Here is a 44,080-nt window from a genome sequence, read left to right on the forward strand (position 1 = left end):
AGCACCTCGTCCACTATCTCTATATTTGTTGCAAATGCTATCGCTGAAAATACGAACAGCATATCATTCGAAGTTCTGAGCTGCTGGAATCGGAAATGGTTCTCCTCAACATATTCCCTGCTGAAGAGCTTATCCCAAGCCCATCCCACAAATACCTTGAATATATTGCCCGTGAAATTACGGAAATACATTGGTCTGTACGGTGGAAGCTCCTTCTCGTGAAGTGTCCATCTGACCTGAACAAATTCCTGAAGATCCTCTCTGTACTGATCTGATCTGAACACAACTACCTGAGCTCTGGTCTCGTGAGCCTTGCTCCATGCCTTTTCCAGCATGTCCGGCTCAAAGAAATCATCGGAATCCAGAAATGAAAGATACTCTCCGGTCGCGATCTCAAGACCTTTGTTTCTCGCTGCCCCGGCTCCGGCATTTGCCTGCTGTATAACCTTTACACGCTGATCCTTCGCCTCATATTCCTTCAATATCGCCAGAGAATCATCTGTGGAGCCATCATCCACGCAAATGATCTCTATATCCTTAAGTGTCTGACCCACTATGCTGTCCATGCACTGGCGCAGATAATCAGACACATTGTAAACAGGAAGAATAACTGATACCTTTGTACCCATAGCTTTACCTCTATTTGTTTCGACTAAATAAACTCTTGATCTTTCTAGGTATGAACATAATGACCGCACCGATCCTGAATGTAGGTGTCTTCTTCACTCTGTCCAGATCTGCACGGGTCTGATGAACCAGACCACGGAGTCTCTTGACTTCTCTCTCAAGCTTGCGCTCACGATCTGTACATGCGATCCTTGTATAATAGTAATCGTCAGGGGACTTGATGATAAACTGGATGTTCGCCCACTCAAGCTTTGTAAATATAGTCTGATCAATCTCCTGCATCTCCATTGCTCTCTTGAACTCGGAGCTGTATCTTCTTATATAATCCTTCTTGAATTCAGGTCCGATTCTCCTGATCGTCTCGTTGTAATTGTGGTATTTCTTGAGCCAGTATACGCCTCTGAAACGCTCCCAGATCTCGGGATCCTTTACAAGTATATCTCTGATGTGATCATACTCAACATTGACACAGTATACCTTCTCTCTGCTGTGAACAGATGAATTCGGGTTATCTCTGCGGTTCATATAATATGGCTTGTTCACTATCATAGCTCTCTTGGCATATATAAATGTCTGGAACCAGAAACCATTGTCCTGGAATGATGCTCCCGGAGTCTCGTTGTGTCTGATATGATACTCCTCTATGAAGCTTCTCTTGTAGATTCCACTCCATGTGTTCATAATGAAACGGATCGCACTTGGTGTCTCGCTTGGATTGAACACAACATTATAATCCTCTGCATTCGGTGACAAGTGGTTGTACACCAAAGTCATGTTGCCATTGTCATCGTTGCGCTTAAATCTATAGAAATCTGCCTTTACAAGGTCAAGGTCGTTCTCAACCGCCTTGTTGTACAGTTCCTCATACATATTAAGTGGCACAAAATCATCAGGCTCAACTATACCAATATACTCACCTGTAGCCTTATCAAGACCGATATTCATGCCTATTCCATAACCGCCATTTTCCTTGTCAACAATAATGATACGGTCGTCTTTCTCCGCATATCCCTTTAATATTTCAAGTGAACTATCTGTAGATCCGTCATTGATACATATGATCTCGATATCCTTCAATGTCTGATTTACAACACTATCCATACACTCCACCAGATACATCTCTACGTTATATGTTGGAATGATGATTGAAACCTTTGCCATCTTTCTTCTCCCATAAAATTTTATCACAATGTTAATATGTGCTATAATGCACAATTCATGGGCATTATAGCACATACTATATATATTATGCAATTTTTGATTTTATTTATTTATAAGCTATGCAAATAAGGCAAAATATGCAAGAACTATAACTCCGAGCACGATCCTGTACCAGCCAAATATCTTGAAGTCATGCTTCTTGATGTAGCTCATCAGGAACTTGATGACAACAATGGATACAAGGTATGCAACGACACAACCTATAATAAGTATAGCGAACTCAGCACTTGTAAATGACAGTCCGAATTTGATCATCTTCAGAGCACTGAGTCCGAACATAACCGGAACCGCAAGGAAGAATGTGAACTCCGCTGCTGCCACTCTTGATACACCGATGAGCAAAGCGCCTATGATGGTGGCACCTGAACGGGATGTACCCGGTATGATGGAGAGCACCTGAAACATACCTATAAGAAATGCTGTCTTGTATGTTATGTCGTTCAGCGTCTCAACCTTCGGTGTTCTGGTCTTGTTCCAGTTCTCAATCACAATAAATGCTATTCCATAGAAAATAAGGGCAATCGCTATGACAACCGCTGTGTGCAAATGCGCCTCTATGTAATTATCAAACAGTATCGTAACTATCGCTCCAGGTATACATGCAACAACTGTCTTGAACCACATACTCCAGGTATCTTTCTTCATGACAGGCTGTGTCTTATCTTTGAGCTGGAAAGGCCACATCTTATTCCAGAATATGGTCACGACAGCAAGTATCGCTCCAAGCTGTATCACCACGAAAAACATTTCCTTGAAATCAGTGCTCGCATTCAGTGAGATAAATTCATCCACAAGAAGCATATGTCCTGTGCTACTGATCGGGAGCCACTCTGTGACTCCCTCCACGATACCAAGGAATACTACCTTAAGTATCTCGATAAAACTTAATGCCATCTCTTCTCTCTCCTTTTAACTTCATTATGAATATTTTAAATTCACAGCGGATATCTGACTCCATCCGGCTGCGGTCTCTATGATAACATATTCTCACTCGTTGTACATCATTCTACAGAAAGCTTTAGAAAATGTTATGTATGAGTTTATCTTCTGTCTATAATTTGCATATATCCGGTATCTCAGCACCCCAGATGTCAACCAGCTTATCCACTGAAAACGCAGCATTTGCCGGGCTTGTGGACGGAAGTACAACAGGTTCTATGCCAAGTATCTTCTGCTGATATTTTGCATAATACTTTCCTGAGGTCTTGCCGTTGCATATCACTTTTGTGACCTTGGAAGCTTCCACTATCTTCGACAGATCCGTGGGCGTAACATTCTTTATACTGCTGTCGCTTGAACCTATGATGTCACAACTGTAGATCGCATCCCACAGGGCTATGTGGTGTGCATGCAGCATGGCTTTCTTCTCATCTATGGTCACCGGAAGTTTCTCGCCAAGCACTCTGCTGATGACCTTCCAGAATCTGTTCTGCGGATGTCCGTAGAAGAACATCTGCTCCCTGGACTTCACCGATGGCAGGCTTCCCAGTATGAGTATCCTTGATTTCTCGTCGTATAGTGGGGGAAATGGATGTACTATATGTTCATATCTGTCCTCTGTCAATCTTCTCACCTCTCAGATAATATTCAAATAACTTTTTCCATTTTTCTGGTACATTGTACGCCACCTGCCGGTTATTTTTCAATTAAATTCTTGCTTTTGCAGCTATGTTTTAAGTCATGTCCACATTATTTAATTTACTTCCAAATGATATTCATGTATATTAATTAAGTTAACGTAATTTACGGACTATGAGGGAGGTCCGCCAATGCGGTAACGAACACATTTGGGAGGAATTATACATGAAAAAGAGAGAATCTTTTAACAACAAATGGGGCTTCATCCTGGCCTGCATCGGCTCTGCCGTGGGCATGGGCAACATCTGGATGTTTCCTACAAGAGTCTCCATGTACGGAGGCGGATCCTATCTCATACCATATTTTATATTTGTGGTACTCATCGGATTCACCGGAGTTATCGGAGAGATGAGCTTCGGACGAGCTACAAGATCCGGTCCAATCGATGCATTTGGAATCACCATGGAGAAAAAGGGCAAGCGAAAGCTCGGTGAACTGCTGGGCGGCATACCTGTGCTCGGCGCACTGGCAATGGCCATCGGATACACGGTCGTCATGGGCTGGATACTGAAATACATGATCGGAGCTTTCACCGGAAGCACACTGTCACCGGAGGATATAGACGGCTTTGCTTCAAGCTTCGGCGGAATGGCATCTTCATTTGGCAACAATGCATGGCAGATCATTGCACTTGCCATCGGAATCACCATCCTTATGTTCGGCGTGGGCAACGGTATTGAGAAGGCCAACAAGGTCCTGATGCCGGCGTTCTTCGTATTGTTCATCATCCTGGCCATATATGCGGCATGCCAGCCGGGAGCTATAGAGGGATACAAATACATCTTCCGCATAGAGCCAAAGGTACTTGCAGATCCAAAGACATGGATATTTGCGCTGGGACAGGCATTCTTCTCACTCTCAGTTGCGGGAAACGGAACTCTGATATACGGCTCATATCTGCCAGACGATGAGGATATACCGGGGGCTGCCGGACGTGTTGCACTTTTCGATACGATTGCTGCCATGCTTGCCGCACTGGTAATCATACCTGCCATGGCAACTGCCGGAGCACAGCTCAACCAGGGCGGCCCGGGATTGCTGTTCATCTATCTGCCATGCCTGTTCAAGTCCATGCCTGGCGGTTATATTGTTGCCATACTCTTCTTTGTGGCTGTGTTCATGGCGGGACTGTCATCACTAATCAATCTGTACGAAGCACCAATCGCAACGGTGCAGGAGAAGCTTGGAGTTGGCAGAAAACCTGCATGTGCCATCATCGGTGTCATAGCAGTTGTGGTATCCATCTGTATACAGGGTATCGTATCTGACTGGATGGATGTACTGTCCATCTACATCTGCCCACTTGGCGCAGGACTTGCCGGAATCATGTTCTTCTGGGTATGTGGCAAGAAATATGTTGAGACACAGGTCAACACCGGAAGGGAAAAGAAGTTCACAGAGAAGTTCGTGCCTATATGCAAATACATCTACTGTCCTGTATGTCTCCTTGTATTGATACTTGGTATCCTTCTCGGAGGCATCGGCTAGACAGACATTTCAATATAATTAATAAAAAGCAGTCTGACGGATCATCACCATGTATAACACTGGCGATGTCCGCAGACTGCTTTTTACTTACTGTATCATTATCTCTTTAATCGTGTATCTTATTGTGTTTAATGTCTGTATCCCGCAATTATATGTAATGCCTTATCCTCATCAAGTGGCTTTGCTATGTGCTCATTCATGCCCGCCGCCTTGCACTTCTTCACATCCTCTGCGAATACATTTGCAGTCATGGCAATGATCGGAATGGTTCCGGCATCCTCAAGGTCTGAGCTTCTTATCTGCCTGGTGGCCTCAAGGCCATCCATCTCCGGCATCATCACATCCATAAGTATCACATCGAAGCTTCCAGCCGGATGTGATCTGTATATCTCAACAGCCTCACGGCCATTTGCCGCAGTTGTGGCAACAGCACCAGCCGTCTCCACCATAAATGTTGCTATCTCCATGTTGAGCGAATTGTCCTCAACCAGCAGTATCTTCATTCCATCAAGTCTGACTGCCTCGTGATCCTCTGGCTTCTCTGGCTCAACGACATCTGTACAGATCTCAAATGGTATCTTCATGGTAAATGTAGAACCCACACCCGGCTTACTATCAACCTCTATGCTTCCACCCATGAGGTCGAGAAGCTCCTTGGTAATAGCCATGCCAAGACCTGTTCCCTGATACTTTGTTCCCGCATCAGTGTGCTCCCTTGAAAATGGCTCAAACAGGTGGCTGATGAACTCCTGGCTCATTCCAACTCCTGTGTCAGCTATCCTGAACACATAATTGGAATGCCTGCCGTCTACAGGTATCTCGTCCATCCACGCCTCTACCGTTCCGCCCGGCTTGTTGTACTTGATGGCATTTGTCAATATATTGAGAGAGATCCGCTGAAGATGAAGCGGACTGCCTATAACCATGTTGTGCTTTATATTGAAATGAGCACCCGTAAGCTTCACATCGTTCTCCTGTGCCATGACCAGGATCGGATCATATCCACTTCTCAAAACCTTTATTATGTCAAACGGTTCACTGGTGAGCTCCGTTCTTCCGCTCTCAAGTCTGCTCATATCAAGCACATCGTTGATGAGCAGTTCAAGCTGTTTTCCAGCATCATCTATCTTGGACAGCGCATCCATCACTCTGTCCCTGTCATCTATGCACTGTTCGGCAATTCGTGACATTCCAAGGATTCCGTTGATAGGTGTTCTTATGTCGTGTGACATGCGTGAAAGAAATTCCGTCTTCGCTGTATTTGCACGCTTGGCCTCTTCGTAAGCTTCGGCAAGCAGCTTCTGGGCACGGATCTCCTCCTTCTTCTCCTCGTCGATCTCCTGAACACCTATGAGTATACGGGTGAGTTCACTCTCCTCATCCGTCCTGACTGGAATCGCCGTTATACGGCACCAGCCATATAAAGTGTCCCGGAAATCCTTACTGACGCTCTTCTCCGTCCTGAGTTTCTCCGCCAGCCTGTCCAGATTGTAGAATCTGCGCATCTGCTCACGATCCTCTTCAACCACACAGTCATTTATCACATTTTCTATTGTCTTTCCTGCTTCGTAATCCGCATTCTGTGCCGGCTTTCTGAAGGTATCACCTTCCTTGATAACCCGCACCTTACCGGTCTGAAGATCGAATATACACACAATAAAATATATGCTGCTAACAGCCTTGATAACCGAATCCTGCTCCCGGAGTTTCTCCTTGTGAGCCTGTTCCGCATTGCGCACAGCGGTTATATCCTGATGGTAGCCTCTGACTTTTATGCCATCGGTAAAACTCCTGTCCCGAACACCGCCACATCTTATGTGCAACAGTCCTCTGGTTGGATGCATCCAGGTATATATAACCTCAGCCTTGCCGTCGCGTCTTATGGTCTCCATGTATTCAGCGGTGGCCTGCTGTGACTCCTCAGTAATGCCTGCTATCCACTTTACATATCTATCTTCAGGCGACAGATCATCAGTCGTTCCAAGAAGAGCGTTCATCTTCTTGTTCGCATACAGCATGGATCTGCCGTCGTTCATGAGCACCATGGTCCACATACCAATACCGGCCCCGGCCAGGGTCTCTTCTATCTCACTCTGTACCTTTTTCTCCTGTTCCTCAGCGCTCTGATTAGCTTCATTTTCCGTCATTATATCAATCCTTTTTCCATATACTTTTCTATAAATATTTGTACCATATAACGACAGATTTTACCAGTTAAGAAACTCAACTATTATAAAGATTATTCATCATCTTCATCCAATCCGAAGCCTTCCTCCAGAAATCGGTTCCACTCGGCATTGTTGCTCTCAAGCTGCTTCTTCTGCATGATACGGTTCCGGTCTGCGAGAATGGACAACATCTCATCCACAATCTCCTCAAGAGGCAGCTCCTGATAATGCGACAGATAGCCCATCATCCTGCCCGCCGTAAAATCCGTATTCAGATTCTTTGATATGAGATCACAGAACTCCTCGGGATATCCCCGGTCAAGCATCATCTCATAGAGCTCCATGCTCATCTCTGATCTTGGTTTCATTCAGATCTCCTTCCTATCACAAAGCTTGCCACCACTGTAAATATTGCACTGATTATCAGCTCAGTATAGTATCCCAGCCCTCTGCTGAGTATCATACCCGGCAGCAACAATTTGCTTCCAAATATCGGCAAAAACATCTCCATGAACAGCTTCTCACTGATTCCCATACCACCTGGAAGTGGAAGCATATCGACCGCAACAGCTATAGCTCCCTGCATCAGTATGATAAGTCCTGCAGATGCCCCCGCAAGTCCGAATGCCTTGTACACAAACCATGTCGCTGCAAATAGTGAGAATCTTTGCACAACTGTTATAATGAACACTACCACCAGCATCCCGAAATGTCCCATCATATAATCCGCAGTCTGGTTGTATTTCTCCATCGATGCTGCAAGCTTTTCCTCACGGGACTTCTTGTGTCTCAGGAATCTCATCTTCTCAAGAAGTCTGCTGCCCTTCACAACAAATGCCTTGGCAAGTGACGGATGGAATGCGAACAGCACCATACCTGCCACACACACCACGTTCAGCACAAGTCCCAGATAGAACACCCACTGCACATCATCTATATAAGTATGTATAAACTTCTGTCCAAATATAGCGATTCCAAGTCCCAGAAGCACCAGTACCAGCTTGTACGTGATCGTCACTATGAGCAGTACCTGTGTGGACACCGGGATCGGTATCTTCTTTTTCTTCATATAATATATCTGCGCCGGCTGTCCGCCTGATGCAGATGGTGTAATACAGCTAAAGAAGAATCCAACCGACGAGAACAGGAAACAGGTTCCCCTGCCTACCTTCACTCCAAGATTTCGCATCATATAATGAATGATAATTGATTCTCCCCATATAAATACCACAACACATACCACTCCCGGTATGAGCCACCAAGGATTCACCGTCTGAAGTATATCAGATATCTGTCCTATATCCTCGCCGTGAAACACTCCGTATATCGTTCCGGCAAATATGAGAACCAGGAACAATACGTTGAACACCATCTTTTTCTTATTTCCCATTTAGCTTACTATCCTTTTCATAACTGGGGCAATACCCCTTTAAATACAGCGTGAACGTCATGCACAATGCTAGTATATCATGGATCATTCAATTAAATGGCAAAAAAGGTTGGTTTTTACTTTAATTATTTGTAATGTGAGTTTTATGTGGCATACACATTCTATTTTTCACTGTTCAGGATCGGCAGATTCTGGTTCTCCTCCCAGAGAGTCGCAACCTCGGTTCCATCCTTGTGGCAATACACAATCTTATTTATAACTCTTGGCTCCTCATCGCCATAGTATATATCTGAACTGCCTGTATCCTTATGTTCTGTCTGAGGGACAGCCGCGCCCTCTCTATATCCTCCAAAGCTCTGATACGCCTCACTTGACATCCACGACCTTGCATTTCCAAATATATCAAGTGATGTCAGCCCCTGCTCCCCGAGATAGAATTTGAATACGCCGCTATCCATTTCATCTGAAGTACTTATATCTACTATCTGTCCCATTCCCTCAAGACCATTCTGGTGAAGGTACAACATTCCGTCTATCTCGACAACCTGGGCAGCCTGTTGTATCCCCTCCGATGTCATCTTTGGCCAAACCTCAGTCCACCTGCAGGTTATCGCCCAGTTGAGCACTATCCAGAGCAACACAAATATCAAGATAACCGCCAGCGCTCTTCCTCTTATCTTTTTATTTACAAATTTCTTAAATCCCTTTACACCTGAACTATCCTCCATCGGAAGCACAAGATGCGACTTCATGCGCTCAACCGTCATCAGACAATCAGGACAATGCTCTATATGCTCCTCAACCTTTGCCTTGCTCTCCTCGCTGCACACGCCATCCACGTAAAGTGGTATGAGATCTTTTATAATTTCACAATCTTTATTCACTATTATACCTCCTGTTTCTGTTACATTTTATCCATTATCATCATTCTGGCACGGTGATATGTCACTCTCGCCCAGCTCTCCGTCTTGCCAAATATATCAGCGATCTGCCCGAATCTCAGTTCACCAAATACCCTGAGCGTGAACACTTCTTTATATGGCTCCGGCAGATCATGCAGTATTCTGTGAATCTTTATAGCCTGCTCCTTATCAACCGTCTCTGATATGAGATCATACTCCGCATCCCCCATAAGTGCAGCCTGTGACTCTGACCGGTTATTTACCGCGTCACCATCCACCTGCTCCCGATTCTGTTTGCCCGCATATGTAAAGTATGTATTCTTTGCTATCTGACAGAGCCAGACCTTTATATCGCAGTCTCCTTTGAACCGATCCACAGCTTTTATCGCTTTAACAAATGTCTCCTGTGTTATGTCTTCGGCTATGTGGGGATTCTTAGACAGTGCCAGCACCAAACGATATACGTCTTTGTAGTACTTTTCGTATATTTCTTCTATTCCATTTTTTTCTTTTCCTGACGCCAAGTTTTTTACCTCCCTTCACATATAAGACCAGTATAATTGAAAAACGTTACAAAAGGAGCAGACGCATGTAAGGCGCTTCGCGCGGCGTCTGCGTACTTCACAAGGAATCCTCCCACTTACGTGGGTCCCTCCTTATGAAAATAAAATGCTGTGAATTTCGAAAATTCTTCACAGCATTTTTCATCGTTTATATTTTGTCAGATTTTCTTCTCTTTGACTAGAAGCTGTGGCCTCCACCGCCGCCGCCGATGCCTCCGAAGCCACCGCCGCCGATTCCACCATGGCCTCCGGATCCAGATCTTGTACTTCTCGTTTCAGTGAGCATATCATATTTCTGATTCATATTATATGAAACCTTTGTACCGATAAGCAGATTTTTTGAACCCATATCATGTACTTTTGATGTTTTCTTCAGCAGAAGATAATTAAGCAATATAGAGAATATTATTGCAAGAAGTATATTGCTGATATGCTTCATGGGACGGCTTATCTGCTCTCCTACCAGCAGCATATTTATCTGCTTGAATGCCTCATTTGCGCACTCAAAATATTTCTCTTCACTTGCATATTCATAGACATTGTCTGTTATCGTATACGCATTTGTCTTGGTGATGATCTTATACGGTTCGCCATAAGAATAGATGTATATCTGTCTATTATACAAATCAATGAGGAACATAACACCATCCAGGGTGCCCAATTCCCTTTTGTAGGATGACTCAGCATGGTACGCTGAAGAATGGAATGCAAATTCCGATATCTCGCATAATACATTACAATAACGGGCTGTCTCCTGCATAGTCTCCATCAGTTGTTCTTCCTGACTTTTAGTCAACACATCTGCATAGTCCTTGATTATCACTTTATGGTGGTAGCTATACGAATCATCCTGATCCTTCTCAGATGCGTGAACATGTACTGCACAATCAGCCCCCACAACCAGAAACGACAGCATGATCATCACAGTGATCATCACTCTGGCAATTACCGCTCTACGCACGATGATCACCTCCCTTGTACTCAAACTGCGGAAGTGGTCTTGTGGACATCCGGTTGTGGCTGATAACCAGGTCTATAAGCGTCAGAATGGTTGCAGCACACACCAGGAGCACGCATCCATAATAATACTTATCCATAACCGGTTTTATCAACACGACCGCTACAGACAGAATGGTGGCAAATGCAATAAATAATCCCATGGTGCCACTTTTTCTTTTTACTCTTCTCACGTTTGCTATGCCTTTTACTGCTCCATAAATGGCAACCAGACACGAGATGACCGCCACAACATAACTGGCCTTTCCCATAATATCCCAGTTAAAAAGTAAAGGATTTATTCCAAACTTCAGGCATAATAATAATATCATGCATGCTATCAGCTGTATGACTTCAAGAAAACAAGAAAACTTTATAAATGAAGTTATCTTATTTTTTAATTTTCTTTTTGTATTTTTTTGTGGCTTTTTTGTTTGTAGCTTTTTTATTTGTAGTTTTTTCTTCCTGCCTCCACTTTTCTTTACATTGAGTGTATGCCTTGCGAAGAATCCCACATCATTTTCATGTGTCTCTACATCCGCTATCTTCTCCATCTCATCGCAATATATCATGGTCACAAGCGCACCTATCGCAGATACAAATGCGAGCAGAACGCCAGGTCTCACCGTAAGAAATAAGTTCAGCAAAAAGTATAATGGAGCCACTCCTATCAGGCATCCCAGCAGAAACTTGCCGATATCAAGCGGTATATCCGCAGCCACTTTTCCTGTGCTGCCATTTACCGCTGCATATGCAATACGCTTACCGTTCTTGTATGACAAAAGCCACACAGGAAACAACCCGGTCTTTGCTCCAGTGATCTTTATATCCATCGTTTCTGACAATGGCTCCTCCGGTTCACCGATAGCATCGTATGTACATAGATGATGCTTTATCTTACTCATCATCACATCATACGCCATATCACCTGTCACCTGCGCTATCTTATCCCTGTACACACCATAATCCACATCCGGCAGATCCGCGTAGAACCCGCTCAGATATCCCATGGAAAATGGTTTCATATCCGCCGAGTCAAATGGTGCCACCTTACTGCTGAGATCATCCGGAAACAGCGATGATGCATCCATGGTTATATTCTCATAATGATTATCCGCAAAGCATCTTACATTATATGTATGACTGACTGTATCAACCCCTGAGCTATAGCTGTCCGTCGCCCTGACAGCTGTTTTACCTTTCTGGTCAACATCACACAGCCAATACGGCATGTAGATTCCACGGAACTCCTGCACATTTCGTCTGTGTTTCAGCCTGTTCGGAGCGTATATAGCCCTCTTCATGACTGTGACATATGATGCCTTGCACATGTCCTTCGTCACCGCAAACGGTATCACATAATCCGGTCTTCTCTCGCTTTTCAGCCGGCTGGAAAGCATAGTCGCTGCCCCGCAGTAACTGCAGAATCCCGTCGCTGATTCATCTGTACTGTATATCTCCCCACCACACTGCGGACAAATGAATACAGTAAGTTCCATAAGCTTGCGCTCCTCGCTGTCCTCATCCTTGTCGACACTCTCCGGCTCGTATTCATTTCCACATGCTTTGCAGTACATTTTCTTTCTTGCTATATCATATACCAGATTGCTGCCACATCCGGCACATTGTATCATATGTATTTCCCCCTGTAATATAAATTGTGAAAGATTATTGACGAAATAACCTAACTCATTATACTACCTCTTTTTATAAAGAACCAGTTCCGGATTTGTCCCTTCCGCCTCATATGTCGATATCAAAATAAAATCCATATCCGCCAGAACTCCAAAGTATCTGTCTCCGCCGAATTCGCATTCCAGCTGATTTCCCAGATACGTCTTCTCGTCATCAAGGAATTTGACATTCATGCCATTTGGCAGACGATACTCGAGATTCACATATTTGCCAACAAGCGCATTGAGTCTTTCAAGACGGGGCATTCCTTCTATATGAAGCGCATTGATCTCATCTATGAGCTTACCTTTAAATACCTCAAACTGGCCGCCATCACTTAGCTGCTCATAACGCTTCCAATAGTCAAGTTTCGGCAGCATCTCTTTCAAATATTCTCTCGCCTGCTCCTCAGTGAAATTCTCCCCCATCATATTCTTCACACATACATCGATCAGATCATCCATATTGCTATAGGTATAGGTGCCGTCGGCGTAACACCATTTGCAGTAGTCCTCGTTCAGCGCACCATCACTGTCCCGTCCCATAACGGCAGCGTCCTCGAGTGGCATTCCACAGCACTGACATATCAATTTCCTCGGTTCGCCAAGCAGAGTGTTTATCGATACATCAAACTCTTTTGAAAGCAGTTTCAACGTATCTGTATTCGGCACTGTATCGCCGTTTTCCCAACGTGACACCGCCTGCCTTGTGACCATGACCTTCTCTGCCAGGTCATCCTGGGATAATCCTCGTTTGGTTCGAAGTTCTAATATAACGTCCTTTGTCTCCATTGTACTCACCTCCGTTATGGATATCATAACAGATTGCGGGGATTGGGAAAAGCAACGGGGTGTTGCTCTGTTCCTATACCGACTGCGTAAACCGGCATTTCGGGAAGCCCGAGCAACCTATGAATTTGCCAAATTTCCCCGATCTTTCAACCAACTTTTTCCCGCATTCCGGGCATATCATAGACATCTTTGCAGGTGCAGCCTTAGCCTCTTCGGTCTTATCGCCAAGCAGCTCAGCAACCTCTTTATCTGTTAGTATCTCTGCTGTGCATTCTCTCGCAACCCTCACCGACCTGCAAGTCCATACCGACTTATCGCCTATCATGTAAAATCTGAATTTTGCCCTTGTCGCTGCAACATTGACGATATTATTGTTCACCCAATTGACGGCTCCCATAGATTTGCTGTCGCATCCGAGTAGGAATATAACCTCATCCGTTCCCTGACCCTGGAAAGTGTGCACTGTTCCAATGTTATTTGCATTAAGCCATTTTCTGACTCTTGGCTCTTTTCCATATAACTCCGATTTCTTTATCATCTCCAGCATTCCCTCTTTCACCGATGTAAATGGTGTGATGATAAACAGCCTCGGAATATCGATAGTATCCCGTTCAAATTTTCTCTCCAGTAGTTTCAGAACAAGCTCCCCCTGTGCCTTGACAAAATGATCCTTCTTGCCCGAATTCTCAGCACCGGCTACATCTATCCAACAGCTCTTGTCCAAAATAAATGTCTTTGCCCTATCAGCCTTAGGTGCTGCCGTCTGCTGCTTCATAGTTCCATCATATGAAAGCACATTTGAGATTGTGTACATCGGGTCAATGCAGCGCCTATGGACTACCAACGGGCAGCCTACCCACTCTTTCTCCTCATCTTTTCCAAGATAAGTTCCATACGGATTTATATAGTCAGCAAATGCCTGCACAGAGATTTTCTTATCCTTGTAACCTGCCAATATCTCTGCGGTAAGCAGCTGTTTTATCATGTCAGTCTCTGCGGTAACCACAGGCTCGATCTGCTTTGGATCTCCGACTATGATCGCCTTTCTACACCTAAACATCGCACCAACCGCCATCTGCGGCTGTGCCTGTCCCGCCTCATCGACGATAAGAGTTCCAAGCACTCCGCTTTTCTTCACATCGCCCAGGAAAGTCTGCGCAGAAGCAAATGTTGTGGATATCACAGGGGTCAGCAGGAAAATGCTCTGGAGCATATATGGCATGGCTTCTTCTCTGTCAGCAAGCTTCATCCTCTCACCACAGTCATCAAACACATTCCACGCAATCATCAGGTTGATGATATTATGCCGCATGCATTTTGAAGAAATGACAAATTCTTTGTGCAGCTTACATGCATACAGGAATAACTTTTCACGCTCTCTATTGTACTGGGCGGTAAACCATGGATTGGTTATCTGTGCTTTTGTTGACAGCCTGTCGTCCTCGGATACATAACGTTCCATAAATGCAGCGTCCACCGGGGTCATCTTCATCTGCCCATGCGAGTATTTTGAAATACACCGCTGGTATTCCTGAAGATTCTGCAGGCCTGATATCCTGTTGTTCAAAGAAGTTATCTCTCCATTAAGTTTTGATATTGTTGCTTTCTTCTCCTGAATGAATATATCTCTTGCGGATGTATCCTTACGCCTTGCGAACAATCCCTTCGGTCTGCTTTCCTCAAGCTCGATCAGCTCTTTTTGTTCAGCAAATAACTGACGCTCAAACATCTGCCGCTTTCTTTCCACATCACTTATTTCACATGACAAATCCTCTGGTGCATTTTCCTGCAACTCCACAGGAACCGAACTTGCCAGAGCACAGATCTGTTCCAACTCATTTCGCAGGCTTTCCACCAGTTTATATTGAGATAAAAACTTTTTTCTTACCTCCAGATATTTTGCCTTATGCTGCTCTCTGACACCATTCGATTTATAGTCCTCCACAAATGGCTTCAGGACCGAATTGCAATACTTACGGATATTTGCCTTTCTGCCAAACGGAGCGGATATAAGGCCCCAGCAGTCGGCTCCGCCTAAAAGTTTATCCGCATAACGCGTAAAATAAATATCCTTCTCTTCTCGGCTCTTTCCGTATCTGGTTATAGTCTCCACATCACCTGACTTGTTGATATCAAACAAATCATGAACCTCATCCAGACCGCAGCAGATCTCCTCTTCGTCATCCCCAGACGACTCCAAACTGTCAAGTATATCCCCCTCCTTCGGAAGGTCTATCGTGATATTTTCCACCGCCGCATTGTTACATGACGCGACCAGCATACTATAATTGTTGATCTCATCAACATTTATCGAATAATAATGAGGCGCATACTGGTAATAGGCATTCGCATTTGCCTCTAGCGGTCCATGCGAAAATGAATGCATTTCAAATAAAGAGTCTGGATCTTCTGCATTCTCAGCGAGGAGTCTGGCACGCTCAACAATATTGCTTGCCACGATCTCCTTGAGCAATGTAGTCTTTCCCGTTCCGGGAGGTCCGTTTACAGAAAAAACTGGAGCATCCCCGTCCTGTCTGATTGCAATATTGACTGCAACCTGCTGCATCAACGCCGGCATATATTTGGCCGGCCATTTACCCCTTGGCGAATTTGTAACGTTAAGAATTCTGTCAAAGAACAACTTCATCTCACTTTTTCCCGCATCCGGCGAGATGATCGTTCTCGGTAAATCGTCTGGGCCTTTCGACTTTTCGTGCCCTGCCAGAATGTACTCGATCACTTTCTTCTCATATTCATTCCCATCGCCAAAGTTCCCATTCTGAACCAGCTCTGACAACTGAATAATGTCATTCAAAAAGAAGCTTTTACCCTGATCCGCATAGTCAAATGCATCCTCGTCCGCATCTCTGGCCTGCTCGTCCACATACCTGTTGTACTCAGCAATTCCCATTGATTCCTGCGAATCCTCTGAGAATCTGTGTTTCACATACTCGTTAAAAATCTTTTCATATATGGTTGAAATGAACTCATCGACATTCTGATCCTGCAGTTCCTCATTGATCTCTCCAACAAGTTCTTCATACTCGCTAGTATCGAGAGAAAAGTCATGACTATTATGTGCTCTTGACTCATCCCACTTGGCAACTGCCCACAGTATCGATGACAGCTGGAAACTATTCTTAAGATACACGCCTTTCGTATCTGTCTTGAATGAGCACCATGCGATCGCGCTCTTTTGGGGATAAGCTATCTCAGGATTATCGGATTTATCCTCTATAAACTTCTCAAGATAATCAACTACTGTATTCCTCTCTACCTTCCCCAGACAAAAATGGATCTCATCACCAACCGAAGGAAACTTCGCATAGTCGTCCCTGTCTTTTTCCAAGATCATTTCCAGATCTATATCAGAAGCCGACAAAACTGGCAAATCAAAGAAGACCTCGATCTTCTCTGCCTTAACCTCTTTGCCATTCTTAATATTCTTAATTAGCTTTTTGTTCTCTGAACTTTCCTGTGGAATGTCGGTCTGACCTAGAAATTCTGTAATTTTCCAGTAGTTTAAGATTTCCAGGACTGCGTTCTTTCGTTTGTCTTCCATTCGGTGTGCTCCTTGTGGTGTAACTAGTGCAATGACTTTTTATAATTATTGTACAGATAAACAGAAGTATTTTCAATTTATTCATACTGAATTACGACAAAGTCCTGGATTGTCGCTTAGCTGGATTTTTTATAATATCTTTTATTTCTTTAATCTTCCCATGCTTTATCAATACATGTGCAACTATCCCCCAACAATCCATTTTTAATATTTCAACAATAATCTCTTTCGGATTCGGGACTCTAGCATTATCTGATGGCATTCTATTTATTATATTTTGAATGTCATCAATTTCTGGATATTCCATTCTCAATCGCATATTCAAATCCCATCCATTTTGAATATATTTCGGATCTAAACTTATACAATTAATTAGTTGATTTGTATACTGCAGATCGGCCCCTGCCTTTACATCATCTTTAGTTTCTTTCAAGTTAATAAGTTTTTGCGCCACATATAACATTTCTTCCTGAAAAAATATCAAATTACTCACCTCCAATTCTAATTATTTACGATAATCTAGTGCTTTGTAAATATCTTATATTGTCGAATGAAGGTAATCCTAAAAAATACATATAATCATGTCTCTACTATATAAATTTGTTGTATACCTTACTAAACACATTTATCAAAATAATGTTAATTATAACCTAGCACTATTTTTCAAGTTCCATTAATATATTATCTAATTTCTCCAACAAAAATTCTGCTGGATCATCTTGATTTTCTTTCATATTATTCATCTTTATTAGATCATCTGTAGTCAACAGCACAAGCAATTTTCCATTTTCTCTTAAACATCCTTTTGCTGCCCAAGTTGCATTTTCATCATAGCCATTTTGAGATATAATTATTCCCACTCTTCTTAACGCCTTAGCATATAAGTATTTTTCTGTAGTATATATCTCTTTTTGGGTAACTGGTTCACCATAATTTTTAAACTCAAAAATCACATATTTAGATTTAAAGTATTTTTCAATAATTGACCAAAAAGTCTTTTGGTTTCCATCTTTTATTCTGCACAAAAGGTCAAATCTATACAATTTTTTATTAGACTTTTCCTGTTCTTTCCATAAAGTTAAATCTTCTGAAAATATATTTTCCAATAGCTTACGACATATTACTTCATATTTTCTCGCCATAGAATTACCTTCTTGACATAATTTCATCTCTTTAATCAAAGATTTAGTATAGGAACTATGCTGCAAAGAATTAATTTCTATAAAGCCCTTCACCGGTGCTATATTATCTACGGAATAATTCAAACATGCAATCATCTCGTTCTTTAGCTCATCAAATTGCTGAACAGCAAACAACAAATTTGATATATCTATTACTATTAATTCTGGATGTTCATTATAGAATTTTTTTCTCTTTTCATCTGTAACATATTCGGCAACAACTAAAATTGGAATCATTTTATTATCTATCGCAATTTGTGAAATTCTATCAGCTACATGACCACTTACTGAAGCATATTTAACTTCTATACAATATTTATTGTCATCTTTCTCTGCAATAATATCAATCTCAACACCATTATTAAGCATCACATTTCGTTGAATACTGTATTCTGCTTTTTGAAATATTCGAGCTACACACTTTTCAAATAATACATAATTGTATAAATTCATCTAGTAATTCTCCTTTAAATCACATCACTATCAAAATATTATTTTGTGGAAATAAATTTGTTGCCTTATCACATCTTTTATGCATAGGTAAATCCCACCTACTGTTTTTCTATATCAATTTTTTTTCAAATATAATGGTCATTTCACCTATTAAGCAAACATATTTGATTCTACCGTCAATATCATTGCATCATACTTTCCCCTAATTATCTCTGTAAACCTAGCCAATCTTAATCATCATAAAAATCGTCCAACACATATGTTGTAACAGGCGTTATATATAATTCATACCGAATAATTAATTTGATCAGTTCATTACCATCAATTAGTGTAATCGGAGTACCCGCTCTGGCAGCCTCTCTAGCATTATTTGTAAAACGACTGTTTGTTATAAAAACTCCATAATCTGCCTGATACTTATTCATAGCACCCAGAAACTGATTTATATCCGGCTCACTAACTGGACTTGTATTAAATCTCTTGCACTGTATCACTACTCTTGTCGTTCTAAAATCGTCTTCATCTATATGATAGCCATATCCATCAATACCACCATCATTAGAAACCTGTACACCCTTATTTGTAAACTGCACTCCCATCCTCGTAAGTAAGGATCTTGATAGCTGTTCAAATTTTGCAGGCGACATATTTGCAATTGCGCTCTGTAATTTCACCCTAAAATCATCCAAAAACTCTTCTTTTTCAGATTCGTTCTCTTCATCTTCCACCATTGGCGTAGCTGTAACGTTTTTCTTATTCTTATTTTTTGCAGAATGCTCCTCCCAATACTTACGAGCCTTATCCCTAACCTCTGTTTTTACATCAAATTTAGACAAGTCTATACTTGAGCCTTCTGAGGTAAGTGTAATCTTGGGATTATACTTTTCATACGACAACACCCCTACATACCCGAGTTCTTTTATTGCGAAATTGAATTTGAAATCAAACTTTTTATATTGATTTCCAGTCTTGTTTGAAGTGTAGATCTTTTGTTCAAATTCAGCTATACGTTCATCCTTTTCACTAATTCTATCACGTATCTCTGATCGGTCTAACTGTCCACCAGCCTCCTGAAGCACCTCTATTATAGGCTTGATAAGCTGTGATATCTGCTCTTCAGAATTTAACGTATCAAAATACATAATTGGTTAATTCCTCTCTTTTTCCCAATAGTCGTTATTCTACTAGTCATCTAAGCACAAAAACCTAAAGAATACTATTATTTTACTGTATTCTCTAGGTTTTATATTTTACTCAAACTCTTCCCGGGTTTTTTATCGTCAACTCATAAATGCTGATATTTCCTGCATTTCAGGCATCTATATTTCGCTAAATATCGCTCATTTCGCATCGTTTTCAAAACTTTTAGTAGCAAATTAGTTGCAATTATTCCCTATTGTTTCTATGAAATCCATGGCAGATATAATCTACTTTTACTACTAAAAACGAATAATCAAATGTGGTTTGCGGGTGCTTAATCGTGCCTGCTGCCACACCCACTATGAAAGGAGCTTTTCCATGAGCAATCAACACAAACATCCAACTATAAGTTTTAGAATCAGCGAAGCTGAACGCAAGCAAACCGAAGCCCGCATCCTTGCCAGCGGCATGATGAAGAAAGATTATTTTGTCCGTTCCTGCATCTATAACCGCATCTGCGTTGTCGGCAAGAAAGAAACCATATATCCTCTTGTACAAACTATTAATGCACTATATCTGCAATTACTTGAATTGCAGAAAGCATTTACTGAATGCTGTGAACATCAAACTTTAAACAATCTTCCTACAAGCAATGAAATCAAGGAACTACAGACCTACTATAACAATATGCTTACAGCCATCATTGATCTGCTTGATGGTGCTAAGTATCTGTGGGAAGGAGAACACCATGAAACAAAATAACCTTTGTTACCTGTTTGGTATGTATGAACTTGATACAGATTCCGTTATTGTTAATGCCATCAATGATACATATACTGGCACATCTTTTACTATCAGTTGCAAAAAATGTAATTCAGCCGTCTTGCTCGATACCCCTGATGATATCGCATATCTATATCGGCTGGCACAGAAAAATCCTCTGATGTATGCTGAATTAGCTTGCAAACCTAATGGATTACAGGAATATGTGGATGCTATGAATGAATTTAATTAAGTCTGCAATAACATCACTATACCTTAAGCGGCTCTACGAGTTTTCTTTCAAGTTTTTCTCAGAAAAAATTGAAAGAAAACTCAAAACACTACTGTATCATTAATAAAATGCTTTTCTGTACTCATAAACTCGTAGATTTATACAAAAGCTTTATTGCCAATATGAATATACTTATAATCGTTATCATCCATATTTTCAATAGCATTTTTTATTTCCTCTGTATTCACAGTTATTCCTATAATTATTTGACACGTTCCTTGCAAAGAGACAATTTTTTCAAAAAAAGCTTTTGCATCATCTGCACCAATACTATGTTGAGTTGGTTCATCAAAAATTACTACTCCAGGATGATTTCCGTTATATTGTTTTGAGGTCTGTAACAAGGCTAATGTGTATGACCATATTGCACGAATATTATCACTCGCCGAAGAATCAAATTTCATATCAAATTTGTCAATTACAGGCATATAGTTATCCTTTGATATTTCTATCCCACCAATATTAGATGTACTAGTATATTTAAAGCTTCTTAAATTTGATATAAAATAATTCTTAAAACATTTCAATTTTTTCTCATCGTCTTCTGAAAATCCCAACTTAGGAAGTTCTGCTTTTTCCTTTAGTAGTTCTTTCCAATTTTCACTAAGTTCTATAAATTTCTTTACTATGTCATCAATTGCATTTTTGAATTCATTTAATTCTGATATATGATGTTCTATTGCCATTCTTTTGTATATAATCGTCTCTGATAAATCATCATCTATGGAGTATAAATCCCGTCGAATCGATTTTGCCAATCTATATAATGTTCCGATTTTCTCACGCACATCTTTTAAGGTTGTATCTAACTCTACGTTTCTGTTTCTATGATATTCTAAAGCAAATTCAAGCATTTCTTTTTGAGCATTCAAGTGCTTAATTGTCTGTTCAATCGTCATCATATTAGTTTGATGATGAATTGGCAAAAGAGAATCCTGTATCTTTTGATTACACGTTGGACAAATTCCCTCAAAAGACAGACATTGCAAATTACTGCCTAGGTCTTTCAATCTTTGTGCATCCTTATTATTAGTAATATCCTGTCTAATAATGTTAAGATTCTGATTTAGCTCAAAAATTTTTCTTTTTTCTACTCTAATATTTTCTTGTAATTCTAATTCTTTGTATTGATATTCTGACAAATCCGATTCAACTTCTTCTAATTCTTGCTGTAAATCATCATAATTATCAATAATTTTAGGTTTAATTGTTTTTAAAGAATCATGCTCTGCTTGTAACTCTTTAATCCATTCATCTATACTAATATGCTCCCCTACACTTCGTACAATATGTATATTACTAATAAATTCCTCCGATAATATTTCAGGGGACAAAGGAATATTTTTAACTACACACTGATTTCTGTTCTGCAAAGACATCATTTCACCATAAAGATTTTTCCATTGCTCTTTCTGATATCGTTCTTTGTTTATAAGTGCACTTCTTTTCCTCTCATTTTCAAATGTGCTTAATCCTAATACAAATTCGGTAACTCTTTTTTTAGCATCTTTTATTGATAAATAAGGCATTCCTGAATATATTCCAGACCAACCATTCTTTTGTTCAATAAACATTGAAGAAAACACCAACTGAAGATATAATTTTCTATCAACTCCATCAGTTGACGGAACAAGCGGTAATTCTATATTTAGAAATTTTTCTAAAAAATAATGAAATCCTTTTATATTATTTGCCGCATTGGGCATATGCACATAAAATTCATCTAAATTAGTGTCTGCATTAAATATATCTGCTAGTTTTGACATATATACCGTTACCAATTTGGCATCTCTTGTCTCACTTTTCGCTGAACGAAAAATAGTAACTTCTTCATATCCATTCGAAATTTCCAAATAGACACCTGATTCCAATACAGGCCACCTATTATCATCATCTTCAATTATAGTTTTATATGCCGATGTCAGTACTTTTTCGTTAACCCCTCCTATTATCTCCTCAAATCCAAGTGCATAATATATTGCTATAAGTACAGAACTTTTTCCTCTTGTATTATTATCACTTGCAATAAAATTCAAACCATCATTAAAAGTTTCGTCAAATAGATATTCTTTGTTGGCAGCCTGAATGCTAATTTTTAATCTGTTAATTTTCAGCATTTTGGTATCTCCACCTTTCTGAAAGTTCTTCAATTCGTTCCTCTGTTAAACCTAGAGATATCTCGCTTAATATCTCCTTTTCTGACCTAAATATTGTTTCATCATCAGAAATAGCTTTTGCTAATTTTTTCCCCTTTTCAGTAAGTTTATATGTTCCATTTCCTTGTTGAACCATCATTTCATCTGCAAGTGCAAATTCTAATGCTCGATTTAACGCCGGATCAAACCTTATTATAATATTATATTGTAAATGGGAATTCAAAAAGATCATTAACTTCTTTCTAAATCTATTATCTGATAAAGCTGATCCAATTATATGCATCTTAATTAATGAACACCCTCTACGTCCACAACAAGAATAAATCATTAAACAAATAATTGATATTTTATAGCTAATTCTATAATTATATGGAATTGCATCAGGTTTTGCATCAAATATAATACCTTTCTTTGCCAATTCTTGTGTCTTTTTCATTTTTTCACCTACTCTTAAATTGCATTGAACAATCTGCTAACCAACTACTTATCATATCATCCTTTAATTCAGCAACAGAACTTCTTGTGATATATGGCAGTTCTTTTTCTAATACTCTTTGAAAATCATCTAATATCTCAATAAATAATTTTTGATTTATCGAGCTGTCTGTATTAGTTTTAGTTTTAATTGATACTTGTCTTTTATATGAATCCTCTAAACTGATTATCTGTTCATATGTATCAACTTGTTCTGTTCTTAACTTTTCCATCAATTCGATTCCAATAACATATGATTCCATATACGTATTAACCATATCAATATAATCTTCGTCATCATCATTGATTCCATTCATAACTGCCTTGATTTTTCGTTTTACATTATTCACCTTTTCGTTATCACACTTTGACCAATCTACTTTTTTATTGCGCAAAACAGTAAAATCAAGCTTATACCCTAAATCATTTCTGATAATTCTAGATATTTCCAATTTAAAATCTTCCGCAGTTTTTATTGTAATAGTAAAGTCTTCCGCGATATATGAACATTGCTCTAGATTTTTTTCTCGATAAGCCATAACCTCTTTTCTCTTTTTTTCTGCATGTTCTAATATTCTTCTATCCTTATTCTGTGGAATAACAAAATGCCATTGATTTATATTGTTAATTCCCAATCCTTTCAATACTTTTTCATAATCTTTGCTGATAAATTTTGCGATATCTGTAGTCATTTTTTTCCGCATATGTTCATATAATTCATCATCAGTGTATTCCTTTTCTGGACAATAGCATTGATATACAATACCATTCTTTGTAAATCCTTCAATTCCACCATCACCTTTATATTGAGCAGGAATCTCTTGATATCCCATTTCTTGATATCTCATTCTATAACAAGAATTACATAATTCTTCCCACTTTTCACCTGATAAGTATTGTTTTATAAATTCAAGCATTGTATTCCTCCAACCATGCGATTGAAACAGCTTCTTCTTTTTTTTCTGTTAATGCACATTCATCTACTATGATAATAACACCTGTATGTATTACCTTAATTTTATATTTTCTAAACAACGGATAATTTTTTATTATTTCTACTTGCATATTATTCCAATATTTTAATTCATATATATTTGACATAATATCATCCTATTTTCACTCGATATCAAGCATGAATATCATTTGTATTATGCAGTTATAAATCATTTACTCATTATCTTCCACAATCCTTCTAAGTTCTTCAACTGATACCATATAACTTCTAAATCTATGTAACATCCTATGGCAATTTGAACATACACATATTAAATCTGTTGCAGGATTTACAACAACCTCTTCATTCAAATCGGAAAGCGGTTTAATATGATGTACTTCTATATACCCCTTACCTAATTTTCCATATTTCTTTTCGAAATCAAAACCACATATCATACACTTTGTTCCATGTATACGGATTGCTTCCTCTCGATTTTGAGCACTTCGTTCATACTTTGTTGTGTAGTAAGCAGTCTTCTTTCCCTCTGTGTGTGGCTGTAATTCCTCCTGTTTCGATTCTTCCGTCAAATTAATATCATACGCAGATATATTTCTCACTCTCTTAACAACTTCACAATTCCAATGATATCCTCGATAAAAATCATTTTCATATCCTTTTGGCACTGTTTCCAAAACTTTTTCAAGAGACTCTTTGTATAACCATTTAGTAAAATCACTTCCTGTGGGATCGACTTCCTTGATGAAATAATGATTTTCTTTTAGATTCCTTACATATTTTGTTTCGCTAATTCTTCCATCTAAACTTGTCTCAAATGCTTTCATTAAGGGTTCTGGTAAAGAACTAATATCCACATTTCTTAATAATAATCTCCCTTGTGGTGCCCATGCTCCAGATTTATCATTACTTTCCGTATAAACCCTTATATACTCTTCATCTTTTGCCAGAAATCCTAGTACTTCATAATACTCTCTCTCATCAGCAAATTTTAAAACATTACCCCAATCTAATTTCATAAACGTACCTATCCTCTGATTCCTAATTCTTTTGCAATTCTCTTTACCTGCAATATGAAACTATCTCTTTTTCGTTCGTCTGTCATTTCTTTTGTTGTAGTAACCGACCATCTATAAATCTGTTCTATACTGCCATATCCCCTTTTAAATAACCTAGCATATTTCACACAATTTTCTTTTGTAGGTGCGTCAGACAAAATAATTTTCAGTTCTTCATCTGTCCATTTACTACCTTTATTGGAAGTATCACGCTTTTCTTCATTATCCTTTTCATAATCCACTAATAAATTATGCACAAGTATCATTTTATCGTCATATGACATTCCATCCACAACATTATTCAATGTCTCAAACAATGTTTTCTTAAATTCTTTTCGTTTCATTTCGTATCCTCACTAATAATATTTTTCAATCTTATTTAGCAATCCGTCAAAATCCATCTCCTGCACTTCAAAGAATTCATCTGTTTCTAAGCCTGTATTCAATACATTTTGATACAGATAAAAATCGTATATTACAGGTTCATTCTTATGCCCAATTAAATTGTCTCTTATTGAACCAGTCTTTGCAATTAAACATAAATATTGGTATGCCCGATCAATATACTGAGTATTATTATTCGGATGCGCATAAGTAAAATGTTGCGTAGGAGTTAATGCAATCAGATTTTCTAAATAATCTGCAATCTGTGGATATTCATTGGCAGGAAAAATATGATGCATCTGAGTTGCCGGATCATCTATGTGTCGCTCATCATACACTTCCGTTTTACTATTACGATATACATCATTAAATCTACGAAGATTTCTCTTGGCTCTGTTTATACGATATGTGGTCATATAGTCTTCATCTGATTTTGGCAATGTAACTTCATAATCTACTCTAGTCATATCTTTAGGCTTCTCCGATAATATATCCCGCCAATTTCTCTGGTTATACATAATTTTATCTTGAGTAATAATATCTTTTGAAATATGACCTCTTTCAGTTCCACACTTTTTGTATTTACATGCTAAGGGATTTAACACTTTTGTAAAAATACGCCCACATTCCGTTGCACCATTAATAGGTGTATTTTGTATAGTAAACGATGTATATGAATCTTTTAATTCTTTAAAACTATTCTTATCTTGTAAACGAAAAAAATACTCAAACATTCTATAAATTCCACTATCTCTGAGCACTTTTTCAATATAAAGGCAAAGAAAATCATAGCAGTTTCGTTCTCTAAAGCTTATATATTCTAATAAGTCCTGATTGACTATAGAATAAACATACCCATGTCCACTTTTCTCTCCATGAATTATTCCAGCAGCATCTAATAATTTTATCGGCTGACCAAAATACTTATCATATTCATTGGATGCCTTTTCTGTTGGATTTGGCTTGCTAAATATCTGTTGTACATTATCTACTGTATAATCATTGTACCAAATATCATTTACAGTAAAGCTTTTTCTGTTTCTACCACTTGTATATTCAACAATACAGTCTGATACCAGACACACAACGTCCATTGTGCATTTTTGATCTATCCAACGACCATTATGTGTCTTTCTAATATCATAATCATGTTCATCTAAAAACTCTTGTATAGTTGCATTATCCATTACAGCACTCCTTTAGTACACCATAGAAAAAAACACTTGTCGCATCTACATTTAAAGAACGTGTCTGGTAATTTCTCGCTATTTGATAAAATTTTCTATATTCATCAGACGAAAAATATTCCATCTGTTTCTCTGTTAAATGAATATCCTCTTTTGGAATTAACACAGCTACAGAACCATTTACAACAACATTCTTTGTATTACGCATTACTCTTGGTTTATATGTCATATTGGGTGTTAAATATACATTTTGATTACCAACATACTTATAAGCACTCAAAGACTCCACTGTTTCCTTTTTAATATAAGAATCATATCCTGGTATATCAACTATTTCTTTTCCATCATCACTTATATTTCTTGACTTAATAACTCTTAGGCAATCAGCTTTTTTCTCCTGTGTTGTATTAGAATTTGTTATTTGACGATCTCTAAACACAGTAAACTTATCAAATTCAAGCCTTTGAGAGATATTATCAAAGAATTTATCTCTATAAATAATCCAATACGGATATTTCATATCTGTAATATATTTTTGTTTTTGTATTACAGACTGCTTCAATGTCAATGATTCTACTTTGGTTTCATTTGGTATTCCAACAGTATCAATAAACATACATATTGTCTCAACCAATACCCCTTTAAACCCATTTTCTCCGTAATCCTGAATACAATCTATCTTCTTATGTGAAAGAATTTCCCTTGTATCACTAAATTCTGGTGTGTTTAAAATCGCCTTTGGCATTATCATCGATACATAATCGGAAATAGCTAATGCTTTCTCTAAGAAAAACTCAAATGTATTGGTTGTATTCTTATTTATATTATTCTCCAAATACTTTTTTGCATCCTTTGCTTTCAGTTTTGAAAATGGTGGATTTCCTACAACCAAATCATATCTCTTCTTGAAATCGTACAATAATGTATCTGTGTTAATATAATTTATATTTACATTAGATGGCATCTTTTTCTTCTGCAACAATAACTGAAGAATCTGTAAATTCTTTTTATCAATATCAGCCACATCAATATTAACTCTTTTTACATTCTCATATTTTTTAAATAGAAATGGCAAAAAATTTCCCACTCCAACAGATGGTTCCAGTATGTTAATTTCCTCCTTTTCAAATTCAGGAAGTTGCTTATATATTTCATTCACTATGAACTTATTTGTGTAATATGCAGCATTGTTCTCCCTTTTAGAATTTGTCAATTCAGCTATTCTAGCCAAAGAGGCACTTCCTAAATTAAGCGGATTGTTTACAATAAAATCAATTAAATTATCAGGACTATCCAACTGGTAATCTTCAATTGTTTTGTTAATCATAGAGTTATCAAAATGCTCCTGCTCCATAAAACTTCTGATATTACATGCAATTTGGAAAAAGATTTCTGTAGGTACAGCCTCTCCTATGCTTTGTCTTATCTTTATCTCCTCTTTTTTTAAAAGAGTTCTTTTATTCTTTTCTGGTAAAGCATTCAATTCCTCTAAAGTCTTATCAATCCACTTAAATTCCGGTGGAATTGTCATAATTTTCATAAGTTCACGAATTGAAAATACTCTGTCTTCTTCTGGATGTACAGTATTTTGACTTGCCAATTGGTCATTTCTTGTATGAATACAAGGTGCAACCTTATCCCAATATTGACGAGTATATTTATCTCCATTTTTTTGTTTATTAGGTACTACTACCCCGTCAACAATCTTATGTGGACGTTTCAATTCATCTTCATTATCAAATGCACTTTGTCCTTGCTTCAAATCATGAATCCAACAATGCATTTCTTCTGGATATGTTCTAAATGAGTGATAAAAATCTGTTGGGCAAATTTCACCCCACTCCAATTTAGGCATATCACCTATTACATCTCTAAGAGTTCTCTCTTCTACATATGTTGGATACAACTCAATAGGTGCAACATATTCTGCCATATCCTTACTTACACCGATAACAACAGTTCGCGTTCTTGATGAATTTGAACCATAGTTTTTAAAATTAAGAATTCTACTGACAATAATATATTTATCACTCAATTCCTCATAAATCACATCACCTATCGCTTTAACTGTTCCATCAGGCGCTGTACAACCTGTTTTCATAAATGCAGCTACATTTTCAAAGATAAAAAATCTAGGCGCAATTTTCTGTATTAAATGTACTGACTCAACAACCAAGCTATTACGAACTATTTCATTTTCTGCTTTTTTATGATTTGCAACAGACATTCCCTGACAAGGGGGTGTTGCAATTAAAACATCCACCCTGTCATTTCCAAGCTCTTTCCACCTGTCTATTTCTTTAAATATTTTGTTTTTTGTCTCATCTGTAGTTATATCATCGCAAATATATCCTGATTCAAATCTACACTTATTATTATATTTTTGAACGTTTAATCTTCTTTCTATCAGCTCATTCGTAGCTATACACTCAAATCCAGCTTTTTTAAATCCAAAACACCCAACTCCAGCACAACTAAAAAGACTTATATATGTTAATGTTTTATCCTTTAGCATACCAATACACCTCGTTTACTATGATTGTTTTTTCTTGCATCCTCAGGCTTTTCTGCATCACATGGTATAAGCCATGTTTTTCCCTTTTTCACAACGCCATCTATTCGACCTTGCTCGCATAAAATTGCTATCCGTCTCGAGGTAATTCCCCATTTTTTTGACATTTCTATGGTAGTTAAATAGTTCATTGTATTCCTCCAATCATACATCCTATTATATTCACTTATCTGAATAATTACAAGTTCTTTTTACCAAACATCTGTTCTTTTTATATCTTCTATATGGAAATCATCTGCCTTTTAATACCCTGTTCTTTTCTATAGGTTCTTCTCTATGCTTATCAGCATTTCTAATAACACTCTCATCATAAACCCTCTGAAACTCCTCATAAAGTTCATCTCCATCCAACTTTATCTCCAGCCTTTTCATTACATCCGAAAACAGTCTTATGCTTCCACTCACATCAGCAATATCAAATCCGAATATATCAGCCTTAACAGAAACTCCGACATTCTCATAACCACCAAGCTCTGATATTCTCCTGACAATCCAGTCAGCTTTGTCCACAGGTTCAGTTTCTCTAATTTCCACATATTCACCTTTATCTGTTACGTCAGTAATATCTTCATCCATTCTTGCCATATTTACATCAGACACATTACGAATATCTAGCATTACAGACGTATCATTCTGATTATTGTTAGGATTCATTACCTCAACATTTGTATACGGCTCAACAACCGCTTCTGTTGTTATCTCATCCAGCATATCCTCTTCCATCCCCGGTATCTCAACATCCCTGTCAGCAACAATCTCCTCCTTCCCCGACACCGCATAATAAACTGTATACAAATCTTCTTTTATAATGTCATCAGCAAGCTGTATCTGCCTCTTAATTTTCCTTTTCTCCTGCTTCAGTTCGTCCAGTTCTTCCTGCACTTCCAAATGCCACATCTGATATTCCCTATATTTTGCTTCTGTCTTAATCTTCCGCTTCCGGCTAGAGCTTTCTCTATATATCTCCTTCTGTCTGTCCTCAATCTGCTGAATCTTTTCTTCCTGCTGACTTATGAAATCCACAAGCGCCACAACACTTTTGATGTCATTATTTACAAGCAACAGATATTCGTCCTGCAACCGATGAAACCTCTTCAAATCCTCTGTATACTTTGCTCCACCGACTACAAAGCGCTTCTGCTCTACAATCCTTAACCGATACAGCTTTGCATAAAACTTCTTCTGGAATGGTGACAGCTTCGCCCTGTGCAATCCTCTGATATCCGACGAATAAAAGTAAGGCTTTGCCATCCAGGGCATATCCACATGATGCCTTAACGTCTCCTCTGAAAACATTTCGTCCAGCTTTGCCAGTTTATGATAATACCGAAATCCTGGTGCCTGCACCTCCATCCATGCGTCTTTCTTAAATACATATCCAAGTCTTTTCATCAGATATTTAAAATGCTCCACATTCCCGGCTGCATATGCACACATCTTGGCATCACGAAGAATTATTTCTTTCATTGACATTTCCTGTTCCCACTTGTCCCTGTTGATATTCTTTGGAGTCTTGCTGTACTCTGCCGGCATTATGGAAAGTCCAAGTTCATCACAATATTTATTTGTGATAGGCTGGAGATGATTCTTCCAGTTGCTTTTCGGTGAATTGTATTTCTTGCCGGTTGTCATGCTGACACTGTTCCAGATATGCATGATGAGAAGGACGTTTTTGACGTCTGCTCTTGACATGCCCGAAATCATGTCGTATATATATAGCAAAAGCTGGAAGCTCCAATTTAGCGCTTCCAGCTCAATCATTGTCATAGAAGATTATTATTTACAGACTTTTCTTCATAGTCTCGAATGTCCTTAAGGACACCGCCTATCCTGTGGATCAGACAGGATAGGCATTTTTATTTTCGCTTGTTTCTCTTATCGAGAAAGGCAAGCAACGCTACAATCAAGCTACCAAAGGACATCAACAATGCTAATATCCCAATGAAAATCGAAATGATCTCATAAGCCGTCATCGGCGCCACCTCTACGTCGCAAAATACTATTTAGCATCGGTTACAATCGGAAAGTTCATTTCAACAATAAACTCTTTTTTTTCTATTTTTGCTTCAATCTCTCCATCCATCCGACTAACCAACTCCTTTGCAATAGATAGTCCCAATCCAGTAGATGTTTTACTTCTGGCAACATCTGCTTTATAAAATCGCTCAAATACCTGATCTATATTAATCTGTTCTGGATGTGTAACCTGATTGCTGATTCTAAGCACCGCCTGATTTTGATCACGTTCCAACACAATGCTAATCTTCTTTTCTCCATGATCCAGCCCATTTTTTATCACATTCTGGATAACACGGCGGAGTCCCTGCCTGTTTCCATGTATATACAACTGTTCTTCCGTAATCTGAATATCCGGCTGAATTTCCATTCTTACCCATTCATCATAGTATGAAAAAACTGTTTCTTTCAAAATCCGGTTCATACAGCACAATGTCAATTCCAAACTGTAAGATTCGTTTTTTAACTTTGTAAACATAAAAAGTTCTTCCAACATTTCATTCAGACTATGAATTCTTTCGTGGATAATGCTTAAATAACGTTTCTGATCCTCCATATTTTCACATTCTTCCATTAGCTGGAAATATCCGTCCAAAGATGTCAGTGGTGTGCGGATATCATGAGAAAGATTTGTATAAGTGTCCGCAATCAGAGCTTCTTTCTCCTGATAATGCTGTTTCTCTTTTCTTCGCAGTTCCAGAAGCTCATTCAACTTGTCAGAAAGCTTTCCTATTCCACCCACATCAAATTCATGGTTAATCAACATGTTACTGTCATGTTTCATCATAAACGCCAATTGGCGGCAGATGTCTTTCACCTGCCGCTGGTATTTCCACATAATAATAAATTGTAAGATAATAATTCCTGCTAATATCCCAATTACGATATACATCCGTTAAATATCCCTCTTTTGAAAAACAACGCTGCTTACTGATATCATCATAACGATGAACACTATTGCCACACCAAATGCCGCCAAACACTCATTTCCACTCGGATTCATAGGAAGCAGTGATAATTTTCCTGTTATCGTATACTTATAAATCTGAAAATTCTGAATTCCTATTTTTTGAATAGCACTATTAATCACCCCATACACAATGGTCATTACATTCATGCTAAGACAGACAGCAATGACCATGCTGATTACATTATTTTTCAAAATAATTGCAATCGCCATACAAATCAGCACAAGTGCATAATGAAGAGCCAGTTCAGTCACAAAATAAGATAAAATTGCCTTTGTATTTCCCCATTCCAATTCCCCGAAAACAATACCATTCGCCGCTGCCTGAAATAAGAATGCCCCGGTCATTGTCAGTACCGTAAAGACAGCCAAAGCAATTGCCCTGGAAAAAATCAGAGTTCCTCTATTTCTAACCTGACCTCCTATATTCTTAATATATCCGCTACTGATATCCGCTGTTGAAAACAGAACAGTAAAAATCACCAAAAGCAGTGCATACAATTTTCCTTGGGAATTGGCAAAAAAGATATCATATACCGTCACCTTTTCTCCCGGCTCCGTAGGCAGCGTTACCATCATTCCCACATTAATATTATCCACAGTAGGTTCAGTAACCTGCTCCTGTTTCATGGCATCCTTTTCAGTCAAAAGCTCATAATCCGTCTTGCATAAAGATGTTGTAATCAATAATATTGCTGCCAGTACGATCCATATTACATACATACTTTTGGTTTTAAGCATCCGGTATAAATCCATTTTTATTATATTAAGCATGATCCACACCTCCCGTCAGATTCAGAAAATAAGTTTCCAGTTCTTCACTGGTTATGGAAATCCCTTTTACCGGAATTCCTGACTTTGCAAGTTCCATATTCAACGCTGCACTTTCATTCAATCGTTCAAAAATATGAATATGCTCTTTATCTGTTACCTGATAGTTGGTAAATCCCATAGAATCCAGCACCGGAATCGCCTGTTTCGGATGATCCAATGTCAACTCTATCCGTTCACTGCATCTTCTTATTAATTCTTCTCTTGTAATTTCCTGTAATAAACTTCCATTATGAATAATTCCATAATCAGTAGCAATCTTCGATAATTCCTCAAGAATATGACTGGAAATGCATATTGTCATATTCTTCTCTTTCTGAAGTCTCTGAATCGTATCCCGGATCTCTGCAATACCCTGTGGATCCAATCCATTGATTGGCTCATCAAGAACTAATAAATCTGGTTCTCCAACCAAAGCAAGACCAATTCCCAAACGCTGTTTCATTCCAAGTGAAAAATGTTTTGTTTTTTTCTTTCCCACATCCTCCAGACCGATAATTCTCAATATTTCTTCAATATAACTTTTTTTCTTTATTCCAAACAGCTTGCATTTGATATTCAGATTTTCATATGCAGTCATATTTCCATAAAGTCCCGGTGCCTCAATCAGACATCCTATCCGTGATCGAACTTTTTGCAAATCCTTTCCCTTGTATCCGAACATCTCGATTTCTCCGCAAGTTGGCTTGGAAAGTCCACTGATCATCTTCAGACAAGTTGTCTTCCCAGCTCCATTCCGACCGATAAAACCATAAATAGCACCTTTTTTAATATGCATATTGACACTGTCCACAGCTTTATGGTGTCCATATTGCTTAGTCAAATTTCTTGTTTCCAATAACATTTCGCTCAAGTTTTTCATCTCCTTTTTCTTATCTGCATTTATCATAAAGGAATAATCCTAATCAAACGCAAATAAATAGTAAAAAAAGAGTAAAGATTATAGATGAAGACGATAACCGATTCCCCAGACTGTTTCAATATATTCCTCAGATGTAACTGTTTTTATCTTTTTACGAATATTGCTTATATGTACATCCAGAGTTTTTGTTTCACCCATATATGGTTCGTCCCACGCATATTCAAAAATGTCCTCTTTACTGAAAACCTGCTTCGGATTTCTGAGCAGTAATTCTAAAATCGCAAACTCCTGTCTTGTTATCTTAGGAAGTATTTTTCCACCAATGCTGACCTGAAAAGTAGCTTTGTTCAATACCATCTCTCTGAACGAAAGGTTAGATTCTTTTATTTCCTTTTCTTCTGTATGACGAAGCTGTACCTGAATTCTTGCCAGTACCTCTCTGATTTCAAAAGGTTTCGTTATATAATCATCTGCCCCACTAGTTAAAACCTTTACCTTTTCATCCAAGCTATCTTTCGCAGTCAAAACAATAACCGGAAGATTTCCCTTTTTCCGTATTTCCTCCAGAACTGCTTCTCCTGTAATTCCCGGCAACATCAAATCCAGCAACACCAGTGCATAGCTATGCTCCTGCATATTCAAAAGCAGCTTTGCCTCAGTTCCGGAAAACGCCTGCTCACAGGAATAGCCTGCTTTGGACAATGCTTCCTGAAGCAGATTATTGATATTTGTATCATCTTCTACAATCAGTATTTTCTGCATGATAGTTCTCTCCTCTATTTTACACTGTGAAAACATTATTTTCTTGCATTATACGCTTTTCCCTTTTTTCCCGCAATTACTCCCCACAGATTCCCGGAATTCTCCAGTACATAACATACTTTTTGTTCCAGCTGAACTTATAATTTTCAGTATTCCTGTACTTCCAAGATGCATATATCACTTTTTCCTTACCATTATGTCTTTATTTCTCCATCAGTGCTTTCGCACCCCTTATCCCGCCCACAAATAGAGCCAAACTAGAGCCATTTGATAAAACAAATGCCGGAAGCCCGCATAAATACAGGCTTTCGGCATTCTAATCCGTTATTCAAACTCTACAAAGACTAACGCTTTTTGTTTAGGAATTATTCTCTGTAATGTTTCTCGTTCTTTTGATTATTTGATATATCCATATTATCCTGCCTATACGAGCTAATGTTATCATTTTGTTATCGGCATTGATAACACCTACTCGATAACTGTGGATAATAACTATATGTAGCATGTCAAATTATAAGCTATTTTGCTTAGAGATTCAACACAAAACTGAAATTTTACTTTTCCTTATATTCATCTGGTATTGCTATTTGAAATGTTTCACACAACAGCATCACATCATGCACATCATTTTTATCGTGTTCATATCCCAAATGAAGCATTACCTGACTCAATGGTTCAATACAAGAAACAGTTATATCTCCAACTTTTCCAATACCGGAAAAAGTTTTTGATGGAAATATATCTCCCTCATAAACAATTCCGTCATCTGTAAATTCAAAACAATGTAAATCAATGATTCTTTGTTTATCATCTTTCCAGACAGTATGACCATCCGTTGTATAATCAGTATTTACTTCCTCAAATCCATGCTGCTTAATCACATAAATATAATCATGATAATGTTTCAGTTCAACAAACAAATCAATATCATTGTGTATTCTTGATTCTCTTTTAAGAAGTGCATCAACACCCCATCCGCCATCTAAATATACTTTAATTTCGTTTTGCAAAGCATATTTTATAATTTCACATGCATCTTCTGTACGTACCATAATCTATCCTCCAAATTCAAATCTTTGTATGCTTTCCAACTCACTAAAAGCCTGAAATTTGTCAGTCTTTCATCCTTTTTGTTATCAATCACCAATTAGCTGTAATCCATTAGGATTTAGCTGATATATTTTATCGCACACCTCTTCAATATACTTTCTATCGTGAGAAATGCTAATGACAGCCCCCGGAAATTCTCGGAGCATTTTTCTTATTACCGGACCGGACAATGGTGAAAAATTTCTTGTCGGTTCATCCAGAATAAGAACATTTGCACCACTTAAGCTCATCCTCAAGAGAAGCACTTTCGCCTTTTGTCCGCCTGATAACTCCCGAATCGGATGCTCCATTTCATCTGGTGTGTATTTAAGTGAACCAAGGTATGTTCTAATTCTTGTACGCTCTTCTTTATCTCCTGTTTTATCAAGGTAATCAACCGGTGTAACATCCAAATCCAGCAGGTCTTCATAAGTTTGAGGCATATATTCTGCTTTAATGTCATTCCGATTTAGGAGTTCTTCCGCTATCTTTTTTAGAAGAGTCGTTTTTCCTGCCCCGTTGGCTCCTATCATACAGATTTTTTCTGAACCTTTTATTTTTAAATGAATTCCTTCTGCTAAAATTCTTTTGCCATCCGGAGTCACAAGCTTTGAAAGTTCATATTCTATGACCGTTTTTCCTGCGGGAATGTGTGAGTTTTCATCCCCTAATTTGACAAAGATTGCTTCTTCCTGTTCCGGCATCTGAGTCATATTTTCATCTTCTTTTTCAAATCTTCGTTCCATTGCCTTAACCGTATGCATTTTGTCCTTTAAGTTTTTGGCAACAGACGGTGCTTGTCTGGTACAACTTCTTAATGCACCTTGTACACTCTGCATAACTCTTTGATATTTTTCATCGCGAATCTTTTTCTCCCTACGGTCACTCAGTGCCCGCTGTTTTTGGATTTCAAATTTATGAAGCCGTTCTTCCACATAGCGTCTATAGGGAAGCTTTGCCACGGTATATCTCGCCTTTGTTTTTCGTATAATCTGCTCGATATGTATCACCATGTTGGCAGTACGCTCTATCAGCGTTTCATCGTGTGAAATAAAAAGCACAATGTGCTTCCAGTCATTTATGATTTTTTCCAGTAATGTAAGCGTCGCAATGTCGATGTCATTGGAAGGTTCGTCCAACAACAGCACAGAAACATCGCGAATGAAAAGCCTCATAAGTTGTGTCTTGACTTTTTCGCCTCCTGAAAGACTACCCATTGTCTGGTTACTGTAGAAAAAATCATTTTTCATTCCAAATTTTCCCGCAATAACAGACAATTCTTTAGGCGTTTTCTCCCAGAATATTTCCTCTTCAGAAAAATATTCGTATATTGTTTTTTCCTTATCTTCATCGAGCATCTCCTGCGGAAGATAACCAAGACGTTCGTGTCCCATTATCCTTTCCCCATCTGCTTCTATATAGTTTTCTACAAGCGACGGATTGTATATCCACTTCATTAATGTCGATTTCCCATTTCCCTCTTCTCCAATAATAACTGCCTTATCTCCATCATTTAGCACAAGGTTGAAATCATTAAGAATTATTCTCAGGTCTTTTTTATGTGTTAAATTTAATTTTTTTATCTGCAACATTAAAGTTTCTCCTTTTCGAAGTCTGAGCCAATTATTATTTTGAACACACAAAAACGAGTCTTTTTTGCATACGCAAAAATAGACTCGCTAAATAGCCCCTTATTTCTTTTCCAAAAGGAAAACAAAGGAAATGCCTCTTGCGATAATCCAACTTAAGCGTACACAAAACAAACCTATTCTCTACAGGCTCAATAACTATATGTGTCTTACTTAAATCAAATTATCTATTAATCATTTCCTCACCTTACACAAAATGTGCCTTTCTTTCTTCTAATGGCAATACTATCATACTGTATTTTTTGTGTCAATACATTTCACCTTATGGAAGTGCAAATTAAAATTTTCACTTCCTAATTATACATCCAACCATTACGAAATTCAATCTTTCACAACCTCTTTACAACCACAACCACAGCACTCCAGCAAACGCAGGAGCACCATACCGTAAAACGCTTATGTGTAAATCAACTCCGTTCCTACAACTTCCCTCACACAAGCCTGAATATTATTCATTCTTCCAATCCATTCGTAGGGATTATCTTTCTTTAATTGTTCCGTCACATCTTGTCTGTCGGCATATTCCTTTACCAGTCGAAGAAACATATCCTCTGCTTGCTTATCGACTTCTGCAAGATAACTATGCAGCTTTCCGCTTGTCAGCAGGTTCATATATAACACTTTATAGTGTTCCTTTAAATGCCTTGCATGTCGTTTCCCCCATAAACCAATCGGCTCTATTTCTTCTTCGGCTGGTACTGTGATGTTCGGCAATAAATAATCACCCACCTGTCTATAAGTTCCGCCCATTTCTTCAAAAATTGTCTTTGTCATTTTCCTTTTCCTCCTGTGATTTTTGTCTATCGTGATCGTGTATTATCACGCTTGCGACCTTTAACTGTTCTTGCCTGCTCCAACAAATCATCTATCTGTTTGCGACCAAAAACCTTACGGAGCAGGCTGTAATCTTTATTTTCTGCTTTTAGGATTTTGTTTTCTTCGGTCAATCTTTCATTGACTTTCTCCAAACGCTGATTGGTGCGGTATAACTGTGCATTCGCTGTATTCAGCCTATGATAGTTGTCCCACCCCTCAAAGCAGCGGGCAAGCACCGTTTTGACAAGTTGCTTCAATTTCCTTACAACCGGCTCTGCCATTTTGGTTTTATATGCCTTTGCAGTCATAAATTTCTCTGGTTCTGGCAACTGATATTTCGGTGCAGTATCAAGCTCTATTTCAAGATTTGACAGCTCGTCTTTTGCCTTATCATAGTTCAATACTCGTTCCGACAACACATCAAATTCAATCTGTTTCTGCTCGATTTTCGCACCTAATGCCGCCACTTCTTTTTCTCTTTCCTGCTTTTTATAATCCAAAACAGAAAGATGTTTTTCGTGTGTGCCTAAATGTTCCCACTCAATCCCATAACGTTCCATCACCGCCGCAAGCTGTTCTTTTTCGGACTGTATCCATTGCGACCACTCCGTATCGCCACGACTGCCGCCCTTAAAACCTTGCGTTGCAAGAGCCTGCTTTAGTGACACTCTTGTATCAAGTCCACGCTTGCTGCCTGTGGTAAAAGGTACAAAATCTATGTGCAGATGTGGTGTAGCTTCATCCATATGCAGATGAGCCGAGAACACCCGAAGCTGTGGATTTCGCTCCTGAAAACCCTGATAGTATTCATCTAAAATCTGCTTTGCCAGTTCTCCGTTTTCCGTATCGGCGTTCATATTTCCCTTACCGCCCACCTGTAAAATGATTTCGTGGAACGGTTTTTCCTGCTTGGAACTTCGGATTTTTTCATAATAATCTTTTATCTTTCGGTCTGACCTTATCTGCTTGGCATTGTATCTTTCCAATGCTTCATCAAACAATTCGTGATAAACTGTCTTTATATTTTCATTGCAGTAGTCGATATTGAGATGAGTACGAGTTCCGTCTACATTTTCTGCTCGGAACTTTCGGCTATTGTGATTGACCGAGCCTTTACCGACCATTGCACTTATCGTTCTCTGCATTTTTTCATCTCCCATCTGTAAATTTCAACATTCTCAGGTTTTGTTACTTTTGTCAAAAGTAACGCAAAAGCACTTTTGACGGGTACACCCATCAAAAATGCGACCTGTAAACAGGTTTTGCGTTCTCCGAAGGCTCTCCGAGGGGTGAGCGTGTGCCGGTGGCACACACGCCTGCGAACCGACCGAGCCAGCAGGCGAGACCAAAGAGCCGCCTTTGAAAAGGCACTCTCTGCACACTCCCCTAAACTTTATCCGGTGTCAAAGTGTGACGATGGTGACAATGTTTTTCACAGCGTGCTGCTCTCAAAAACATTGACACCTTTGACACCGTTTGTCACGCCGTCTGCTCGGTTTCTTTCCAAAGTGAAACCTTTCTTCCGTCGTGTGTGCGGCTGTTCTGATAACGGATACCGTAATCACGAAACAGCCTGCTTGCGTTGATACTGAGCCTTAAAGAAAGTACATTCGGCTTTATATCCACCGCAAGCCTTTCGCAAAGTTCCGAAGCAGTTCCTTCCCATCTGTCACTTTCCGAAAAGAGCGTATCCGCTATCTTCTCAAGCAGAGGTTCGGGCGGTTCTTTCCACATCTCCGTTTCCGATTTTGCAAAGTTCCACACCAATCGCTCGCTGTCCCTTACAAGATGGATTTTCATATCCTGCTGGTCTCTGCCAGCAACATCAAGTGTGGCATTGTTGGAAGTACGCTTGTCCTTACTGAGAACAAATGCACCGTCTGCCGCACCCATCAGACCATTCGTGCCTGAAATCATATCGAATATATCTTCCGATTTTTGTTTGCGTGTATGATGAACAATAAGCATTGAAACCTTGTAACTGTCTGCCAACGCTTTCAGCCTTGCCACAACATCATAATCACTTGCGTAGCTGTAATCTGCTCCGCCTGCTTCACGCACACGCTTTAAGGTGTCTATGATAATCAAGCCTGTGTCTGGGTGTTCCCTCATAAACCCTCTTATCTGTTCTTCCAGTCCGCCATTGACCGTTTTACATTCCGTTGCGAAATACAGATTGCCTGTCTCCTTTGCACCGAACATCTGAAACAATCGCTTCTGCAAACGTGGGTAATCATCTTCAAGGGCAAAATAAAGCACCGTTGCCTTACGCACCTTATACTCCCAAAGCGGTGTGCCTGTGCTGATATGATAGGCAAGCTGTGCCATCATAAAGCTCTTTCCCACTTTCGGGGAACCTACGAAAAGGTAAGTTCCCCTTTGGAGCAGACCGTCGATAAGTGGTGTCTGAACCTCAAACACCGTATCATACAGCGTTGTCATTGATACTGTTTTCAGATAGGAAGGGTCTAACTGTCTGAGTATTTCCCTTTGCATTTCTTCAAAAGATTGCTCGTACCCCTTGAAATCCGTATCCTGATTGACTATACTATTGTCAGTACATTTGGAAAGTGACTGTTCCGCATCTGTTGCCGCAGATACATTTGGAATAGTCATTTCTTTTTTATTCTCCATTCGCATCCTCTCCTTTCAAACCGCCGAGAATAATGGAAATCAGTTCTATTACACTCAGCAGTTCATCATCCACACCTTTTCCTGCTTCAATCCTTTTCAGTTCCGCAAGGACTGTGGCAAATTCCGTTTTCAACGCCTTATACACTCTCGGATTGCCCTGTACCACCACATCCTGATTTAAGCAACGGCGGTAACAATACTCCTGTTTTGGCAATCCTGATAGAGCTACAGCTCTGTTAATGAGTTCGTTTTCTTCGGGCGATACTCGAAACCCTACTGTGATATTCCTCCAACGATTTTTGTTATCTCTGTTCTTAGCTGACATTTTCAAAATCTCCTTTCCCTAAATCATCTAATTTTTCTGCCATCTCAATCTGCTTTGACGGAAAGAGGTGTGCGTACTGATAAGTAATATCAATACTTTCGTGACCAACTCGGTCAGCAATCGCCACCGCAGAAAAGCCCATATCAATCAAGAGTGAAATGTGGCTGTGACGGAGATCGTGAATGCGGATACGCTTCACGCCTGCCGCCTTTGCCCCTCTGTCCATCTCGTGATGAAGATAGCTTTTCGTCACCGTAAAGATACGGTCTTTCTTCTTCAATCCGTAAAGCATACCGAGATATTCTTTCATTTCCTCACACAGAAACTTCGGCATTTTAATCGTGCGGTTGCTCTTTTTCGTTTTCGGAGAAGTAATCACATCCTGCCCTTTCAAACGCTGATAGGATTTATTGATTGTGACTGTTTCCTTATCAAAGTTGAAATCTGCCGGAGTCAAAGCTAACAGCTCGCCCTCTCGGATACCGCACCAGTAAAGCATTTCAAACGCATAAAAGGAAACAGGCTTGTCCATCATCTCAAAAGAGAATTTCTTGTATTCTTCCTTTGTCCAGAACAGCATTTCCTTGTGTTCCTCACGTCCCATATTTCCCACCTTTGCCGCAGGATTGGAACGCAGTTCATAGTAGCGGACAGCGTGATTGAAAATGGCGGACAACTGATTGTGCAGCGTTTTCAGATACGTCTGTGAATAAGGCTTTTTCTTCTCATCACGATAGGCAAGCATTTCATTCTGCCAAGTAATAATCTCCTTTGTGGAAATCTCGCTGATTTTCAGTTTCCCGAAATACGGAAGTATCTTTGTGCGTATGATATGCTCTTTGGTAAGCCACGTGTTTTCCTTCAAACGGTTCTTCACATCATTGATATAAAGCTCCGTAAAGGCTTCAAAACTCATATCAAGGTCTGAAGAAGTCTGCAATTTGAACATTCTTTCCCATTCCTGTGCTTCTCGTTTGGTAGCAAAGCCACGCTTGCATTTCTGCTTGCGTTCCCCTTTCCAGTTCACATACCTTGCCATCACATACCAAGTACCGTTATCTTCATTCTTAAATACCGGCATTTACATTTCCCCCTTTCCTGCTCCGTAGAGCCTTTCGTAAAAATACTGGCGATTTACACGCCCTGCAATCGTAATAAAGCCCTTTGCTTTCAATTCCTCATTTAATTGTCTGATGAGTTTATATGCATAAGGTTTTGATACGTTTAGTTCCTGAGCCACATCTTCGGCTCGGATAAATCTGTTTTCCATATCCTTTTTCTTCCTTTCTTAAAATAATTTTTTGCTTGCCGCTTTCTCCGTGTTAAAGTTCCAACAGGCACTCCTGCTTGTCGGCAGGCGCTGTGCTGTCCCAATGCACCGCAGTACATCAGGCGCTCGCTCGTATAGGGGTTCCCGAAAAGTCGGAGACTTTTGGGGAAGAGGAGGAGCAGTGCAGCGAATGAGCTTTTGTGCTTGCACACAAGCGAACGATACGGAACTTGCTCCGACGAGGTCTTGGCGGTTTGGCTTTTCGGACGGTCATTCAGTTGTCGCATTAAGCATATTTGTTTAATTCGTAATTTATTTTACTAAACATATTTGCTATTGTCAAGTGGTTGCAAAGAAAATATTAAACATTTTTGTTTCGGTTTTTCTTGACTTCCACTAAACATTTCTGCTATACTTATTTCACTAAATATAAAAGGAGCGTATCATTATGGCTATCAGCGAAAGAATACATTTTTTCAGACTAATGCGTGGTATGACACAAAAGTATCTCGGTACAGCAATCGGTTTTCCAGAAAAGAGTGCTGATGTGCGTTTGGCACAGTACGAAACTGGTACACGCAAACCGAAAGCAGACCTTACAAATGCATTGGCACAGGTGCTTGATGTTTCTCCACAGGCTCTTGATGTTCCTGACATAGACAGCTATATCGGTCTTATGCACACTCTGTTTACCCTTGAAGATATTTACGGTCTTACTGTCAGTGAAGCAGACGGAGAGGTATGCTTAAAGGTCAACAAGGACAAAGGCAGAGAAGCATATGAACTCCTCAAAATGCTGTATGCTTGGAAAGAACAGGCAGACAAGCTATCTTCCGAAGAAATCAACAGAGAAGAATACGATAACTGGCGTTACCATTATCCAGAGTTCGACACCACACAGCGTTGGGCAAAAGTTCCATCACAGGAATTAAGTGACGCTCTCGTGGAAGCATTCAAAGACCACTTGAAAGATAAATAAGCACCTACAGGACCTGCCACTGGCAGCTCCCTACAGATGCTTTGGCAACGACAAAAAAGCCCTTAACTATGGTTATTAACCACAGCTAAGGGCTTAGTTTATAATATGGAATTTGTTCAGAGCCAAGCTCCGAACTTTAGTCTGCAAGCCACCTGTTAATTGTTCCGTTACCCATAAACCACTGGATAACAAGAATAATGGCACTTGCTATAAAGTGTACCCTTTGTCAAGGACACTATGACTTTTCCT

General features: G+C 39.2%; 43 protein-coding genes (1 of these 43 running past the window's edge). 4 read left to right on the top strand and 39 right to left on the bottom strand.

The genetic code is table 11. From position 1 onward, the window contains the following. The 4 genes from DWW60_RS10875 to DWW60_RS10890 form a co-directional block, all read right to left on the bottom strand. Positions 1-629, bottom strand: the 5' portion of a protein-coding gene (locus DWW60_RS10875) for a glycosyltransferase family 2 protein (RefSeq protein WP_015533458.1). The gene continues 352 nt to the left of window position 1, outside the view; only the first 629 of its 981 coding nucleotides appear in the window; it begins with the start codon at positions 627-629; the stop codon falls past the left edge of the window. A 10-nt stretch (positions 630-639) separates the two neighbouring features. Beyond that, positions 640-1,788, bottom strand: a complete 1,149-nt coding sequence (locus DWW60_RS10880; protein ID WP_015533459.1) for a glycosyltransferase family 2 protein — start codon at positions 1,786-1,788, stop codon at positions 640-642. A 117-nt stretch (positions 1,789-1,905) separates the two neighbouring features. After that, positions 1,906-2,742 carry an undecaprenyl-diphosphate phosphatase gene (locus DWW60_RS10885; RefSeq protein ID WP_015533460.1) on the bottom strand — a complete coding sequence of 279 codons (837 nt, stop codon included), beginning with the start codon at positions 2,740-2,742 and terminating at the stop codon, positions 1,906-1,908. Positions 2,743-2,899: 157 nt separating this feature from the next. After that, entirely contained in the window at positions 2,900-3,412 is a 513-nt protein-coding gene (locus DWW60_RS10890; RefSeq protein WP_192934988.1) for a DNA-deoxyinosine glycosylase, read from the bottom strand. A gap of 239 nt (positions 3,413-3,651) precedes the next feature. Between DWW60_RS10890 and DWW60_RS10895 the strand changes: the two genes are divergently transcribed. Then, positions 3,652-4,974, top strand: a complete 1,323-nt coding sequence (locus DWW60_RS10895) for a sodium-dependent transporter (protein WP_117875368.1) — start codon at positions 3,652-3,654, stop codon at positions 4,972-4,974. A gap of 128 nt (positions 4,975-5,102) precedes the next feature. On the opposite strand, the gene DWW60_RS10900 is transcribed toward DWW60_RS10895, so the two are convergent. The 12 genes from DWW60_RS10900 to DWW60_RS10955 all read right to left on the bottom strand — a co-directional run bounded on the left by DWW60_RS10900 (position 5,103) and on the right by DWW60_RS10955 (position 19,796). Continuing rightward, on the bottom strand, positions 5,103-7,121 hold the full coding sequence (locus DWW60_RS10900; protein ID WP_117875369.1) for a PAS domain-containing hybrid sensor histidine kinase/response regulator: 2,019 nt from the start codon (positions 7,119-7,121) through the stop codon (positions 5,103-5,105). A gap of 92 nt (positions 7,122-7,213) precedes the next feature. After that, positions 7,214-7,510: a hypothetical protein gene (locus tag DWW60_RS10905; RefSeq protein WP_015533463.1), complete on the bottom strand. Its 297-nt coding sequence runs from the start codon at positions 7,508-7,510 to the stop codon at positions 7,214-7,216. Next, positions 7,507-8,532 carry a lysylphosphatidylglycerol synthase transmembrane domain-containing protein gene (locus DWW60_RS10910; RefSeq protein WP_117875370.1) on the bottom strand — a complete coding sequence of 342 codons (1,026 nt, stop codon included), beginning with the start codon at positions 8,530-8,532 and terminating at the stop codon, positions 7,507-7,509. The genes DWW60_RS10905 and DWW60_RS10910 overlap by 4 nt, the downstream gene beginning before the upstream one ends. Before the next feature lie 161 nt (positions 8,533-8,693). Then, on the bottom strand, positions 8,694-9,416 hold the full coding sequence (locus DWW60_RS10915; RefSeq protein ID WP_117875371.1) for a zf-HC2 domain-containing protein: 723 nt from the start codon (positions 9,414-9,416) through the stop codon (positions 8,694-8,696). Between the two features lie 20 nt (positions 9,417-9,436). Continuing rightward, the gene (locus tag DWW60_RS10920; protein ID WP_243002953.1) at positions 9,437-9,958 is read right to left on the bottom strand and encodes an RNA polymerase sigma factor; all 522 of its coding nucleotides are present in this window, start codon (positions 9,956-9,958) and stop codon (positions 9,437-9,439) included. A 217-nt stretch (positions 9,959-10,175) separates the two neighbouring features. Next, on the bottom strand, positions 10,176-10,958 hold the full coding sequence (locus tag DWW60_RS10925) for a TPM domain-containing protein (protein WP_117875372.1): 783 nt from the start codon (positions 10,956-10,958) through the stop codon (positions 10,176-10,178). After that, on the bottom strand, positions 10,951-12,627 hold the full coding sequence (locus DWW60_RS10930) for a hypothetical protein (protein ID WP_117875373.1): 1,677 nt from the start codon (positions 12,625-12,627) through the stop codon (positions 10,951-10,953). The genes DWW60_RS10925 and DWW60_RS10930 overlap by 8 nt, the downstream gene beginning before the upstream one ends. A gap of 63 nt (positions 12,628-12,690) precedes the next feature. Further along, complete coding sequence (locus DWW60_RS10935; protein ID WP_117875374.1) at positions 12,691-13,458, bottom strand: zinc ribbon domain-containing protein; 768 nt, start codon at positions 13,456-13,458, stop codon at positions 12,691-12,693. A gap of 73 nt (positions 13,459-13,531) precedes the next feature. After that, on the bottom strand, positions 13,532-17,020 hold the full coding sequence (locus DWW60_RS10940) for a topoisomerase DNA-binding C4 zinc finger domain-containing protein (protein WP_117875375.1): 3,489 nt from the start codon (positions 17,018-17,020) through the stop codon (positions 13,532-13,534). Positions 17,021-17,111: 91 nt separating this feature from the next. After that, entirely contained in the window at positions 17,112-17,504 is a 393-nt protein-coding gene (locus DWW60_RS10945) for a hypothetical protein (protein ID WP_117875376.1), read from the bottom strand. A 172-nt stretch (positions 17,505-17,676) separates the two neighbouring features. Further along, positions 17,677-18,654 (bottom strand): restriction endonuclease, encoded by a 978-nt coding sequence (locus DWW60_RS10950; protein WP_117875377.1) that lies wholly within the window; start codon positions 18,652-18,654, stop codon positions 17,677-17,679. Positions 18,655-18,884: 230 nt separating this feature from the next. Next, entirely contained in the window at positions 18,885-19,796 is a 912-nt protein-coding gene (locus DWW60_RS10955) for a restriction endonuclease (protein WP_117875378.1), read from the bottom strand. 376 nt (positions 19,797-20,172) lie between these two features. Between DWW60_RS10955 and DWW60_RS10960 the strand changes: the two genes are divergently transcribed. Together DWW60_RS10960 and DWW60_RS10965 are read left to right on the top strand one after the other, a co-directional pair. Continuing rightward, a complete protein-coding gene (locus DWW60_RS10960) occupies positions 20,173-20,556 on the top strand; it encodes a hypothetical protein (RefSeq protein WP_117875379.1) in 384 nt (127 codons plus the stop codon). Then, entirely contained in the window at positions 20,543-20,809 is a 267-nt protein-coding gene (locus tag DWW60_RS10965) for a hypothetical protein (protein WP_117875380.1), read from the top strand. Before DWW60_RS10960 ends, DWW60_RS10965 begins: the two co-directional genes overlap by 14 nt. Before the next feature lie 137 nt (positions 20,810-20,946). Here DWW60_RS10965 and DWW60_RS10970 read toward each other — a convergent pair whose 3' ends face one another. The 23 genes from DWW60_RS10970 to DWW60_RS11075 form a co-directional block, all read right to left on the bottom strand. Next, entirely contained in the window at positions 20,947-22,965 is a 2,019-nt protein-coding gene (locus DWW60_RS10970; protein ID WP_117875381.1) for a hypothetical protein, read from the bottom strand. Then, the gene (locus DWW60_RS10975) at positions 22,952-23,440 is read right to left on the bottom strand and encodes a hypothetical protein (protein WP_117875382.1); all 489 of its coding nucleotides are present in this window, start codon (positions 23,438-23,440) and stop codon (positions 22,952-22,954) included. Before DWW60_RS10975 ends, DWW60_RS10970 begins: the two co-directional genes overlap by 14 nt. A 4-nt stretch (positions 23,441-23,444) precedes the next feature. Continuing rightward, entirely contained in the window at positions 23,445-24,395 is a 951-nt protein-coding gene (locus DWW60_RS10980) for a hypothetical protein (RefSeq protein ID WP_117875383.1), read from the bottom strand. Then, positions 24,388-24,579, bottom strand: a complete 192-nt coding sequence (locus DWW60_RS10985) for a hypothetical protein (RefSeq protein ID WP_117875384.1) — start codon at positions 24,577-24,579, stop codon at positions 24,388-24,390. The genes DWW60_RS10980 and DWW60_RS10985 overlap by 8 nt, the downstream gene beginning before the upstream one ends. 66 nt (positions 24,580-24,645) lie before the next feature. Continuing rightward, entirely contained in the window at positions 24,646-25,449 is an 804-nt protein-coding gene (locus DWW60_RS13715) for an HNH endonuclease (RefSeq protein WP_117875385.1), read from the bottom strand. A gap of 8 nt (positions 25,450-25,457) precedes the next feature. After that, positions 25,458-25,832, bottom strand: coding sequence for a hypothetical protein (locus tag DWW60_RS10995; RefSeq protein WP_117875386.1), 375 nt, complete (start codon positions 25,830-25,832; stop codon positions 25,458-25,460). A 12-nt stretch (positions 25,833-25,844) separates the two neighbouring features. After that, positions 25,845-27,059, bottom strand: a complete 1,215-nt coding sequence (locus tag DWW60_RS11000; RefSeq protein WP_117875387.1) for a restriction endonuclease — start codon at positions 27,057-27,059, stop codon at positions 25,845-25,847. Then, entirely contained in the window at positions 27,052-29,574 is a 2,523-nt protein-coding gene (locus tag DWW60_RS11005) for a DNA cytosine methyltransferase (protein ID WP_117875388.1), read from the bottom strand. Before DWW60_RS11005 ends, DWW60_RS11000 begins: the two co-directional genes overlap by 8 nt. Beyond that, positions 29,568-29,762 (bottom strand): helix-turn-helix domain-containing protein, encoded by a 195-nt coding sequence (locus tag DWW60_RS11010; RefSeq protein ID WP_082423605.1) that lies wholly within the window; start codon positions 29,760-29,762, stop codon positions 29,568-29,570. Before DWW60_RS11010 ends, DWW60_RS11005 begins: the two co-directional genes overlap by 7 nt. Before the next feature lie 100 nt (positions 29,763-29,862). Beyond that, on the bottom strand, positions 29,863-31,323 hold the full coding sequence (locus DWW60_RS11015) for a septation ring formation regulator EzrA (protein WP_243002954.1): 1,461 nt from the start codon (positions 31,321-31,323) through the stop codon (positions 29,863-29,865). Between the two features lie 164 nt (positions 31,324-31,487). Beyond that, on the bottom strand, positions 31,488-31,604 hold the full coding sequence (locus DWW60_RS14115; protein WP_022085598.1) for a putative holin-like toxin: 117 nt from the start codon (positions 31,602-31,604) through the stop codon (positions 31,488-31,490). Between the two features lie 26 nt (positions 31,605-31,630). Continuing rightward, positions 31,631-32,539: a sensor histidine kinase gene (locus DWW60_RS11020; protein WP_117875389.1), complete on the bottom strand. Its 909-nt coding sequence runs from the start codon at positions 32,537-32,539 to the stop codon at positions 31,631-31,633. Positions 32,540-32,542: 3 nt separating this feature from the next. Further along, the gene (locus DWW60_RS11025; RefSeq protein ID WP_117875390.1) at positions 32,543-33,388 is read right to left on the bottom strand and encodes an ABC transporter permease; all 846 of its coding nucleotides are present in this window, start codon (positions 33,386-33,388) and stop codon (positions 32,543-32,545) included. Next, positions 33,381-34,334 (bottom strand): ABC transporter ATP-binding protein, encoded by a 954-nt coding sequence (locus DWW60_RS11030; RefSeq protein ID WP_117875391.1) that lies wholly within the window; start codon positions 34,332-34,334, stop codon positions 33,381-33,383. The genes DWW60_RS11025 and DWW60_RS11030 overlap by 8 nt, the downstream gene beginning before the upstream one ends. A gap of 51 nt (positions 34,335-34,385) precedes the next feature. Continuing rightward, positions 34,386-35,069, bottom strand: a complete 684-nt coding sequence (locus DWW60_RS11035; RefSeq protein WP_172674890.1) for a response regulator transcription factor — start codon at positions 35,067-35,069, stop codon at positions 34,386-34,388. A 554-nt stretch (positions 35,070-35,623) separates the two neighbouring features. Beyond that, the gene (locus DWW60_RS11040) at positions 35,624-36,121 is read right to left on the bottom strand and encodes a nucleotidyltransferase domain-containing protein (RefSeq protein ID WP_009247521.1); all 498 of its coding nucleotides are present in this window, start codon (positions 36,119-36,121) and stop codon (positions 35,624-35,626) included. An 84-nt stretch (positions 36,122-36,205) separates the two neighbouring features. Continuing rightward, positions 36,206-37,750: an ATP-binding cassette domain-containing protein gene (locus tag DWW60_RS11045; RefSeq protein WP_009247522.1), complete on the bottom strand. Its 1,545-nt coding sequence runs from the start codon at positions 37,748-37,750 to the stop codon at positions 36,206-36,208. A 453-nt stretch (positions 37,751-38,203) separates the two neighbouring features. Next, complete coding sequence (locus DWW60_RS11050; RefSeq protein WP_009247523.1) at positions 38,204-38,581, bottom strand: TnpV protein; 378 nt, start codon at positions 38,579-38,581, stop codon at positions 38,204-38,206. Between the two features lie 26 nt (positions 38,582-38,607). Further along, on the bottom strand, positions 38,608-39,747 hold the full coding sequence (locus tag DWW60_RS11055) for a plasmid recombination protein (RefSeq protein ID WP_019190307.1): 1,140 nt from the start codon (positions 39,745-39,747) through the stop codon (positions 38,608-38,610). Positions 39,748-40,102: 355 nt separating this feature from the next. Then, positions 40,103-41,257 carry an AAA family ATPase gene (locus tag DWW60_RS11060; RefSeq protein WP_009247525.1) on the bottom strand — a complete coding sequence of 385 codons (1,155 nt, stop codon included), beginning with the start codon at positions 41,255-41,257 and terminating at the stop codon, positions 40,103-40,105. Continuing rightward, positions 41,247-41,582 (bottom strand): plasmid mobilization protein, encoded by a 336-nt coding sequence (locus DWW60_RS11065; protein ID WP_009247526.1) that lies wholly within the window; start codon positions 41,580-41,582, stop codon positions 41,247-41,249. The genes DWW60_RS11060 and DWW60_RS11065 overlap by 11 nt, the downstream gene beginning before the upstream one ends. Then, a complete protein-coding gene (locus DWW60_RS11070; protein ID WP_009247527.1) occupies positions 41,572-42,663 on the bottom strand; it encodes a site-specific integrase in 1,092 nt (363 codons plus the stop codon). The genes DWW60_RS11065 and DWW60_RS11070 overlap by 11 nt, the downstream gene beginning before the upstream one ends. Next, a complete protein-coding gene (locus tag DWW60_RS11075; protein WP_009247528.1) occupies positions 42,664-42,852 on the bottom strand; it encodes a transcriptional regulator in 189 nt (62 codons plus the stop codon). A gap of 448 nt (positions 42,853-43,300) precedes the next feature. Between DWW60_RS11075 and DWW60_RS11080 the strand changes: the two genes are divergently transcribed. Further along, positions 43,301-43,831: a helix-turn-helix domain-containing protein gene (locus DWW60_RS11080; RefSeq protein WP_009247529.1), complete on the top strand. Its 531-nt coding sequence runs from the start codon at positions 43,301-43,303 to the stop codon at positions 43,829-43,831. Positions 43,832-44,080 lie beyond the last annotated feature (249 nt).

Source organism: Coprococcus sp. AF16-22 (assembly GCF_003461545.1).
In the GTDB taxonomy this organism is placed as follows: Bacteria; Bacillota; Clostridia; order Lachnospirales; family Lachnospiraceae; genus Coprococcus; species Coprococcus aceti.

Bases quoted from the DNA above. Each gene is read 5' to 3' on its own strand.
- DWW60_RS11045 (WP_009247522.1), bottom strand. From the start codon at position 37,750: ATGTTGCAGATAAAAAAATTAAATTTAACACATAAAAAAGACCTGAGA.
- DWW60_RS11070 (WP_009247527.1), bottom strand. From the start codon at position 42,663: ATGCCGGTATTTAAGAATGAAGATAACGGTACTTGGTATGTGATGGCA.
- DWW60_RS10900 (WP_117875369.1), bottom strand. From the start codon at position 7,121: ATGACGGAAAATGAAGCTAATCAGAGCGCTGAGGAACAGGAGAAAAAG.
- DWW60_RS11075 (WP_009247528.1), bottom strand. From the start codon at position 42,852: ATGGAAAACAGATTTATCCGAGCCGAAGATGTGGCTCAGGAACTAAAC.
- DWW60_RS11000 (WP_117875387.1), bottom strand. From the start codon at position 27,059: ATGGATAATGCAACTATACAAGAGTTTTTAGATGAACATGATTATGAT.
- DWW60_RS10980 (WP_117875383.1), bottom strand. From the start codon at position 24,395: ATGCTTGAATTTATAAAACAATACTTATCAGGTGAAAAGTGGGAAGAA.
- DWW60_RS10965 (WP_117875380.1), top strand. From the start codon at position 20,543: ATGAAACAAAATAACCTTTGTTACCTGTTTGGTATGTATGAACTTGAT.
- DWW60_RS10895 (WP_117875368.1), top strand. From the start codon at position 3,652: ATGAAAAAGAGAGAATCTTTTAACAACAAATGGGGCTTCATCCTGGCC.
- DWW60_RS11010 (WP_082423605.1), bottom strand. From the start codon at position 29,762: ATGAACTATTTAACTACCATAGAAATGTCAAAAAAATGGGGAATTACC.
- DWW60_RS10950 (WP_117875377.1), bottom strand. From the start codon at position 18,654: ATGAATTTATACAATTATGTATTATTTGAAAAGTGTGTAGCTCGAATA.
- DWW60_RS10910 (WP_117875370.1), bottom strand. From the start codon at position 8,532: ATGGGAAATAAGAAAAAGATGGTGTTCAACGTATTGTTCCTGGTTCTC.
- DWW60_RS11055 (WP_019190307.1), bottom strand. From the start codon at position 39,747: ATGGTCGGTAAAGGCTCGGTCAATCACAATAGCCGAAAGTTCCGAGCA.
- DWW60_RS13715 (WP_117875385.1), bottom strand. From the start codon at position 25,449: ATGAAATTAGATTGGGGTAATGTTTTAAAATTTGCTGATGAGAGAGAG.
- DWW60_RS10880 (WP_015533459.1), bottom strand. From the start codon at position 1,788: ATGGCAAAGGTTTCAATCATCATTCCAACATATAACGTAGAGATGTAT.
- DWW60_RS10960 (WP_117875379.1), top strand. From the start codon at position 20,173: ATGAGCAATCAACACAAACATCCAACTATAAGTTTTAGAATCAGCGAA.
- DWW60_RS11035 (WP_172674890.1), bottom strand. From the start codon at position 35,069: ATGCAGAAAATACTGATTGTAGAAGATGATACAAATATCAATAATCTG.
- DWW60_RS11005 (WP_117875388.1), bottom strand. From the start codon at position 29,574: ATGCTAAAGGATAAAACATTAACATATATAAGTCTTTTTAGTTGTGCT.
- DWW60_RS11040 (WP_009247521.1), bottom strand. From the start codon at position 36,121: ATGGTACGTACAGAAGATGCATGTGAAATTATAAAATATGCTTTGCAA.
- DWW60_RS10955 (WP_117875378.1), bottom strand. From the start codon at position 19,796: ATGTATTTTGATACGTTAAATTCTGAAGAGCAGATATCACAGCTTATC.
- DWW60_RS10975 (WP_117875382.1), bottom strand. From the start codon at position 23,440: ATGAAAAAGACACAAGAATTGGCAAAGAAAGGTATTATATTTGATGCA.
- DWW60_RS10930 (WP_117875373.1), bottom strand. From the start codon at position 12,627: ATGATACAATGTGCCGGATGTGGCAGCAATCTGGTATATGATATAGCA.
- DWW60_RS11050 (WP_009247523.1), bottom strand. From the start codon at position 38,581: ATGACAAAGACAATTTTTGAAGAAATGGGCGGAACTTATAGACAGGTG.
- DWW60_RS11020 (WP_117875389.1), bottom strand. From the start codon at position 32,539: ATGTATATCGTAATTGGGATATTAGCAGGAATTATTATCTTACAATTT.
- DWW60_RS10995 (WP_117875386.1), bottom strand. From the start codon at position 25,832: ATGAAACGAAAAGAATTTAAGAAAACATTGTTTGAGACATTGAATAAT.
- DWW60_RS10940 (WP_117875375.1), bottom strand. From the start codon at position 17,020: ATGGAAGACAAACGAAAGAACGCAGTCCTGGAAATCTTAAACTACTGG.
- DWW60_RS10985 (WP_117875384.1), bottom strand. From the start codon at position 24,579: ATGTCAAATATATATGAATTAAAATATTGGAATAATATGCAAGTAGAA.
- DWW60_RS10905 (WP_015533463.1), bottom strand. From the start codon at position 7,510: ATGAAACCAAGATCAGAGATGAGCATGGAGCTCTATGAGATGATGCTT.
- DWW60_RS10970 (WP_117875381.1), bottom strand. From the start codon at position 22,965: ATGCTGAAAATTAACAGATTAAAAATTAGCATTCAGGCTGCCAACAAA.
- DWW60_RS11080 (WP_009247529.1), top strand. From the start codon at position 43,301: ATGGCTATCAGCGAAAGAATACATTTTTTCAGACTAATGCGTGGTATG.
- DWW60_RS11025 (WP_117875390.1), bottom strand. From the start codon at position 33,388: ATGCTTAATATAATAAAAATGGATTTATACCGGATGCTTAAAACCAAA.
- DWW60_RS14115 (WP_022085598.1), bottom strand. From the start codon at position 31,604: ATGACGGCTTATGAGATCATTTCGATTTTCATTGGGATATTAGCATTG.
- DWW60_RS11030 (WP_117875391.1), bottom strand. From the start codon at position 34,334: ATGATAAATGCAGATAAGAAAAAGGAGATGAAAAACTTGAGCGAAATG.
- DWW60_RS11015 (WP_243002954.1), bottom strand. From the start codon at position 31,323: ATGTCAAGAGCAGACGTCAAAAACGTCCTTCTCATCATGCATATCTGG.
- DWW60_RS10885 (WP_015533460.1), bottom strand. From the start codon at position 2,742: ATGGCATTAAGTTTTATCGAGATACTTAAGGTAGTATTCCTTGGTATC.
- DWW60_RS11065 (WP_009247526.1), bottom strand. From the start codon at position 41,582: ATGTCAGCTAAGAACAGAGATAACAAAAATCGTTGGAGGAATATCACA.
- DWW60_RS10935 (WP_117875374.1), bottom strand. From the start codon at position 13,458: ATGGAGACAAAGGACGTTATATTAGAACTTCGAACCAAACGAGGATTA.
- DWW60_RS11060 (WP_009247525.1), bottom strand. From the start codon at position 41,257: ATGGAGAATAAAAAAGAAATGACTATTCCAAATGTATCTGCGGCAACA.